General features: G+C 51.1%; 51 protein-coding genes, 1 tRNA gene and 1 other RNA gene (2 of these 53 cut by a window edge). 10 read left to right on the forward strand and 43 right to left on the reverse strand.

The window, feature by feature from the left end; genetic code table 11:
- A protein-coding gene (locus AC2TF6_RS26775; RefSeq protein WP_491309262.1) for an NAD(P)H-dependent oxidoreductase crosses the window boundary here: on the forward strand, positions 1 to 72 show its end. It extends 570 nt beyond the left edge of the window; the window shows 72 of its 642 coding nt (coding positions 571–642); its start codon lies beyond the left edge, outside the window; the stop codon is at positions 70 to 72.
- A 633-nt stretch (positions 73 to 705) separates the two neighbouring features.
- Positions 706 to 1101 carry a VOC family protein gene (locus AC2TF6_RS26780; RefSeq protein ID WP_491309263.1) on the forward strand — a complete coding sequence of 132 codons (396 nt, stop codon included), beginning with the start codon at positions 706 to 708 and terminating at the stop codon, positions 1099 to 1101.
- 185 nt (positions 1102 to 1286) lie between these two features.
- On the opposite strand, the gene AC2TF6_RS26785 is transcribed toward AC2TF6_RS26780, so the two are convergent.
- The 4 genes from AC2TF6_RS26785 to AC2TF6_RS26800 all read right to left on the reverse strand — a co-directional run bounded on the left by AC2TF6_RS26785 (position 1287) and on the right by AC2TF6_RS26800 (position 7398).
- Positions 1287 to 2867: a SagB family peptide dehydrogenase gene (locus AC2TF6_RS26785; protein ID WP_491309264.1), complete on the reverse strand. Its 1581-nt coding sequence runs from the start codon at positions 2865 to 2867 to the stop codon at positions 1287 to 1289.
- Between the two features lie 53 nt (positions 2868 to 2920).
- Positions 2921 to 4864, reverse strand: a complete 1944-nt coding sequence (locus AC2TF6_RS26790; protein ID WP_491309265.1) for a TOMM precursor leader peptide-binding protein — start codon at positions 4862 to 4864, stop codon at positions 2921 to 2923.
- Positions 4861 to 6819, reverse strand: a complete 1959-nt coding sequence (locus AC2TF6_RS26795; RefSeq protein WP_491309266.1) for a putative thiazole-containing bacteriocin maturation protein — start codon at positions 6817 to 6819, stop codon at positions 4861 to 4863. The genes AC2TF6_RS26790 and AC2TF6_RS26795 overlap by 4 nt, the downstream gene beginning before the upstream one ends.
- 258 nt (positions 6820 to 7077) lie before the next feature.
- A complete protein-coding gene (locus AC2TF6_RS26800) occupies positions 7078 to 7398 on the reverse strand; it encodes a heterocycloanthracin/sonorensin family bacteriocin (protein ID WP_491309267.1) in 321 nt (106 codons plus the stop codon).
- Positions 7399 to 7912: 514 nt separating this feature from the next.
- Between AC2TF6_RS26800 and AC2TF6_RS26805 the strand changes: the two genes are divergently transcribed.
- Entirely contained in the window at positions 7913 to 8287 is a 375-nt protein-coding gene (locus tag AC2TF6_RS26805; RefSeq protein WP_491309268.1) for a DUF3888 domain-containing protein, read from the forward strand.
- 221 nt (positions 8288 to 8508) lie between these two features.
- Here AC2TF6_RS26805 and AC2TF6_RS26810 read toward each other — a convergent pair whose 3' ends face one another.
- Positions 8509 to 9465, reverse strand: coding sequence for a 5'-nucleotidase (locus tag AC2TF6_RS26810; protein WP_491309269.1), 957 nt, complete (start codon positions 9463 to 9465; stop codon positions 8509 to 8511).
- Positions 9466 to 9950: 485 nt separating this feature from the next.
- The gene (locus AC2TF6_RS26815; RefSeq protein ID WP_491309270.1) at positions 9951 to 10787 is read right to left on the reverse strand and encodes a hypothetical protein; all 837 of its coding nucleotides are present in this window, start codon (positions 10785 to 10787) and stop codon (positions 9951 to 9953) included.
- A 501-nt stretch (positions 10788 to 11288) separates the two neighbouring features.
- On the opposite strand from AC2TF6_RS26815, the gene AC2TF6_RS26820 reads away from it, so the two are divergent.
- Both AC2TF6_RS26820 and AC2TF6_RS26825 read left to right on the forward strand, forming a co-directional pair.
- Positions 11289 to 11807 (forward strand): hypothetical protein, encoded by a 519-nt coding sequence (locus tag AC2TF6_RS26820; RefSeq protein ID WP_491309271.1) that lies wholly within the window; start codon positions 11289 to 11291, stop codon positions 11805 to 11807.
- A 213-nt stretch (positions 11808 to 12020) separates the two neighbouring features.
- Entirely contained in the window at positions 12021 to 12500 is a 480-nt protein-coding gene (locus AC2TF6_RS26825) for a hypothetical protein (protein WP_491309272.1), read from the forward strand.
- Between the two features lie 35 nt (positions 12501 to 12535).
- Here the strand turns inward: AC2TF6_RS26825 and AC2TF6_RS26830 are convergent, their stop codons facing one another.
- The 12 genes from AC2TF6_RS26830 to AC2TF6_RS26885 form a co-directional block, all read right to left on the reverse strand.
- A complete protein-coding gene (locus AC2TF6_RS26830; protein WP_491309273.1) occupies positions 12536 to 14881 on the reverse strand; it encodes a P-loop ATPase, Sll1717 family in 2346 nt (781 codons plus the stop codon).
- A 502-nt stretch (positions 14882 to 15383) separates the two neighbouring features.
- Positions 15384 to 15749, reverse strand: a transfer-messenger RNA (tmRNA) gene (gene ssrA / locus AC2TF6_RS26835).
- Between the two features lie 165 nt (positions 15750 to 15914).
- Positions 15915 to 16394 (reverse strand): SsrA-binding protein SmpB, encoded by a 480-nt coding sequence (smpB, locus tag AC2TF6_RS26840; RefSeq protein WP_009674535.1) that lies wholly within the window; start codon positions 16392 to 16394, stop codon positions 15915 to 15917.
- 428 nt (positions 16395 to 16822) lie between these two features.
- The gene (rnr, locus tag AC2TF6_RS26845; protein WP_491311722.1) at positions 16823 to 19753 is read right to left on the reverse strand and encodes a ribonuclease R; all 2931 of its coding nucleotides are present in this window, start codon (positions 19751 to 19753) and stop codon (positions 16823 to 16825) included.
- A gap of 512 nt (positions 19754 to 20265) precedes the next feature.
- The gene (gene secG, locus AC2TF6_RS26850; protein WP_009674538.1) at positions 20266 to 20502 is read right to left on the reverse strand and encodes a preprotein translocase subunit SecG; all 237 of its coding nucleotides are present in this window, start codon (positions 20500 to 20502) and stop codon (positions 20266 to 20268) included.
- A 183-nt stretch (positions 20503 to 20685) separates the two neighbouring features.
- Entirely contained in the window at positions 20686 to 21411 is a 726-nt protein-coding gene (locus tag AC2TF6_RS26855) for a M50 family metallopeptidase (RefSeq protein WP_491309274.1), read from the reverse strand.
- Between the two features lie 57 nt (positions 21412 to 21468).
- Positions 21469 to 22761 (reverse strand): phosphopyruvate hydratase, encoded by a 1293-nt coding sequence (eno, locus tag AC2TF6_RS26860; RefSeq protein WP_009674533.1) that lies wholly within the window; start codon positions 22759 to 22761, stop codon positions 21469 to 21471.
- 159 nt (positions 22762 to 22920) lie between these two features.
- Positions 22921 to 24462 carry a 2,3-bisphosphoglycerate-independent phosphoglycerate mutase gene (gene gpmI / locus AC2TF6_RS26865; protein ID WP_491309275.1) on the reverse strand — a complete coding sequence of 514 codons (1542 nt, stop codon included), beginning with the start codon at positions 24460 to 24462 and terminating at the stop codon, positions 22921 to 22923.
- Between the two features lies 1 nt (position 24463).
- Positions 24464 to 25216, reverse strand: a complete 753-nt coding sequence (gene tpiA / locus AC2TF6_RS26870; protein ID WP_491309276.1) for a triose-phosphate isomerase — start codon at positions 25214 to 25216, stop codon at positions 24464 to 24466.
- Positions 25217 to 25243: 27 nt separating this feature from the next.
- On the reverse strand, positions 25244 to 26425 hold the full coding sequence (locus AC2TF6_RS26875; RefSeq protein WP_009674528.1) for a phosphoglycerate kinase: 1182 nt from the start codon (positions 26423 to 26425) through the stop codon (positions 25244 to 25246).
- Positions 26426 to 26840: 415 nt separating this feature from the next.
- Positions 26841 to 27845, reverse strand: coding sequence for a type I glyceraldehyde-3-phosphate dehydrogenase (gap, locus tag AC2TF6_RS26880; RefSeq protein ID WP_326050973.1), 1005 nt, complete (start codon positions 27843 to 27845; stop codon positions 26841 to 26843).
- A gap of 51 nt (positions 27846 to 27896) precedes the next feature.
- Entirely contained in the window at positions 27897 to 28925 is a 1029-nt protein-coding gene (locus AC2TF6_RS26885; protein WP_317954467.1) for a sugar-binding transcriptional regulator, read from the reverse strand.
- 241 nt (positions 28926 to 29166) lie between these two features.
- Here AC2TF6_RS26885 and AC2TF6_RS26890 point away from each other — a divergent pair.
- Positions 29167 to 29238: transfer RNA gene (locus AC2TF6_RS26890), tRNA-Arg, on the forward strand.
- Between the two features lie 73 nt (positions 29239 to 29311).
- Here the strand turns inward: AC2TF6_RS26890 and AC2TF6_RS26895 are convergent.
- Positions 29312 to 29962, reverse strand: coding sequence for a DedA family protein (locus AC2TF6_RS26895; protein ID WP_491309277.1), 651 nt, complete (start codon positions 29960 to 29962; stop codon positions 29312 to 29314).
- 355 nt (positions 29963 to 30317) lie between these two features.
- Here AC2TF6_RS26895 and clpP point away from each other — a divergent pair, with 355 nt between their 5' ends.
- Positions 30318 to 30920: an ATP-dependent Clp endopeptidase proteolytic subunit ClpP gene (gene clpP / locus AC2TF6_RS26900; protein ID WP_491309278.1), complete on the forward strand. Its 603-nt coding sequence runs from the start codon at positions 30318 to 30320 to the stop codon at positions 30918 to 30920.
- A gap of 83 nt (positions 30921 to 31003) precedes the next feature.
- On the opposite strand, the gene AC2TF6_RS26905 is transcribed toward clpP, so the two are convergent.
- The 24 genes from AC2TF6_RS26905 to AC2TF6_RS27020 form a co-directional block, all read right to left on the reverse strand.
- Positions 31004 to 32761, reverse strand: a complete 1758-nt coding sequence (locus AC2TF6_RS26905; RefSeq protein WP_491309279.1) for a copper amine oxidase N-terminal domain-containing protein — start codon at positions 32759 to 32761, stop codon at positions 31004 to 31006.
- 150 nt (positions 32762 to 32911) lie between these two features.
- On the reverse strand, positions 32912 to 33181 hold the full coding sequence (locus tag AC2TF6_RS26910; protein ID WP_016423762.1) for an HPr family phosphocarrier protein: 270 nt from the start codon (positions 33179 to 33181) through the stop codon (positions 32912 to 32914).
- 269 nt (positions 33182 to 33450) lie between these two features.
- Positions 33451 to 34392, reverse strand: a complete 942-nt coding sequence (gene whiA / locus AC2TF6_RS26915; protein ID WP_326050966.1) for a DNA-binding protein WhiA — start codon at positions 34390 to 34392, stop codon at positions 33451 to 33453.
- A 6-nt stretch (positions 34393 to 34398) separates the two neighbouring features.
- Positions 34399 to 35385, reverse strand: a complete 987-nt coding sequence (locus AC2TF6_RS26920; protein ID WP_009676861.1) for a gluconeogenesis factor YvcK family protein — start codon at positions 35383 to 35385, stop codon at positions 34399 to 34401.
- Positions 35386 to 35397: 12 nt separating this feature from the next.
- Entirely contained in the window at positions 35398 to 36285 is an 888-nt protein-coding gene (rapZ, locus tag AC2TF6_RS26925; RefSeq protein ID WP_491309280.1) for an RNase adapter RapZ, read from the reverse strand.
- Between the two features lie 67 nt (positions 36286 to 36352).
- Positions 36353 to 37300 (reverse strand): ROK family glucokinase, encoded by a 948-nt coding sequence (locus AC2TF6_RS26930; RefSeq protein ID WP_218230951.1) that lies wholly within the window; start codon positions 37298 to 37300, stop codon positions 36353 to 36355.
- A gap of 172 nt (positions 37301 to 37472) precedes the next feature.
- Entirely contained in the window at positions 37473 to 38420 is a 948-nt protein-coding gene (trxB, locus tag AC2TF6_RS26935; RefSeq protein ID WP_491309281.1) for a thioredoxin-disulfide reductase, read from the reverse strand.
- A 132-nt stretch (positions 38421 to 38552) separates the two neighbouring features.
- On the reverse strand, positions 38553 to 40304 hold the full coding sequence (locus AC2TF6_RS26940) for a tetratricopeptide repeat protein (RefSeq protein ID WP_491309282.1): 1752 nt from the start codon (positions 40302 to 40304) through the stop codon (positions 38553 to 38555).
- A 72-nt stretch (positions 40305 to 40376) separates the two neighbouring features.
- Entirely contained in the window at positions 40377 to 41327 is a 951-nt protein-coding gene (locus tag AC2TF6_RS26945) for a ribose-phosphate diphosphokinase (RefSeq protein ID WP_042232320.1), read from the reverse strand.
- Positions 41328 to 41646: 319 nt separating this feature from the next.
- A complete protein-coding gene (gene hisIE / locus AC2TF6_RS26950; RefSeq protein WP_491309283.1) occupies positions 41647 to 42324 on the reverse strand; it encodes a bifunctional phosphoribosyl-AMP cyclohydrolase/phosphoribosyl-ATP diphosphatase HisIE in 678 nt (225 codons plus the stop codon).
- On the reverse strand, positions 42321 to 43079 hold the full coding sequence (gene hisF / locus AC2TF6_RS26955) for an imidazole glycerol phosphate synthase subunit HisF (RefSeq protein ID WP_042232324.1): 759 nt from the start codon (positions 43077 to 43079) through the stop codon (positions 42321 to 42323). Before hisF ends, hisIE begins: the two co-directional genes overlap by 4 nt.
- A 96-nt stretch (positions 43080 to 43175) precedes the next feature.
- Positions 43176 to 43901, reverse strand: a complete 726-nt coding sequence (gene hisA, locus AC2TF6_RS26960) for a 1-(5-phosphoribosyl)-5-[(5-phosphoribosylamino)methylideneamino]imidazole-4-carboxamide isomerase (protein WP_491309284.1) — start codon at positions 43899 to 43901, stop codon at positions 43176 to 43178.
- 42 nt (positions 43902 to 43943) lie between these two features.
- Entirely contained in the window at positions 43944 to 44561 is a 618-nt protein-coding gene (hisH, locus tag AC2TF6_RS26965; RefSeq protein WP_491309285.1) for an imidazole glycerol phosphate synthase subunit HisH, read from the reverse strand.
- Between the two features lie 2 nt (positions 44562 to 44563).
- Complete coding sequence (hisB, locus tag AC2TF6_RS26970; RefSeq protein WP_491309286.1) at positions 44564 to 45280, reverse strand: imidazoleglycerol-phosphate dehydratase HisB; 717 nt, start codon at positions 45278 to 45280, stop codon at positions 44564 to 44566.
- The gene (gene hisD / locus AC2TF6_RS26975) at positions 45273 to 46562 is read right to left on the reverse strand and encodes a histidinol dehydrogenase (protein ID WP_491309287.1); all 1290 of its coding nucleotides are present in this window, start codon (positions 46560 to 46562) and stop codon (positions 45273 to 45275) included. Before hisD ends, hisB begins: the two co-directional genes overlap by 8 nt.
- A 90-nt stretch (positions 46563 to 46652) precedes the next feature.
- Positions 46653 to 47288 (reverse strand): ATP phosphoribosyltransferase, encoded by a 636-nt coding sequence (hisG, locus tag AC2TF6_RS26980; protein ID WP_491309288.1) that lies wholly within the window; start codon positions 47286 to 47288, stop codon positions 46653 to 46655.
- Between the two features lie 221 nt (positions 47289 to 47509).
- On the reverse strand, positions 47510 to 48733 hold the full coding sequence (locus AC2TF6_RS26985; RefSeq protein WP_491309289.1) for an ATP phosphoribosyltransferase regulatory subunit: 1224 nt from the start codon (positions 48731 to 48733) through the stop codon (positions 47510 to 47512).
- Between the two features lie 191 nt (positions 48734 to 48924).
- A complete protein-coding gene (locus AC2TF6_RS26990; RefSeq protein WP_491309290.1) occupies positions 48925 to 49509 on the reverse strand; it encodes an acyltransferase in 585 nt (194 codons plus the stop codon).
- Positions 49506 to 50159 carry a pyrophosphatase PpaX gene (gene ppaX / locus AC2TF6_RS26995; protein WP_491309291.1) on the reverse strand — a complete coding sequence of 218 codons (654 nt, stop codon included), beginning with the start codon at positions 50157 to 50159 and terminating at the stop codon, positions 49506 to 49508. The genes AC2TF6_RS26990 and ppaX overlap by 4 nt, the downstream gene beginning before the upstream one ends.
- Before the next feature lie 36 nt (positions 50160 to 50195).
- Positions 50196 to 51128 carry a prolipoprotein diacylglyceryl transferase gene (lgt, locus tag AC2TF6_RS27000; RefSeq protein ID WP_491309292.1) on the reverse strand — a complete coding sequence of 311 codons (933 nt, stop codon included), beginning with the start codon at positions 51126 to 51128 and terminating at the stop codon, positions 50196 to 50198.
- A 50-nt stretch (positions 51129 to 51178) separates the two neighbouring features.
- Positions 51179 to 52120, reverse strand: a complete 942-nt coding sequence (gene hprK, locus AC2TF6_RS27005) for an HPr(Ser) kinase/phosphatase (protein WP_009676857.1) — start codon at positions 52118 to 52120, stop codon at positions 51179 to 51181.
- Positions 52121 to 52310: 190 nt separating this feature from the next.
- Positions 52311 to 53435, reverse strand: coding sequence for an ABC transporter ATP-binding protein (locus AC2TF6_RS27010; RefSeq protein WP_009676853.1), 1125 nt, complete (start codon positions 53433 to 53435; stop codon positions 52311 to 52313).
- Positions 53436 to 53537: 102 nt separating this feature from the next.
- Positions 53538 to 54653 (reverse strand): PucR family transcriptional regulator, encoded by a 1116-nt coding sequence (locus tag AC2TF6_RS27015; protein ID WP_491309293.1) that lies wholly within the window; start codon positions 54651 to 54653, stop codon positions 53538 to 53540.
- Between the two features lie 121 nt (positions 54654 to 54774).
- A complete protein-coding gene (locus AC2TF6_RS27020; RefSeq protein ID WP_491309294.1) occupies positions 54775 to 55722 on the reverse strand; it encodes an MraY family glycosyltransferase in 948 nt (315 codons plus the stop codon).
- 259 nt (positions 55723 to 55981) lie between these two features.
- On the opposite strand from AC2TF6_RS27020, the gene AC2TF6_RS27025 reads away from it, so the two are divergent.
- The 3 genes in view from AC2TF6_RS27025 to AC2TF6_RS27035 are tightly spaced (at most 5 nt apart) and all read left to right on the forward strand, a layout consistent with a single transcriptional unit that may run on beyond the window.
- Entirely contained in the window at positions 55982 to 56374 is a 393-nt protein-coding gene (locus AC2TF6_RS27025; protein WP_491309295.1) for a hypothetical protein, read from the forward strand.
- A gap of 5 nt (positions 56375 to 56379) precedes the next feature.
- On the forward strand, positions 56380 to 56976 hold the full coding sequence (locus tag AC2TF6_RS27030; RefSeq protein ID WP_491309296.1) for a gluconate 2-dehydrogenase subunit 3 family protein: 597 nt from the start codon (positions 56380 to 56382) through the stop codon (positions 56974 to 56976).
- Positions 56973 to 57671, forward strand: partial view of a GMC family oxidoreductase gene (locus AC2TF6_RS27035; protein WP_491309297.1) — the 5' end (the start) only. It continues 861 nt past the right edge of the window; the window shows 699 of its 1560 coding nt (coding positions 1–699); its start codon is at positions 56973 to 56975; its stop codon lies off the right edge, out of view. The genes AC2TF6_RS27030 and AC2TF6_RS27035 overlap by 4 nt, the downstream gene beginning before the upstream one ends.

Raw genomic sequence — 57671 nt, forward strand, 5'->3', positions numbered from 1 at the left:
GCACCCGAGCAAGAACCTGCGATAAAAGAAAAGGCTCTTCAACAAGCGCGTGAGATTGCACTAAGATTTTGACGTTGATTTAAATAAAAGCAATTATTCCTGCCGACAACCCTAGCGCCAGGTTGCAATCCCGTGCTCCTCTGCTTCGCTCCGTCCGTGGACTGAACCCTCGGGCTTCTTCTCCCACCTCCCGGAACAGCAAAAGACCCAGCCTCTCGGCTGGGACCTTTTTGGTTGTATGGAGGCAAACCGTGCTGTGCAAAACCACAATTCGTAGATGTATGATGATCAGGATATTCAGGGAAGCTGCCTAAATTTCAGTACAAGATCTTTCCCTTTTGTCCGTTTGTTGCATGTAAGAAATAGGTTGGACTGAGCAATTACCTTTTATAAAAAAGGCGCATCCCCTGAGATCGTTTCGATTCTCGGTAAAGGTTTCCTGTCTGTTCTCGTTTATCCAATGATAAGTAGTCGTGCCTAGCAAATAGGAACCCGTAGGAACATGAATTTGAACACATGATCGCTCCAATCCTTTAAAATGTGCTCTAATCCATCTACACTTTTTTCGAAAAAACTCAATAACTTCCCTTACAGACCCTGTTATGCAACTGAATAATTTTTTTTAATAATTGCAATAATGAAAAAAGAGAATCAAAAAGAGTGCATAATAAAAGATTTAAGGAAGCCAAAACGTAGGAGGTAATCATGGGCAGATTAGTTCATTTCGAAATTCATGTAGATGACATGGAGCGTGCTAAGAAATTTTATGGAGAGGTATTTGGATGGACATTTGAGGATTGGAGCAGTTACGCTGGAATGCCCTATTTCGGAGCTATGACAGGTGATGCGAATGAACCTGGAATTAACGGTGCTTTGATGCAACGCCAAGGTCCTCCCCCAAATCCAGACCAGCCTTTAAACGGTTATGTGTGCACATTGGGAGTAGAAGATTATGATTCTACAGAAGAGAAAGTTCTTTATCATGGAGGCAAGCTCGCATTGCCAAAGTATGCACTGCCTGGAATGGCGTGGCAAGGGTATTATATTGACACGGAGGGGAATATTTTTGGTATTCATCAGCCAGATAAGAATGCAAAATAGATTTTTTCTTCTTTACACATAGAAAAACCCGACCTCATACGGTCGGGTTTTTCATGGTGGAGGCGAGCCGTGGCTTTGTAAAACCACAATTCGCCGCAACATGCTGAATCGGATGTTTTTCTAACGGCGTCTCATTTGCTGTCTCTAAACACTACAAGATTCACAGAGGCTCTACCCATGCTCTTCTAGCCATGCAATCCTCCCGTTAAGCGGGGGCTATGACGATAGGGTCCTACCGGGATTTGGATTAGGCTCGTTAATCCTTGCGAAGTCATCTTGTAGATCTCATCACATAATCGTGCATCAAATCCGAGGAGCGGATGTCCCCCTAATCCGATAGCCGATGCTGCTAATAACAGACGCTGCAGCAGCATCCCCGCTTCCATCTGTTGGATGCGGTATCCCCTATACCCCATCGCTGTTGCGAGATGATCCTTGTCCCCTGCAATATGAAAGCATAACGGTACTTGGAACAGGTTCACATTATCGGAAGGCATTCCTTGCTGCAGTTGGAGCCGATGATCCCCATGACGTATCAATCGTAACGCATGAGCAGCGCTGTCATAATGGTAAGCACCTTCCGGAATACCCTCAACGTTATACAAACATGCGTACAGTGAGACGCGGGAAACGGAGTTCTCATGGCCTTCGTCCAAATCATTCCAATACCTGAAGGAAGCCGTGGCCTCCCGCAGCAGTAAAGTCATTTGCTCTTGGCTTACCTTGCTCATCCTAAAATCACTGTCCGGTGAATACCGCCTTCGGCTTACTGACGCAAGATCATACGACAATCGCTTCACATAGGGCAGAACTACCGCACGACCCCCGCAGGGAGCGATCTTCTTCTCCCCGGTTCGCGGTATCGATCGAAGCGATTCCAATAGGGAGGCTTCGTTCATTTTGATTAGCATCGGAAATTCCTTACGCCTCTGGGACCGGCTGTACTGATTATGTTGAACCGTCGGCAACTCCCGGCACAATTCGGCAGCGGAGACACTCCCGTCTCCCTCACTCCTACTCGCAAACCAAGAGATCGCTGGCTCCACCGACAACGGAATCACCGCATAAACACTTTCCTCTTGTTCGGATATCCCGAGAAGATAATTCACGGCCCGATCAAGAAACCGGAAATACACTCCCGACGCAAAGCCAAACCGTTTGGCCACCTCCAAGAGCTGCCCGATCAGCGCACCCGCATCCAATCCTTGCAGGCGGTAGGAAAAGTTATTGTATTTAAAGAAGTTTTTCCAGAACATGGCCGATACAAAAACAGTGCCAAAGCAAGCCGAAGCGTCATAGCGACTACCCATAGCCGCGGCTAAATAGGAATCGAAGTTGCCTTCGCGCAGCAGCACCAAGCGGTGGTGTGCCACATCATAATGATATACCCCTGCAGGCAGATCCTCTATCTTCAGATACACGTATAATTCATTCGGATATAACGCTCCCCCGGAGGGGGCAAACCGTCGGTACATCTGCAGCAGGCCCATCGTTTGTACCATGGAATTCGAGGCAAGAACGGACTGGGACAATTGAGTGAGCCCGAATACGTGCCAGAGAAAATGACCCACTCGGCGAAGGTCGGGCTTCATTGGAGCTTCGCCACCTTCGAGCGTCAGCGGTATTTCTGGAGATAACGGAATCACAGGCAAACCGCGATAGAGCTTATATGCAAGCGGCCCGTCTTCCCAATCCACCGCCAAGTCCGGGGGCTTGGTCTTGTCAATGTCATAATGTAAATTGTACAGAAACGCCTCCAGACTCATCCTTGTCCCTCCTTATATGAACGAGGGTGGTTCACCACGCCACGTTTTTATCCCTATGGAAACGGATGCGGATGTGGATTGAGATCTTCCAGCCTAAGCGGCTTCTCCGCATACCCGAGTTCCACAGGTACCCGAAGCACCCGCTCCAACCCTGCTAAGCGGGTAAAGTGATGTCCGAATGTCATCGGCAGCATCCCGGGGATCAGCACCTTCACGCAATGCAGTCCATTCCGCATGATTTCCGGCGCTGTCACATCCACCACGATCACATCGAGATTCAGTCGGTGGAATGCCTTAAGAATGTCCCTCAGATCATCCGTTAAATCGGCATGCCTTGCCTCCCGCTTGAATTCCTCTTCAAACGTTCGCAACGGGCGATTGTCATCCAGCAGAAATTGCAGGCGCTCCTGCGCTTGCGGCAATCCGTAAAGCAGTGAATGATCCTCCATCTGCTGCACCAGGGATGAATCATGGAACATTCGAACATACGTCTCTCGGTTCGAATCCAGCTTTTCGTCAAGGGACAGCACCATGCCGGCCAACTCGTGAACCGCACTTTTCACGGCCCGTAACGGATCCGGATGAGCCCCGGCCGCACAGATGAGATTCACTCCGGTTTGCTTCCTGTTTTTTGCCACTCCCCATACGCTTGGAATCCCATTCTCCATCGTCGAGTTAAAGAAATGCACATCAAACCCCGCCACTGCCCGCAAACGATCGATCATCAACTGCAATTCTTGGTCGTTAGCGGAAAAAAGGTCAAGGCGCGGGAGCGGCAGCTGCGCATACCAAGTCATCAGAAACGAATCCCGTTCCACCACTTCCAATATGCCGTAAAAAATAGCCTCCTCCAAACTTCCGCCTAACGCGCATCCGTTGGAAGTTTCAAACACAGAGCTATGCCCGCAGCCCATACTGTAATAGGCAAGATGTTCCGGAACTAGAATCGGACGCTCTTGCAAAAACGAATACCCCCATACCCAATCGATTGGGTGGTCGGGATCAAACGTTGTATACGGAGCCCCCGGCTGAGCATACTGTTCCTTCGTGTGCACCCCCACTTTGACGGGGTCGAGCGCTTGATCCTTCAGATTGCGGAAGCTATCTCGGATTACCGTCCGTTTGCTTCGGGGTGCCAGACCGCAGTACCGCTCCAACCCCTCCAATATGGCGGTCAACTCGCTCACCGCATAAGAATGAGTCCGGCCTGCCGTTCCCACGTCCTCTGCAAGCAAAGGCAGATTCACACTCACATCAGCAAACGGCGACTTGAGGTCAACCATTTTCCCATTCAGAAAGCCGGTCCGGTAATCCAGATAGTCTTGGGTCAGCACTTTATTCAGCTCATCCATCCCGCGGCAGCGGTAACTGTCTGCGCTGATCTTCGGACTTGGCTGCAACGAGATATGGGCTGCCGCCGATGAATCGTCAAGCAATTGACTGCAAACCGGACACAGCGGGTCAGGGAGAACGAGGTGAAGTGTACTCTCCAGCGTTTTCAGGTTGATCAAAAACACCCTCTCTGCCGAGTGAACCGTTTGGCCTTGTAACACCTTCCGTGCCTCCACTGCCAGCAAGTGAGCCACCTGCAAAAGTCCTGTACGTGACGCCCATGCATCACGCTCTACTCCCCCGTGTGTCACCAGTCTCTGCTGCAGCTCCCGCATTTCCCTGCGTTCGCGTCCCGCCATGAGGCGCCGCGTGTCTGCACACCGGGAGCACCCTCGTGTACCCGGACGAACCAGCGGTCCGATCACGCCCTCACCAAATGAAACGAAACCACGCAGCCAAGGGATGCCGGCTGGCTGCAACAGCTCTTCTGCCTTTTGATGAATATAAGGATTCCAAGCATCGTTCAACACCAGAACCAAATCTACCGCATTCGGTACTCCTGCCTCGAAATCACTCTGACGAACGACCTCAAATCGGGTTGACAGTTCTCCGCACACGCAATCCGCCAACACCCCTTCTCCAACAATCACAACAGCAGCACTCACCGGGATCCCTCCTCTCGCAGCACTACACCAAACACCCCTGCCACTTCCTCTTTCAAGAACGGTTCTACCGCCAGATCGAAGACCAGAAGCCTCTTACGGTTTCGATTCAAAACCTGCAAGGCGGATTGCAGATCCGCTGGTTGTGACATTCCTTCACTTGCGGGGATCTCGAGGTTTAGTGGCGCTTGTTCTTCCAAAAGCACGGACGAAAACTCCAATGCTTGCGATTTGAAGCCATCCGGTTGGTTTTGTGCCCCCAGCAGAGCTTGTTGTAATGCTTTCCGCAGCGCCAGGGTCACATTTAAGCCTACACTGCGATACCAGCAATCACTCGTACGGACCCACACCACAGGAAACCCAGACACTTCCTCTCCCAAGGCGATCACCGGCGCTCCCTTCATCGTCGTCAATGCTTCCAAATAAAAAAGACAGTGTTCATCTTCTACCGTACGCAATTGTACCCGAGAAACCAAAGGCAGCTGAGACACCGGTTGCTTGCCCAGCACTTCCTCCAAGCACCTTTGCAACCCTCGGCAAATGCCTTCCGCAACCACCTCTCCCGCTCCGATACCGATAAATTCCTGCGGTTCTATCCTGCCGGCCTCTTCTCCCTGATGAGAAGGAAGCATCGAAACGAGCAAGCCGGCCATCCGCGACACATAGGCTTCAATCCCGGCCAGCCCCGCTTCCCGTCGCGCCTCCTCATGCGTCAGATCGGTACAAATCACATCCGGCAGCAGCCCAGCAGGTCCTTCCGATAGCGGATCGATGGCCTGAACGCGACACTGAGAGAGCGGCAGCTGCGTTAAATCCCCCTCCTCCCAAACATGAAAAATCCCTGATTCCGCCGATGTCAGTCGGCTAAAATAAGGAATCAATCCATTCTCGCTTTTGTTTGGTCTCCGTTCGGGCTGAAGATCGAAATCATGAATCCATTCAGGTGCGCTAAGTCCGGTCACAAGCGGATGGGGCAGGAACGAATGCCACCTTCCTTCCAAAGTCTCCAGATTAAGCAGAAAAAATCGATTATTCTGTTCCGAATCGTCCGCTCCCGTAATCTTTTTAAATAGCTCAAACACGCTCACATTGGCCAACATCGCTCCCGCTGTTGAAGAAAAGGTATGCAGTTGCGGGTCTTTAGAAATTGCGGATTCGTGTAGGCGACGCCACGCTGACTCCCAGCATCCCTCAAAATCCGGATGTACTAACGGTCCCGCCAGACCCACCTGCTGCAAGCATACAGCAGAAAGAAACAACTTCTGCTCCTCCCGGCAAGCTGCATGAAGAACTCGAAGTTCCCGGGCATCGTTCTCCCGTGACACAAACAGAATCGAATCAAACGGCCTCACCGCCTCCCGCCAACAACTCCCCCCCTCCTTCTGCAAGGTAACCTCCTCTACTGCCACCTCGGAGTCCGTTATACGGGCATGTGCCACCAGTTCTGCCATCCGCTGCCGGTCAGTCGAATCCGTACCCGAGACCAGTACATAAAACTTGGGCAATCCGGATTCAAGCAGCGCAGAAATCGCCGAGATCAAAAATGGACCCGAGCCGACCAGCAATACTTTGGCTTGACGATAGGACTGAAACCGGTACGCGCCCGAATCACCGAAATGATCCAAAAATTCAATTTGAGAAGCATACTTTGTGAGAACCTCTTCCGGCAATTGATGTGGAGTATCGTGGCTCACATCCCGAGCAAAGCCGTTACGATACAAAACTTCTGCAATTTCATATACCTGGTTCCGGTGTTCGTCCGGCAATCCGTCAGTCAGATCCTCCAACCTATGCTCCCCATTGAATATCGGTATCAGTGTTTCAATCCACTGATCGATCGCCTCACCTTCCATGCGGAACGAGCTTACATTATTTCGAAAATACACACCGCTCAAATCAGGAAGAAAAAATGTATCCCTTTTAACCTTTAGACGCATCGAAGGGTTCAAATTTGTCATTCTGCTCCTCCTCCGTAGGCTGTTCTCAATCTGCTCCAACACTTCACAAGTAATCTTATGTACAGCTATTTGTCCCTCATGACTGTAACGTTGAACTTCTGTCTTTTCGTCCCTAACGCAAAACACCCCTAAATTAGATTAGATTAACCCAAGGGTTTTTCTAACATCTATTCTAGGGGTGCACATCAAAAGGATACAGGGCCTTTCTCTTCTCAAGTAATATTGGACACAAATATTTACTTATCGGCAATAAATACCTTATTGTCCTCCACGGTGACAGTTGTGACAATTGGAACAGTTGTGACAATTGGAGCAGTTGTGACAATTGGAGCACCTGAAGCAGCTGGAGCACCTGAAGCAACTGGAGCACCTGAAGCAACTAGAGCAATTGAAACAACTAGAACAACCGAAACAGTTGAAACAGTTGAAGAAGCATAAACGAGCCGATTGTTCGTTTTGATCGTTCCAAGGAGTCACCTCGCTCGCCTTAAATTGGGAAACATTCAATTTCGCTAAATCATTTTTGTAATCGTTCATAATCTTACCTCCATTTTTTATAAACAGTTTGATTGACAGCATAAACTGGCACTGGCAAGAAGAACAGAACCAAGATCATTAAGTAGAAACGACTTCGTCGTCCTTTTCAAAGCACGACGGTGTTTCTGCGAGAAACAACTGTCCTGTCGTGATCCGCCAATTCTAATACTTCATGACAACATATGAATCGAACTCCGCTCTTGTTACTGATCTAAATGCCTGTATTTTATTTTTTTTCGCTGAACAGAGTCATGCAGGGAAATACAAAAAGAAGCCTGCCACCATTCCAGTGACAAAGCTCCTATGACTGGAACCATATCGTTGCCGTGAGCCCATGCGAATTCAAAGATTGATCGGTGTAGTGTTTACATCCTAGTTGATCACTGGAAAGACATTTTGGACACAATGAATTTCGGATCCTTATTTTACTTACGTCTAAAGGGGTTATTTAATGACTATCGGTGAAGCAACAAATTATTTTGCGGGAAATCTTATAGAAGTTAATAAACTGGGAATTATATTATAGCGGAGATCTTATATGGGGAATGATTAGAGCGTGAAAAAAATACCCAAACTTCTATTGATGTGCGTTCTCAGCATTACGTTTTTGCCTTCACCGGTTTCTGCGGAGCCGCTAAAGGTTTCAGAACATAATATTACCGATGCATTTTTAGCAACTATTGCACCTGCAATTGGCAATGCTCTGGCTGGTTATTATGGCGAACTTAAACAGTTCGGACTTTACGATGCAGAAATCGTGAGTCTGGAAAGAAAAACAAAAGGTGGGTTCGACTTCATTTGTAAAGTTGCAGTGAGTACCTTTGAAGGAGCCCACAACCCTCCATATGGAGACGACATTCTTACATTGGATATTTCGGGAGGGAAAATACATGTAATAAAATTTGAGCATAAAGATAAAAGAAAAGGTTGACCAATATGCAATTAAATACAATACATAAAAAAACCTCCAAAAATCGTTATAAACGATCATGGAGGTTTTTTCTCACTCTAAGCCGCGAGTGATTGGAAGCATCTCCTTGCCGCAGTGGCAAAATTATGTTTCAAGCCACACAGCCTCTCGGCTAGCACCTTTTGCTGTTTGATGGAGGCGAGCCGTGGCTATGCAAACCACAATTCGCCGCAGTGTATTAGTTAGGATGTTTGGGGAGGTGGCGTCAGCGATTTAATCTTATTAGCAACCCCAAAAGGAACATGTGCGGTTGGAGAAACACTCGACACTCCCTCAATATGACCTACCTGATCGTCGAAAAAGATATGAGGACGAAATACCTTTAATACTCTCCCCTTCTCTATTCCACCAAGGAAGAAAGCTTCATCAACTAGTATACCAAGAGTTCTTAGTGTCGTTACTACGCGTTCATGTGCAGGTGCATTTCTAGCAGTTACTATAGCTATCCGGACACGCGGGGAATAAGCATTATCCTTCTGCTTTTTTTTCCACTCACGGCGCTGAAGAGTGGCTATTTCACCAAAAAATTTAAAAAGCGGTCCGGGTGGCAGAGCTTCGCTTGCCTTTTGCCTCTCATTCTCATGAAAGCCTTCCATTCCAAGAGCCTGATAGATCCCTTCCGCTGAATCGTCTGCAATGATACCATCAAAGTCAAACGCAATCCGAAGTTCCAACTCTTTCTCATCATCAACAAATCCAGTAGGAAACACCTGGGCGGCTGGCAAACCCATTTCGATGGCAGATCGCACATCGTTAGGATCTGCCGAAAGAAATAATGAAGCGTTAAATGCATTCATATAAATGAATGGATTCGATCCTGCAACGAATGCAGCACGAGATATCGAAAGTCCATAATGTTGAATAGATTTGAAAACACGAAGACCCGTATCGGGATCATTCCTCGACAATAGCACGACCTCAACCGGTTGGTCGGCTGGATCATCACCGTTGATCATGAGTAGACGTTTGATCAAAGGGAAAGCAACTCCCGGTTCTAGCACATCCTGTTCATGATCATGTTGATATTGGCGATATTCTTCCTCTCCCTTTTCCTTAAATACCTTGTCGGACTCCTCCAAGTTAAAAAGGGCACTTGAGGCGACAGCTACTACAAACTTATCTTCTATAGGAAAAGGCATGGTCTCCCCCTTACTGTTATATGTGAGATAGTAAATTCCAGTGGGGAAAAGCCAGTCCTTTCCCGCTGATTATTATCTCAAATAATACTACATCAATATTCGACTCCATCTTCCAAATCCCTCCACTTACAAATAAAAAAGTACCTAATCAACGTCGCATTGACGTAAGTCGGGTACTTTGTTGTGCAAAACCACAATTCGCCGGAGTATGATGGCTTGAATTTTAAGTGAGTTAAAAATTATCTAGTATGCATAGAATATAAAAACTTCCGCATATTAATGAAATATTATGACGTTATTGTATATAAGGAGTAATTCTCAATATTACCAACGACGAAGAACAAAGCCTTTTTAGCGGCGTATCGCAAAGGAATGACTACAGCACAAGAGGGAGGCTCATCAAGCTCTTGCCCCTACAAAGATTGTCGAACTCAAGGTGGCTCCGTCACGTTCAGCAGAGCATTTAAAAAATATTGGATAATGGGTTACAATGATTTTTCAGAAGAAGCAGCAACTTCATCCGTTACTATAGTATGCTCTGAGTCGATTACCTTTGCCCCTGATTGAATATCTCTCATCAAATCATATACCTGCCCTGCATCCCTGCTTCTGCTTAGATAACTTTGATATGCTTGCATCGCATTCCGAATTAATTCAGGATAAAGTACTACACGTGCGTCTTGACTCTTGAGTTTAGCAACGTCCTCTTCTCTTTTACGGGAATCTTCCCACCCTCGCAAAGGTTTTCCCAATACGCAGATGAATTCAAGTGGTTCCTTGGCTCCTGTTTCATCAAGAATTCTTTGCATAGCGGACCTATACTTATCTATTTGCTTACCTAATTCCCAATAGTCCACTACTCGATCAGGACGCTTTAACTCTATAACTACATTCTTCCCTGATACATTTTTATACCTAATATCTAGCCTCGCTCGTCTTTCTTCGTCACTTAAGTCAGCATCAAGAGCACCAAAAACTTTGTCTATGCGTTGTTCCATGTAATCGGAATCTGTAGCTCTTTCCCATGAAGGATCTAATAACCAAAGGTGGTTGAAAAGATGTTCTTGAATAAACTTTTCTAGATCGTTAGCATCTACTTTATCTTGAAGTACTCTAATTACCTCTATACGTTCCTTAATAATCTGATAGTAAAGAGAGGCTTCTAAATCATCCAATCTACCAAATACTTCACTCAAAGCCTGTAAGTTTTCCACTGAGATTTTATCTAAAGCATCAAGATTATCTCGGTACCTTAGACTTTCGAATGCTAAAACCGCATGGCTAAAAAGTGTACCTCTATCTTCGCTTGATTCTGCAGTCATTTGGTTAATACGTCCGAACAATTTTGTAGCTGATGATTTATAATCCGGTGATAAAGAATTAAACCTCTGGTTTGGTTTATCCCTATTGGCGTAATTATAGGTGAATGGTTGCTTTCGCAATTGCTAGCAGCAGCATTAGCAGTTACTATTAGTGGTATATCATATGTGGTAGTCTCAGAAATTGCAGCGACTTTAAGAAACGATAATCGATATGACCATTATATGGCTAAAATTATGCAAGGAAATCTTTAGATTGGAAATTCACTAACTTTACCATAGGCTGTTGGAAGACTTGTTAATTCTATGTTTGTAAGTGGGGAAGAGGACGTTTGGTCTAGAAATTACACATTAGCAGCAGAAGTAGCGAATGTAGCTGGTGGGAATAGATTTCCTGGTGGCCTTGAGTTAACATGTAATTAAGCACCTGGTAATTACTACCACACCCACTATCATACATGGAAAAGAGTGGGCGGACATTCTTTCTTTTAATAGGGGGGTCTTATGCAAATAGAAGAACTTGATAAGCTTTTTAAGAAATCCAAATTGCCATTTAGGTATTCATTGGAACATGTGGAGAAAATACTTAGAGACAAATATAACACAATCGAGATCGATAAAGAAATAGTTGACGATTTGAAGAAAGATCCCTTTGTTAACTACGAAAACATTATAAAATGTTATAGGGTAAATGATAGTAAAATTCTTTCCGCTCTCTTTAATGATAATGAACGGAGTATGCACGCTGAGACTCGGCAACGTAATGCTAATGAGCCAATATCAAATTCTGAGATTACGGAATCTGAGTTACTCTGGAGAGATATTCAAGAAGGAAAGTTCCTCCAACTAGTACTCGAAAGTGCAGATAGGGAGTATATTTCTTCGTTTACTTTACAAGGTTTAAGCGAAAAAATGTTAGATGAATTGATCATATTTAAGGGTATTCCACCAGAAGAAGGTTACATAGGGAATCCCGCATATGAATTTTATTTAAACGTTTTGCACAAAAATGATTTAATTTAAATCGGTCGAGCTCTATTTAACAAAAGCATCGTTTAAGAATGCAAAAAGGAGATTCTTGAACGATGCTTTTTGGCGTTTGTCGTAGAGATCCCTCCTCAGCAGCAATAGGATCGTTACGGGTGGGGGGAGAGAATTACACACCTGTAGGTACAGCGGGCGTAGTAAACTTAAATACGTCACCTACCGTTACGGAAATCCGGAAAAAACCAAGGAGTGCAAGAATCCGGAGCTGGGACGAGAGTACATCGAAACCTGCGTTTTGTCCCAACTAAAAAAGAGAAAATCTTCAATGACGAGGCCATCCCCCTACTCGCAAAGCAGCTAAACAAATTTCAGAGCTCAAAGAAAACGGATATTAAAGAAGCGAAGGAACGATTGGAAAAGAGTTTGGAGGGCATCGAACGGCAAATCTTGAACTTCGTCAACGCAATCGCCAGCGGCATTTCCAACACACCGCCGATCGACAAGCTAGAAGAATTGGAGAAGCGGAAGCTGCTGGAAGTCCGGTCTCAAAACGAGAAAGCAGTCATCACAGAAGAAACTCTGCGACAACTGCTTTCTCAGTTCGGTGCCCACATCGCAAACCGCGATCTTCCTGAAATCAAGAAGTTCATCGGTAGCCATGTGGAAAAGGTAATCGTCTACGAATATTTACGGACAAGGGGCCGTTTTTTGCAATCCGTAGCATTATAAATCCACAATTTGCCGCCGCTTGATGCTGAGGATGTTTATTTCTCGATGCCCAGATATGCATGAAACGCAGGATTAATTTCATATCTTTTAGATGAACCATTACGCTCTGCTAATCTCTGAGCTAGTTTATTTGTTATTTGTGATGGTTTTTTATCACTATAGTATTCGAATTTATCCTGTTGAACTTCTTGCCCAAGAAAGGTCATCTCGCAGAGAATATGAATAACCTCGCTTGTTTCTAACTCACTATTTACTTTTAAACATTCATCTAATTCTTCCTGTGTTATAACAGAGCGTTGCCCAGCAAACTCATAAAAAACTAACTCTAAGTCTTTTATTCGGTTACCATTCTCGGGAAATAATGATTGCAATGCATATTCTGAATATGAATATTCAGCAGCCAAAAAGTCCTCTTCTTCAACCTTCCTATGATTTCGATTCACCGCCTCCTGGAGAGCCATCTTGAAAAAGAAAATGATATCCCTGGGGCGAGGAATGATTAAATTTTCTATGTATTTTTTTAATGGGATACCCTTAACATTTTCACAAAAATACTCACTCCAGAGTGCATCAGGGCTCGTAATTCCATTGCTACTATAATCAATTCTCTTCTCAATAACCCGAAATAATAAATGTGGGTCAGACCAATTAAGATATTTATTAGCTATCTTATCTCTCTCTGGTGCATGACTCATAATTCTTGAAAAAATATCACTCCTTAGAAAAACTACCAATGACAAATTAACTTTGACGTGCTTATATGTATTACGTTGAAATTCATCTGTAATTCTGTGAACAACATTCAGCAACCCAAAAAGAAGATCACTTAATTTTCCTAGATCCGCATTGTCATTCCAACCTTTATCTAGATTATCAATTAAGATTTTTACGTGCTCTTTTTTCTGCAAAACATTTCCCAAATGCGTCCTCAAATGATGAATCATATTCGCATGTAGATATTCACTAACCTTAAGTCTTTGTTGTTCCACAGTATCCGACTTCCCGAGTGATTTAAGATCATTAATGACATTTTCCAATCTAAGTGTAAAATCAGCGTTAATAAGTCGCTCGTTTGTTTGAACAAAACTTTCAAATGCTCTTTCATTTTCAGATTTTTGAAAATGAAGTGGTTGGTTCATTAAAAACTCATAGTATTGTTTAGATATCTCCGTATAAATTAGGTATTTCCAAATACTTTCGATAAAATGTCCGTGTTCAGAGTTATTAATTAATTTGGTGAGTATATCCAATACACCTTCAAATTCATGCCCTTGCGGTTGAATTGGAATAACAAAATTCCTTTTGTCTAAAGACATCTGACTTTTCAGCTTCATTAAATTAGCTGTTTTGCCGGTTCCTTTCCTTCCTACGAACAAAATCTGCTGAGCTTTTAACGCTTCATTATACTCGGCTGTTTCCAAAAAATACTCTACTAAATCATGATTTTCATTTTCTGCAACATAATCGCCTAGGATTAGATTTGATATCTTTCCTACGGCTTTTTGGTCTGCTTTATATCCTCGATGGTCTACCTCTAAACTTCGGTACTTCTCAGAGATCGGATCGAGCCAATTTTTAATAAAGGTTTCACATTGAGTGGACGAAGAATGGATTTTTAACTGATCATGATAATCTAATGGGGATTGAAATGGAGCGTGAGCAAGCAATAAGGTTTCAATTTCCAATCCTTTTGATAATCCAGCAATCAAGGCCTTTCTGCCAGCATCAATATTACTCTCATGAGGACTATCCATCGTATGGAAATGAATGATAACCCCAAACGCATTTGGAAGTAAATCTAAATACCAACTTAATGGTTCACTACCCTCATATGGGTCATCCACTTTTGTTGGTAACTGCGACTTGGTAACTGTGGACTGCACTATACTTGATGCATTTGTCGTCGCCTCACACTTTAAGTATATTAGATTTTTACTAATACCGCCCTGTGGAATTTTTATACCTACTGTATCTGTATATTCATATGGAACATCAGTAAAAAATTTTTCTACAAGTTGTTTCGAGTTTTGATATCCTGCATAACCAATTGTTGTCATAACGTTAAAGCTTTTATAATTAGCTGCAGCTTTAGAATGTGTACTGTTGAGCGTAATCCAAATTTTCTTTTCTTTAGAGATTGCGTAACCTAACTCATACAGGACATTGTAGTTAAGATATGTAAGATCACACATAAACAAATCACAATCATCAATTGCCTTCAAAATACCATCAATAATATACTTGCCACCTATTGCAAGGTCTTCCCATGTTGTAATTACTACATTATTCGATTCATTAATATTCTTTACTGCTGTCCTTATATCTTCTAATAAATCATGTTTATGACTGGAATAAGCATAAAAGGCTTTCTTAATGCTCATTTTCTTTACTCCTCACTCAATTAAGTTGATAATGTAATGAATTATTATATATTGATATTCTCATACTCTAGTAAATATTATCCAGTTTACTACACCAAAAGTCTAGTCTAAATATAGACTTAAGACCATTTTGAAAGAAAAAAAAATAGTGCATAATCAAAACATATAAGGAAAGGGTGAGGGCAATGTAACCCGCTTGACAGAATGACACTGTTCTTACAAAAACAAATAAATAAAAGAAAGAAGGAACATTGCTAATTAAGTGGCAAAACTCCTTCTTTCTTTTTTGTGGATTTAACATATGGAGGTGAGGGGAGTATTGCAATCCCCATCCTACCTGCTCACGCAGTACCCCTCCGCCGACAACCCTAGCGGTAGATTGCAATCCCGTGCTCCTCCGCTTCGCTCCGTCCGCGCGGACTGAACCCGCGGGCTTCTCCTCCCGCCCTCCCACAGAACAACAAAAAAGCCCCAGCCTCTCGGCTGGGACCTTTCTGTTGTTGTATGGAGGCGAGGGGAGTCGAACCCCTGTCCGAAGATAACGACACATAAGCTTCTACGGGTGTAGTCACGGGTTTGATGTCACCCAAGCAAGCGCCCCGTAACCGGCTCTCGCTAAGGTCAGCCTGATTGTCTTCTTCAGCACACCCCAGGCGGAGATGTGACAGCGTATCCCACTAAAGGTTAGCCCCTACATCCGGCACATGGGCGATACAGGAGAGGAGCACGCTCACAGGTTATTAAGCTGCGAAAGCGTAGTTTTGTTGTTGTTTGCCGTTTAATAGGCTTTAGCGTTGATGAAGCGGACGCGTCCCCACTACCCGCTACCCATGCTCGAACTACCCCCGTCGAATCCAAAAACGCCCCCGTAATAGAAAAGGAACTCGGATGCAACGGCTCATCGAGCCGGATGCTGTGTTCTTCTTACTCATTTATTATACCACATTTCCCGCCAAAAGCAGGTGCTGATCCATGGAAGTCCAGGATCGGTTTCCCACCCGCTCCCGCAAGGAGCAGCTAATAAACCACATTGTTACCTGGCGACCTTCTGCTTCTCACGCAGAGCCCGCTGAATATCACGCTGAGCATCGCGTTTAGCCGCTGTATCGCGCTTGTCGTACTGCTTCTTACCTTTACCGAGTCCGATCAGCAGTTTCGCATAGCCGTTGCGGATATAAATCTTAAGCGGGACCAGCGTATAGCCTTCCTGCTTGGAAGCGCCGATCAGCTTGTTGATTTCCGCTTTCTTCAAGAGCAGCTTTCTCGCTCTCGTCGGATCGGTCGGATTGTTCCGGTTTCCCTGTTCAAAAGGACTGATGTGCATATTATGCACGAACGCTTCGGCATTGCGAATGGTTGCGAACGAATCCGAAAGATTCGCCCGGCCGTTCCGCAGGGATTTGATTTCCGTACCCGTCAGCACAAGCCCGCACTCGTAAGTATCTTCAATAAAATAGTCATGCGAAGCTTTCTTATTTTGTGCCAGCACCTTGCCGTCCGCTTTCTTGGTCACGGTCATCCCTCCAGTCGTCCATGCTATTAATACCCCATTCGTGCCTTTTTGAAAAATCGGAGTGTATTTTATTGTAGCAATTTCCCTGCCAAAAATCAAGAAACGCCCGGGCCATGGCATGTCCGTTAAAAAGACGTGCGCACGGTCGGGCCGTTTCCTTAATTCTCATGTATTTATTTGCCGTTATAAAAATTCAACAGGCTTAACTTTTAGGCATGTAAGCTCTGTTTATGCAAAAGGATAAACGCCTCACTGTCTGCGTACGACCCACCATCGGAATGTATGCCAGACAGAAGCCGTCAGGCGTGCGGATTCCTACGGATCATCGCGGAACCATAAGCCTATCGCAAATCACAGCGGGCTTAAGACCGTCAGCTGCGCCGCGGTGGGCAGGCTCCTTCCCCGCTTGCCCCTGCCGCCCGCGCTTGCTAACGGCGCGGACGTCCACGCCGGCCGCCCGGCTCGGACGGATCGCGGCCGTCCGGCGTGTGCCGGTCGCCGCGAACCGTCTTCGTCAGCGCGTTTACGGACGACGCCCAGTTGCCGGAGTACGTCGACTCCGTCCGCGGGCCGCCATTCTCGCGGCCTGACGCCGCACCCGCGCCCGCATCGCGTCCCCGCCGGCCGCGGCCGCCTTGGCCGCCGCCTTCGCCGGACTCACCGCGCAGCGAGACGCCGCGGGCCGGAGCGGCACCTTTGCGGCGCTTGCCGCCGCCCTCGGTGCCTGCAGCCGGCGTTACGGCCGCTTCGCCTTCGGCTCCGCCGCCCTTGCGCTTCCGGCGCCGCCCGCCGCCATTCTCGCCGGACTCGGTCACGAGTCCGTTCTCACGGCCTGTATCGGGCGCTGCAGCCGGATTGCCTCCCTTGCGGCGCTTACGTCCTCTGCCGGCTCCCGGAGCCTCCTGGGACAAGCTGCCGCCCTCAGACGGCGTGCCGCCAGGTGCCGCTGCCGGTGTGATTCCGAGCGGCGCTTCGCCCGACGCGCCTTTCTTCTTCCGTCTGCGGCGCTTGGTTCCGCCGCCCTCGGATGCTCCTGCCTCATCGGCAGCACCGGCTACTCCACCCGGCGAACCGGGCTTCACGATGACATCCCGCACACGACCGCGGTCTTTACCGCGTCCGCCTTTGACAGGACGCCCGCCTGCAACGCGCTTCTTCTGGCCGCCGCGGCCGCCGGACTTGCTGCGGTCAAGCATGCTGAACTTGTTGGACCGAGGCTTCATATCCACCATTTCGAAATCGATGGTTTTCTCGTCCATATTAACCCGGCCCACACGGACTTTAACTTCGTCGCCGATCCGGTAAATTTTCGACGTGCGTTCTCCGATAAGGGCATGCTGCATCTCGTGATAGTGATAGTAATCGTCCGTCATATCGCTAAGCCGGATCAGGCCCTCGACCGTGTTCTCCAGCTCCACAAAGATACCGAAGCTCGTCACGCTCGAAATAATGCCCTCGAATTCCTCACCGACTTTATCCAGCATGAACTCCGCTTTCTTCAGCGCATCGGTTTCACGCTCGGCATCAACGGCAACCCGCTCCCGCTGGGAAGACTGCTCGGCAATATCGTCCATCCGTCCGCGCAAATATTCGCTGCGCTTATCGGTCAGGGCGCCACCGTTCTCCAGCACTTCCCGGATCACACGGTGAATGATCAAATCCGGATAACGCCGGATCGGAGACGTAAAGTGGGAGTAGAACTCCGCCGCCAGACCGAAATGCCCGATGCTGTTGGAATCGTAACGGGCCTGCTTCATGGAACGGAGCATCACCGTACTGATGACGGTCTCCTCCTTCGTCCCTTTGATCTCTTCAAGAAGAGACTGGAGCGCGCGCGGGTGCACGGTATTGCCGCGTCCGCGTACCACGTAACCGAAATTCGTAATGAACTCCATGAAATGCGCCAGCTTCTCCGCGTCCGGATCTTCGTGAATCCGGTACAAGAACGGCACCTTCAGCCAATGGAAGTGCTCGGCAACCGTTTCGTTGGCCGCCAGCATAAACTCTTCGATGATCATTTCCGCGATGGAACGCTCACGCTTGACGATATCGACCGGGGTTCCGTCCTTGTCGACAATGATTTTCGATTCCTGGAAATCGAAATCGATCGCGCCGCGCTGAATACGCCGGTTGCGCAGCTTCATGGCGAGCTCTTCCATCAGCTTGAAATCGTCCACCAGGTGGCCGTAACGCTCCAGAAGGTCCGCATCGGGCTCTTCCTCTGTTAGCAGCTTGCGGACGTTGTTATAGGTCATTCTTTCGCTTGTTTTGATCACGCTCGTAAAAATGTCGTGCCTCACCACGTTAAGCTCGGCATCGAACTCCATCTCGCAGGACATAGTCAGGCGGTCTACCTGCGGGTTGAGGGAGCAGATTCCGTTGGACAGCCGGTGCGGCAGCATCGGTATGACCCGGTCCACCAGATACACCGAACAGCCGCGGTTGTAGGCTTCGCGGTCCAGTGCGGAATTTTCCGTCACATAGTAACTTACGTCCGCAATGTGGACGCCCAGCAGGTAGTTGCCGTTCGGCAGCCGTTCCACGTTTACGGCATCATCGAGATCCTTTGCATCCTCGCCGTCGATGGTCACGATGCGTTTACCGCGCAGATCCCGGCGCTTCTGGCTGACAATTTCCTCTTCCGTGATGGAGTCCGGCACACTTTCCGCTTCCCCGATCACTTCTTCGCTGAACGCTTCCGGAAGCTGGAACTTGCGGATGATAGACAAAATGTCCACACCGGGGTCGTCCTTGTGGCCGAGAATTTCGATCACTTCGCCCTGGGCAGCCGCACGGCCCTCGGGATACTGGACAATGTTAACGACGACCTTTTGTCCGTCTGCCGCACCGAGGAAAGCATTTTTCGGAATAAAAATATCCCGTTGCACACGCTTGTCATCCGGAACGACGAATCCGTAGCTTTCGTGGTTCTGGAACGTTCCCACGATTCTCGTGTTGGCGCGTGTGACGACGCGGTCCACTTCCCCCTCGAGCTTGCCTCCGGCGGCGCCTTTGCTCGTAACGCGGACGAGAATAATGTCATTATTCATCGCCGTATTCATGTCATTGGCATGAATGTACACGTCGGGGTGATCCCGGTCGTCCGGAATCAAGAATCCGAATCCTTTGGGATGGGCCTGTAGCCGGCCGCGGATGAGATTCATCCGTTCCGGCACTCCGTAACGGTCGTTGCGCGTGCGCAGCACGTGTCCGGATTGCTCCAAGTCGTTAAGCAGCTTGACGAAATCTTTAAATCCCGCAGCGCTCTCAATGCCGAAATGCTTTTCAAGCTCCTGGTACGTCATCGGCTTGTACGCATTCTCGTGCATAAAATTTAATATATCCTGCTCTGTCACCATAGTTGTCACCTTCTTATTAGGTTGAGCTTCTCCGTATTCATACCCGATAACCATTTCTTTGAACAGGCTTAGCCGCTGCTGCAAATCACATCCTCCACCCGTTGCGGGGACATCAAGGGGATTTCCAGGTGCCTGTTCTTCCGCTTTCCCCCCTGCCTCCGGGGCATCTCGGTCTGGCGGTGTATGATTGTGTGCGAGTGTCCCTATCGGCCTGTACGGCCGCGGGTAACGGGTGTGCCTTCGTTGGGTCTTCTTGCAGCTTTCCGGTCGTTGATTCGTTTAAGCTTCTGCCTTATCATTCCTCACGGTTCCCGGCGAGACCCACAATTAACCGGTTGACAAGCAGGTGCAAGTTACTAACCAGTATATCCTGAAAAGACGAAAACATAAACCAATCAATTGCATTAGCCGCCGAGCCCCTCATTATTCACAATCGGCAAAACGCCATGAAAAAACAGCAGGAGTAGCTTCCCCCTGCTGTTTGCAATTTATGTGCACCGTCTGTTCAGTTGTTAATACTTCACTACATAGGCCACGATGACCGTCAATACAATAAAAATAGCCGCCAAAACCACGGTAATCCGGGCCAGAACCAGGTCCATGCCTCTAGCTTTCGTTTTGCCGAACAGATGCTCGGCACCGCCGCTGATCGCACCGGAAAGTCCCGCACTTTTACCCTTTTGTAGTAATACCGTTACAATTAAGCCCAGCGAGGCGATAACCAACAAAACTTTTAACAGGATAACCAATTCGACACCTCATTAGCATGTTCTTATTTTTAGAATGTGCATAAAAAGTCTATCATAAAAGGCCTTTTTCTGCAAGATTCTGGTTGGACAACCACACTTATTTTCCCCGCTTTATAAAAGAAAACCCGCCGACGGAACAGAGATTCCATCCAGCGGGTCGTTTATTGCGATTTAACGACAGGGTTACCGTTCACCCGGCCCCATCGGATAGGCTCTTTCGGACCTTCGGGCTTTACTTCGCCTGTTTGCGTCGCCGCCCAGAAAATACTGAATGGCCGCTTTGGCGCACCAGAGAGAGAAAATCAGGAAAACAACGCCCCAGATCAGAGCAGGTACAGGCGTAATGGAAGCCAGATTCGTTGCGTCTCCCGCTTTGTTCGGATTACCTGCTGCCAGCAGGGCTAGCGTCAGCGGCCCGTAGACCGACTCCTCCAGACAAAGGAAGGCGACGAGCAGATAATAGGCGTTGCGGATAAACCCGCTCGTAAAAGCGAGCACAATGATGTTCAGCGCGATGAAGCCGATCAGCCAGCCCACGCCGAATTCATTGCGCACGAACAGCACCAGAGACAGCACGGCGATCACCGTCATTACCTGGAGTCCCAGTCTTTGCTTCCCCCGGGCATACGCCCAGAAAAGAAAAACCGCAAACAAGGACGCCGTCACATAGCCTGCGATCGAAATCGGCAGGAGTTTCCACGAGCCGCTGACCGACGAGTAAGTAACCCCGCTGTGATCGGCATTGAGCACGATAGCCATGACTTTTCCTGACAGGATCATCGTCACGGCTGCGTGCCCGAACTCATGGACCATGGTGTCCAGGTTGCGGAAATAGGCCGAGAAAGGGATGAACTGAGTTAACAAGGCCGAACCGATTAACAACAAAATCGTTTTTACCCAAGCACTCATATTCATGACCCTCCCCGACGTTTAAAAGGCTAAATCATTCACTTTGTGAAAGGTTTCTTACTTGAATTTTTTCAAGTTGTAGAAAGCTTCTTTGCCGGCGTATTGAGCAATGCCTTCCAGTTGGTCTTCGATGCGAAGCAGCTGGTTGTATTTCGCTACGCGGTCCGTACGGGACGGTGCGCCTGTTTTGATTTGGCCTGCGTTGGTTGCCACGGAGATGTCGGCAATCGTGCTGTCTTCGCTCTCGCCGGAACGGTGGGAAATAACAGCCGTGTAGCCTGCGCGTTTCGCCATTTCGATCGCGTCGAATGTTTCGGTCAGCGTACCGATTTGGTTTACTTTGATCAGGATGGAGTTACCGATGTTCTCGTTGATGCCTTTGGACAGACGCTCGGTGTTCGTTACGAACAGGTCGTCGCCGACGAGTTGTACTTTGCCGCCCAGCTTCTCGGTCAGCAGCTTCCAACCTTCCCAATCGTCCTCGGAACAACCGTCTTCGATGGTAAGGATCGGGTATTTGTCTACCCAGGAAGCGAGCAGGTCAACGAATTCAGCCGGTGTGAAGGATTTGCCTTCGCCTTCGAGCTCGTATTTGCCGTTCTTGAAGAACTCGGTGGAAGCTACGTCCATACCCAGGAATACGTCTACGCCCGGCTTGTAGCCAGCACGCTCGATAGCGGTGATGATCGTTTGGATCGCTTCTTCGTTGGAGCTCAGGTTCGGTGCAAAACCGCCTTCGTCGCCCACAGCCGTGTTCAGGCCTTTATCTTTCAGTACGGATTTAAGGTTATGGAAAATCTCTGCGCCCATGCGGAGAGCTTCTTTGAATGTAGGAGCGCCTACCGGAAGTACCATGAATTCTTGAACGTCAACGTTGTTGTCGGCATGCTCGCCGCCGTTGATGATGTTCATCATTGGAACCGGAAGAGTTTTAGCGTTGAATCCGCCCAGGTATACGTACAGAGGCAGTTCCATTGCTTCAGCGGCAGCGCGGGCAACAGCCATGGATACCGCGAGGATCGCGTTGGCGCCAAGCTTGCCTTTGTTATGCGTGCCGTCCAGCTCGATCATTTTCTTGTCAATGGATACTTGATCCAAGGAGTTCAGACCGATAATTTCAGGCGCGATGATCGAATTGACGTTGTCAACGGCTTTCAGTACACCTTTACCCAGGTAACGGCTTTTGTCTCCATCGCGGAGCTCGACAGCTTCGTGAGCGCCTGTGGAGGCACCGGAAGGTACGATTGCACGGCCTACAACGCCGGATTCCAGATATACTTCAACTTCAACAGTCGGATTGCCGCGGGAGTCAAGTACTTCGCGAGCATAAACGTCAGAAATGATAGTCATTGTGTTTGAACACTCCTTAACAAGGTTATGTGTATGAAAAACTTCGGGAACTCATTCCCATAAAGGGCAGCGGCGCACCTTACCGATCAAAATAAGATGCTGTATTCCAAGGAATGGTTCCCGAAAACTTGCTGTCTTAATCAAGAAACGAGCGGGTTATTATTTCTTCTCTTCAATGATCGAAAGACCTGTCATTTCCGGCGGCTGCGGCAGCTTCAGCAGATGCAGCAGTGTCGGGGCGATGTCGGCCAGAACGCCGCCTTCGCGCAGAGTGACGTCGTTCGATGTAACGATAAACGGCACCGGATTCGTCGTATGAGCGGTGAACGGACGTTCGGCATCGTCCAGGACGAGGTCCGCGTTGCCGTGGTCGGCTGTAATGCAGACAACTCCGCCCTTGGCGAGAATGGCTTCGACGACTTGGCCCAGGCACTCATCCGTGGCTTCAACGGCTTTGATAGTCGGCTCCAGCATGCCGGAGTGGCCTACCATATCCGGGTTGGCGAAGTTCAGAATGATGACGTCCTGCTTGTCCTCATTGACTTCCTTCACCGCTGCCGCGGCAACTTCGTACGCGCTCATTTCCGGCTTCAAGTCGTAAGTCGCGACTTTCGGCGATGGAATGAGGATACGCGTTTCGCCCGGCAGTTCCACATCACGGCCGCCGCTGAAGAAGAAGGTAACGTGCGGGTACTTCTCGGTCTCGGCGATACGAAGCTGTCTCTTGTTATTCTGGGCCAGAACCTCGCCAAGCGTGTTATCGAGATCTTTCGGTTTATACGCGACGTATCCTTCGACCGTTTCACTGAACAGCGTCAGGCAGACGTAGTACAGATCTTTCGGGAAAAGTTCGCCGCGGTCAAAACCGCGGAAATCTTTATTCGTAAATACCTGCGACAATTGAATCGCACGGTCCGGACGGAAGTTGAAGAAAATAACCGCATCGCCGGATTCAACGAGTCCCACCGGCTTGTCGTTCTCATCCGTGATGACAGTCGGCATCACAAATTCGTCGAATACGGATTTCTCATACGATTCGGTGATCGCTTTTACCGGGTCTGTGTAGTGCGGGCCGTCCCCGTACACCATGGCACGGTAAGATTTCTCGATCCGCTCCCAGCGCTTGTCCCGGTCCATCGCATAGTAGCGGCCTTGAACCGTCGCCACTTTGCCGACGCCGACTTCGGCGATCTTGGCCTGGAGCTGCTCCATGTAGTTCTTCGCCGAATCGGGTGCTACATCGCGTCCGTCCAGGAAAGCATGGATGTAAACATCTTGCAGATCTTCTTTCTTCGCCAGCTCAAGCAGCGCGAACAAGTGCGCGATGTGGCTGTGTACGCCCCCATCGGAAAGCAGCCCGTACAGATGCAGCTTCTTGTTGTTCTGCTTCGCATGACGTACGGCGCCGATCAGCGTGTTGTTGTCGAAAAACTCACCGTCCCGGATCGACTTGGAAATACGAGTCAGGTCCTGGTAAACCACACGACCGGCACCGATGTTGAGGTGCCCCACTTCAGAATTACCCATTTGGCCTTCCGGCAAACCTACGGCTTCGCCGCAGGCAGTCAGCGTCGTATGAGGGAACTGGTTCCAATAGCGGTCGTAGTTCGGTTTCTTGGCTTGAGCCACGGCATTGCCGTGAACCTCGCCCCGAAGTCCGAAGCCGTCCAGAATAATCAGCGCTACCGGTTTAGTCGCCATCTTACTTCGCCCCCTCAACAAGTTGGATATAAGAAGCTGGCTCCAGGCTGGCGCCGCCGACAAGAGCTCCGTCGATATCCGGCTGAGCCATGTACTCGGCGATGTTGCCCGGTTTTACGCTGCCGCCGTATTGAATGCGGACCGCATCGGCTACGGAGGAATCGTACAGGGAAGCGATCAGCTGGCGGATGTAAGCAATAACTTCGTTGGCGTCTTCAGCCGTGGAAGATTTGCCTGTACCAATAGCCCAGATCGGCTCGTAAGCCACGATGACTTGTTTCGCCTGATCGGCGCTCAGGCCTTTGAAAGCCGCTTCCGTCTGTACGCGGCAGACTTCTTTCGTTTGTCCCGCTTCGCGCTCTTCGAGCTTCTCGCCTACGCAAACGATCGGGGTCAGACCGTAGCTGAAAGAAGCGAGAACCTTTTTGTTAACCGTTTCGTCGGTTTCGTTAAAATAAGCTCTGCGCTCGGAGTGACCGATAATCACATACGTTACGCCGAGATCTTTAAGCATAGCGCCGGAAATTTCCCCGGTGTATGCGCCGTTTTCTTCCCAGTGAAAGTTCTGTGCGCCGATTCCGATCGACGTGCCTTTCACAGCTTCGACAAGCGCCGGAAGATTGGTATAGGGAGCGCAAATTACGCTCTCTACCCCTGCCACTTCCGCCTTGCCTTTTATATCATTCACGAAGCTTGCCGCTTCGGAAACGGTTTTGAACATTTTCCAGTTACCTGCAATAACGGGTTTTCTCATGATCTTCAAAACTCCTCTCTGTATCTCTTACTTGTCGTTAAGAGCAACTACGCCAGGCAGAACTTTGCCTTCCATGAACTCCAGGGAAGCACCGCCGCCTGTGGAGATGTGGTCCATCTTGTCGGCGAGGTGGAACTTCTCGGCTGCAGCCGCGGAATCGCCGCCGCCGATGACGGTGTAAGCGGATGTGTCGGCGCAAGCCTGGGCCACCGCACGCGTACCGTGGGAGAACGGCTCGATTTCGAACACGCCCATAGGTCCGTTCCAGACGACAAGCTTGGAGTTCTTGATAACATCGGCGTAAAGTTCACGCGTTTTCGGACCGATGTCGATGCCTTCCCAATCGGCCGGAATGGAATCGATTCCGACGATGTTGGTGTTGGCATTGGCGCTGAAGTCATCCGAGATGACGATATCTACAGGCAGAAGGAAGTTCTTGCCGAGTTTCTTCGCCTTTTCGATGAAGCCGAGCGCCAGATCGAGCTTCTCATTGTCTACGAGAGATTGTCCGATTTCATGGCCTTGCGCTTTAAAGAAAGTATAGGAAAGGCCGCCGCCGATAAGGATGTTGTCGGCGATTTCGAGCATTTTATTGATGACGTCGATTTTGTCTTTAACTTTGGAACCACCGACAATCGCGGTGAAAGGGCGCTCCGGATTGTTAAGCGCTTTGCCCAGCACGTCCAGCTCTTTCTCCATCAAGAGACCGGAAACCGCCGGAAGCTGATGAGCGATGCCTTCCGTGGAAGCATGCGCACGGTGAGCCGCGCCGAAAGCATCGTTCACGTACAGGTCGGCCAGCGCCGCGAATTGTTTCGCCAGCTCTGGATCGTTCTTCTCTTCGCCCGGGTAGAAGCGGACGTTCTCAAGAAGCAGCACGTCGCCGTCCTTCAGTTCGTTTACTTTCGCTTGAACCGCTTCGCCGACAGCTTCGTCCGCTTTCGCTACCGGCTTGCCGAGAAGCTCGGACAGGCGGGCTGCTACCGGAGTCAGACGAAGGTCTTCGTTGACTTGGCCTTTCGGGCGGCCCAGATGGCTCGCAAGGATAACTTTAGCGCCTTTGTCGATCAGGAACTTGATCGTCGGCAGCGTTTCACGAATACGTGTATCGTCCGTAATTTGGCCGTTTTCGAGCGGCACGTTGAAATCGACGCGTACAAACACGCGTTTACCGTTAACTTCTACATCGCGAACACTTTTCTTGTTCATGAAATATCCTCCTCAGAGCTTTCTGTAAGAAAGCTGGCATCATAAGCATTAACAGAGCTTTCCTTCGGAAAGCTGGTGTCGTAAGCATTAACTGAACTCCCAGTAAAGCTGTCTAAAGCTGTCGTCGTAAACTTAGGCCGAGCCTTTCCCTTTCACGGGAAGGGCCGGCAAGCGTATAACGGACCCGGGCTCTCCGCATGGACAACCGGAACCGCATACGGGGGCACGCCGGCATAAACCGGCGATCGAAACGGAAAAGCTTTCGTTCAGGAAAACCTTCTTCGCAAGACCTTTGGGGCCAGGCTTTCCTGAGGAAAGCTTCGTACATTCCGGGGACTTATGTAAAATTCATGCCCCGATAAGCAATGGGAAGAGGAGAATTTCTTCTCCTCTTCTTGCATGGCTTATTTAAGGATTACAGACCTTTATTAGCGATGAAAGCGGCCAGGTCAACGACACGGTTGGAGTAACCCCACTCGTTGTCGTACCAGGAAACGACTTTCACCATGTTGTCGCCCACTACCATAGTCGACAGAGCGTCGATTGTGGAGGAAGCAGGGTCACCGTTGTAGTCGCTCGATACAAGCGGCTCGTCGGAGTAGTTCAAGATGCCTTTAAGCGGACCGTTGGCAGCTTCTTTAAGAGCATTGTTCACATCGTCAACGGTTACGTTAGCGTTCAGCTCGACAACCAGATCCGTTACGGAAACGTTTGGAGTCGGAACGCGCATAGCCATACCGTTCAGTTTGCCTTTAAGCTGCGGCAGAACCAGGGAAACGGCTTTAGCTGCACCCGTAGTGGAAGGAATGATGTTCTCGGCTGCCGCACGAGCGCGGCGAAGATCCTTATGAGGCAGATCAAGCACTTGCTGGTCGTTCGTATAGGAGTGAACAGTCGTCATCATGCCTTTTACGATACCGAACTTCTCATCCAATACTTTCGCGAAAGGAGCGAGACAGTTAGTCGTACAAGAAGCGTTAGAGATGACGGTATGAGCGGAAGGATCGTATTTCTCTTCGTTAACGCCCATAACAACTGTGATATCTTCGTTCGTAGCCGGTGCGGAAATGATAACTTTCTTCGCTCCGCCTTTCAAGTGAGACTCGGCTTTCGCTTTGTCTGTGAAGATACCCGTGGATTCGACGACGATTTCAACGCCGTACTCAGCCCAAGGAAGGTTTCCAGGGTCACGCTCTGCAAATACCTTGATGGATTTGCCGTTTACTTTCAGTTCGCCTTCGCCAGCTTCAACCGTTGCGTTAAGTCTGCCGTGAGTCGTGTCATACTTGAGCAGGTGCGCAAGCGTGCTTACGTCCGTCAGATCGTTGATTGCTACGATTTCTACTTCAGCGTTGTTCAGAGCGGCGCGGAATACGTTACGTCCGATACGACCGAAACCGTTAATACCCACTTTAACCATTGTAATTCCTCCCAGTAGAAAGTTTATATTTCAAGACGCGCCTAAGGCCCGTCAAGATAACGTGTGATTTAACATCTCCACGGCTGCAGCCTCATCCGTCACCAGGATATCCTCCTGGCCGTATTTTAAAACCGAAGCTACAGCCGCACCCTTGCTTTTGCCGCCGGCTACGCCGATCACGACTTCGCAGTGCTGGATATCTTCCAGCCGGAGTCCTACGGTCGGCATCTTATGGACAACCTTGCCCTCGGGGTTAAAATAGTAGCCGAACGCTTCGGCAAGCGCCCCTTCGCCTCGCAGGCTGTCTATCGTCTCGGAGTCTACCTTGCGCCTCTGCGCCATGACGATAGCATCTCCAATGCCGTGAATGACGATGCGGCTGCTGCGGACCACGTCCATCATCTCCTGGATGTTCGGTTCCTGGATCAAAGACTGATAGGCCTCCTCGCGGAGATGATCCGGAACATGCAGCAGGCGATACTGTCCACCGGTCTTCTTCGCCATCTTGGAAGCGATCATGTTCGCCTGCAGCTCCACGCTTTCGCCGAGCCCTCCACGGGCCGGGACGAACAGGCTGCCCTTGAGGGCGCTCGTTGTGGACAGGTGCTCCGCCACTTCGGCCATTGTGGAGCCGCCGGTAACCGCGATCACGTCATGCTTCGTGACGTGCTTGCGCAGCATCAGTGCGGCCGCCCGGCCCAGCTCCTTCTTCGCAAACAGCGAAGAATCCGAATCGCCGGGAACGACTACGACCTGCTCCAGGCGGAAGTGGTCGCGGATCCGCTTCTCCAGCTCGTTAAGCCCGAGCATCTCCTTGATAAGCGGCTGAAGCTTCTCCAGCAGTTCCCTGCCCGATTCGCTGATGCGCATGCCCGATGTTTCCGTTTCAATCAGGCCTTGGCCTTTCAGAAACTCCACTTCGCTGCGCAAAACCCGCTCCGTCATATCGAGAGCGCCGGCCAGGGTTCTGCGTCCCACGCTTCCCAGCAGAAAAATATGCTGCAGAACGGTGTAACGCTTGTTCAGAACCTCCAGCAAGTCCGGCAGGAGCTGTTTCTGGACGTCGAGAATATCTCTCATGCCATACACTCCTATTGATCGTGTTGGGACTCAATATGTCCCGCGAGTGCATTTTAAGTCCCACCTGGATCAAAAAAAACTTCCCTTGCACAACCCCATTATACCCCAGTTCCTATAAAAGAATCAATGTGTGCAAAGTTTGATTTTTGTAAATGGGCGTCGAAAAAAAATCTGAGCCATAGGACTTGCTTTTTTAATATCTCTATCATATAATAACCTTTGCTGTTACTTAATGAAACATGCGCCCGTGGTCCAATGGATATGACGTAGGCCTCCGGAGCCTGAGATCGAGGTTCGATTCCTCGCGGGCGCGTATAATGTTACACAAGAGAAAGCTCCCGTCTTCGGACCGGAGCTTTTTTCTTTTCCCCTTAAGGTTGAGCCGCTTATTCCGCCGAGCCCATGAACATCTTCTGAATACCGGCATACCGGGCGCGAAGCCAGCCCAAAACCGCTTCTTTGTTTCTTTTTACAACCAGGAATCCCGTCAAAGCGATAGCGGCAACAATAATCGCAATCGTTGAGTATTGGGCAATCACATGCAGCAGCTGCTGGATTTTCGTGCCGAACAAGAAACCTACCATCACGTACGTGAAGACCCACAGAACACCGCTCAGTCCGTTAAAAATCAGAAAAGTCTTCAGGCGGATTTTCAAAATTCCCGACACATACCCCGTAAAATGCCTCAGTCCCGGCACAAAGTAACTGACCAGAATAATTTTGTCCCCGTATTTATCGAACCACTTCTTAATTTTGAGAAGCCTATCCGGATTGAGAAGCACATACCTGCCGTACTTATCAAAGAAAGGCGTCCCCAACTTCCGTCCAAGCACATACGTAAAGATAGTTCCCGCAAAAGCTCCCGCAAATGAAACGCCCATAACGCCAGCCATATTAAACGTGTTCATGTGCACCATATGTCCCGAAATCATCATAGCCAGTTCCCCGGGAAAAGGCAGGGCCACCGATTCTGCGAAGAGGCCCAGGAAGAGCACCAGATACCCGTATTGTGCGAAAAGATCACTAATCCAGTCCATAGTCCGCTCCTTATTCCACTTAATTTCTTGTCTTTGTTAGCCAGTATACCTTTTAAGGAGGAGTTTCATAATGGTCCCCGGTTTAGTTTGGAAACTGGACTTTGGTCGTGGCAGGAACCAGACCATCTGTTAATTTATGGGTTTGGCATGCGGATTTTTTCACCACCTTGACATACAGGGAACCTTGCGGGAGCATGAGATGTTTCACTAATTCCGCTTGAGGGGAAAGAACGAGAGAGGTTTTTCCAAATAAGTTTGACCTTTCTTGACCTTTTGACGTTTTTTCGTTATCATATTTGTAGATACTGAAAATTAACGCAGTTATAGCGGCGTATTATCGAAGGAGGTAACATTAATGAGTTTTATTCCAATGGTTGTCGAGCCTGATGCAAGAGGAGAACGCGCTTACGATATTTACTCCCGTCTTCTTAAAGACCGTATTATTTTTCTGGGTACCCCGGTGAATGATCAGGTCGCCAACGCGATTATCGCCCAACTGCTGTTCCTAGATGCGCAGGACCCCGACAAGGATATTTCTTTGTACATTAACAGCCCCGGCGGTTCCATCACAGCTGGAATGGCGATTTACGACACCATGCAATTTATCAAATCCGACGTTTCCACGATCTGCGTAGGGATGGCGGCTTCCATGGGCGCTTTCCTGCTTGCGGCGGGCGCCAAAGGCAAGCGTTACGCCCTGCCAAACTCCGAAGTCATGATTCACCAGCCGCTCGGCGGCGCGGAAGGTCAGGCGACGGACATCGAGATTCGCGCGAGACGCATTCTCAAAATGCGCGAGAACCTGAACAAAATTCTCGCGGAACGTACAGGCCAGCCGCTGGAGCGTATCGATAAAGATACCGACCGCGACTACTTCATGAGCGCGGCTGAAGCCAGTGCCTACGGTCTTATCGATAAAGTGATCGAGAAGACGACCGAAGGCGGCAAACAAGCTTAAACAGCCCAAAGAAAAACCCCGGATCATCGACTTACGTCGGTAATCCGGGGTTTCTTTTTTAATGCGGGCGAAATTAGAACAAATTAGTCCAGATCCGCAAGCGGATAGAAAATCAGATCGATCGGGAAAGCCGAACCGGCCGGAGGCGTAAACTCGATATCGAGCGACTTCTCCGTCCCTGTGGTGCGATGGAGAATTTGCATGCCGTCAAAAGCGGTAATCACGCCGGAATACGGAATCGACTGGATTTCTCCGTTGATCTTGATCGGCCCTTTGAAGACACCGCCGCGGGCCAGCAGCATAATCGCCATTTTGCGCGGTTTGTCCGCGTGAATCTTGTAGACAACGCCGTAGTTGCCCCCATTCTTCACGTTTTCCTTACGCATCACGTCATAACCGTCCACGAAAGGATCGGTTTTCCCGTCCCCAATGACCAGCTTGGAGGCTTTCGTGAAGGAAGAAGCATCAATATTCCAGTTCACCTCGGAAACATCGAATGAGCCCCTTACGTGCCCTGTAAAGCCGAGCAGCTTGCTTTCGGACAGCGTCGTGTTCGTCAGCTCATCAGCCGCCAGGAAGGAGAACTGAACTTCTCCGGAAGTTTCAAGATCATAGAACAGATTCACGCCTTGGCCCGGATAGAAATCCGGAAGCTGGCGGTAAACGAGCGTATCATGCGGCGGAATGGTCAGTTTCTCGTTATATGTATTGCCCAGCAGGAAGTCTACGGAAGCCTCGCTGCCGATCAGGTTCGCATATACGGAAGGCCATACCTCGCCTTTGTTGGTCGTTTTGACCGTAACCGGCTTATCCGTCGTATTCGTTGCCATAATGGCGAACGTCACTTTGTTCTTCGTTCCGTTGATGTGGTCCGCATACAGACGGCCTTTGCCGTTGATCATGTCCTGATACAGGATGCCCGGCTCCGTAAATTCTTCGGGGCTGTCGCTGACGAGCAGCTTGCGGCCCGGTACGTTGGTCGCTTCTTTGGGGAGCATCGGCAAGTTGTAGAAGTGGGAAGTCAGCGTATCCCAGCTCAGTTTGTAGAAGCTGCCGATCTCGTTGTGATATACCGGATATTCGGCTTCCGACACAAGCGGTATATCTTCGACAATGACATTTTTGGTGAACACCTTGCTCACGTGTCCGTGCCTGTCGTAGACCTTAAGACTAACCGGGTAGGAGCCCGGCTTGAAGAATGCGTCTTGTTTGCCCGTCCATTCGTACTTGGCGATCCCTTCCGCATCCGGATCGTAGCAGAGGTCAATGTACTTGACGGTCTCGCCGAGACGGTATTTCTCTTTGTGGGTCGTAAACTTGGCAACGGGATTCGAATTATTCGTTCCATTGTCGTAAATGCCTTCCGGCTTCGGAACGTAGATGATTTCCACTTTGCGCGATTCGTGGTAGTACGTATACTTGGCGCCCATATAATCGGCTACCCAGGTCAGCTTGACGAGCAGCTTGCCTTTTACGATGGCCGCAACCGAATCGAACGGCACTTCCTCGCCATTGATATAGGCTTTTTTCAGATCGCTGCTTAAGACGATGTTATAGCCCGGAGGCTGCATTGTGATCGTTCTGGCCGCATTGTCCCACGTAACGGGGAATCCCAGACTGTCACCGATAAATTTAGCCGGAACGAACGTTTTGTCCTTGATGATGGTGGCCGGCGACTCCAGCTCCACCTGATCTTCATTGACGAACGCCTGCTTGTTATCCAGGTACAAAACAATTAACGACGATGAGGACGAGATTGCACGCGCCTGAATCGGCATCAGGAAAGCTGCGAACAGCACCAGCGCCATCAGAAGCGAAACCTCTTTCTTCCATTGAATCATGCTCCTACTCCTTTTCCTTCCTTTTTCTAAAAAACGACATGACAAAAAAGCCTTCTCCCGAAAAATCGCCCAATCTTTAGACGTTTTTTGCTGGAAAAGGTTTCTGTTTGACAAAAATAAAAAAGCTCCCTTGGCAGGAAGCCTTCGCTCTTACTGATTTTCAAGTTCTTCTTTGCTGACCAGCGTGACTAAAGCGTTTACAGCCTGTTCAGCGTCCGAACCTTCTGCACTTATGTAAATTTCAGTTCCTGTGCTGATCGCAAGGCTCATAATTCCCATAATGCTCTTGGCGTTTACTTTCTTCTCGTCCTTCTCTACAAAAATTTCAGACGAAAATTTATTCGCTTCCTGGACAAATAAAGCAGCGGGTCTGGCGTGAAGGCCGGTTTTCAATTTCACCACTACTGGGCGTCTCGACATGGATTGGATTCCCCCTACGTTCTTAATTTGCAGTCTATAATGCATCCCCGGCAATATCGCTCGGAGGTTCCCCTTACGTGTAACTTATGTCGGTTAAGCATCAGGCATGATGATTTCTATCCAATTCACGTTGGATGTTCATCGAACGGGGACCTGGCACTGGGCTGCGCCTGTCCGTTCAAGAACCGCGAGTGCCGTAAAATGCGTAATCTGCTTCATATTATACCATTTTACGGCGAAATACTCTAGGAAAAAGTTCCCGTATAGGTCTAACGGATGGCAGCGCCGTTGCGAATTTTGTCAGCCAGTTCGTCTATTTTACGAAGACGATGATTGACGCCCGACTTGCTGACGCTACCCTTCAGCATGTCTCCGACCTCTTTAAGATTCAAGTCGGGATGCTTCACACGGATTTCCGCGACTTCGCGGAGTTTCTCCGGCAGGCTCTCCAGGCCGACTTCCCGTTCGATAAGACGGATGTTATCGATCTGCCGGACAGCCGCGCCGATGGTTTTATTAAGATTCGCCGTTTCGCAGTTTACGATTCGGTTCACCGAATTTCGCATATCCTTCATGATCCGAACATCTTCGAAACGCAACAGGGCCTGGTGTGCGCCAATAATGCTGAGAAACTCAATAATCCGTTCGCCTTCCTTGATGTAGAAAACGAACCCCTTCTTGCGCTCGATGCATCTGGCGTTCAAATCGAAACGGTTAGCAAGTTGGCACAGTGCCTGGCAGTGTTCTTCATACATGGAAGCAATTTCGAGATGATACGAAGAACCCTCCGGATTGTTGACGGAGCCTCCCGCAAGAAAAGCCCCCCGAAGGTAGGCCCGACGGCAGCAGTTTGTTTTTACAATACTTTTGTCTATGCCCGGAGTAAACTGGAAGCCTTCCGACACGATATAAAGGTCGGAAAGCAGCTCCTGCACCTGGTTCGGCACGCGGACGATATAGACATTATTCTTCTTAAGACGCATTTTCTTACGGACGAGCAGCTCGGTGTGAAGCTTATACCGCTTTTTAAGCAAAGAGTAAATCCTCCTGGCAATAGCGGCGTTTTCCGTTGAAATATCAAGAACGACGCGCTGATTCGTCAGCTGGACGGAACCGTTCATGCGGATAAGAGCCGACAATTCGGCTTTCTCGCAGCAATCCTCCGCTTCGATTAGGGTCAATTCCTTCTTCGTTTGCGCCGCAAAAGACATGGGGACTCACCTCTTCCTGAGCATCCAGCTCTCCACGATCTGATAGATATGCTCGCTTAATTTATCCGCATCGTGGCGCAGATAGGTCCGGAAAAGCACCAGCTTGTCGGCGATGACGCGGTATCCCCGCTTCGTCACCTCGTCCAGATCCAGATGGACGGCTTTGGCGCCCTTCTCGGCATATTTATTCTGTACCTGAGGAGGAATCTCCCCGTTATTTACAATGACATAATCAAACAAATGATGGCCTATATGGTTATGAATGGCCGTCAGATGATCCCCGACGGAGTAATCGTCCGTCTCGCCCGGTTGGGTCATCACGTTGCAAATGAACATTTTGACCGCATCGGATTTAAGGATCTCCTCCGCTATTCCAGGCACGAGCAGGTTAGGAAGAATACTCGTGTACAAGCTGCCGGGACCGCACAGGATGGCATCCGCCTCACGGATAGCCTCGATCGCCTCCTCCAGCGGTTCGATATCCGCCGGCTCCAGCATAACCCGCTTGATGCGCCCTCCGGCCAGTGGAATCTTCGACTCCCCTTCCACGATCGTGCCGTCCTCCATCAACGCCCGCAAATAGAGCTCCTGCCTCGAGGCAGGCAGCACCCGGCCGCGAACCGCGAACACGCGGCTCATCTCGCGAATTCCGGTGACGAAGTCACCGGTGATGTCCTTCATCGCCGCGAGAATCAGGTTCCCGAGACTGTGCCCCGCGAGCCCGGTTCCGGCCGGAAAGCGGTACTGCAGCATCTCGGAAAGCAGTGGCTCCACATCCGCGAGCGCCGTAAGCACGTTGCGGATATCGCCCGGTGGAGGAATTTGCAGCTCGGAGCGTAGAATGCCGGAGCTGCCTCCGTCGTCGGCTACCGTAACGATAGCCGTGATATCCAGCGGTTTCTGCTTCAACCCCCGGAGCATGACGGACAATCCTGTTCCGCCCCCTATGACGACTATCCGGGGGATATCGGCAGGGCGGTAAACTTTAGACATAGTTTCACCCTCTTATGGTCGGTCGCGTTCCGCATCTCGATGATTGACTCTGACGATCTCCGTCTCGCTGTTTCCCATAACCTTGCCCAAATACTCGGCAATAGCCACAGACCGATGCTTGCCGCCCGTACAACCGATGCCTACGACAACCTGGCTTTTGCCTTCTTTTTTGTACTGAGGAACGAGAAAGTGAAGCATATCGAGCAGTTTCGCCAGAAACTCCTGCGTCTCGTTCCACTTCATCACGTAGTCGTATACATCCGCATCCTGTCCCGTATTCGGGCGAAGCGTCTCCACATAGTGCGGATTCGGCAGGAATCGTACGTCAAAAATCAGATCGGCATCAATTGGGATGCCGTATTTAAAGCCGAAAGAGATGACATTTATAGATATGCCTCCGCTACCCATATTGGTGAAGCGGGAGGCGATTTTTTGTTTGAGCTGTGCCGGTTTCAACGCACTAGTGTCGATCACCTGCGAAGCGTGGCCCTTTAATTCTTCCAGCAGCTTGCGCTCCAGCAGAATGCCCTCTAACGGCGCATCGTTGGGAGCAAGCGGATGGCGGCGCCTGCTTTCTTTGTAACGCTGAACCAGCGTGGAATCCGTTGCGTCGAGAAACAAAATCTCGTACGTCAATGTGTAATCTTCCTTAATGGAACGCAGTGATTCCTGCAGCGCCGTGAAAAATTCCCGGCCGCGGAGGTCGATCACCAGCGCCACCTTGCCGATTTTGCCGTGGGACTGCTCGATTAATTCCGCAAATTTCGGAATCAGAACAGGCGGCAAGTTGTCCACACAGAAAAATCCGAGATCCTCGAGACTTTGTACGGCAATTGTTTTCCCTGCACCGGACATGCCGGTAATAATGACAAGCTTGGCCGCCGCTTTGCTTTCTTCCATGAGTTCACCTTCCTCATCCGTTATAGGGTACCCTTCCGGGCGGAAGCCGCATTGTAAGCTTTGGTTGCTAATGCAGGTTTAAACCCGCCGCTCCTACGATGCCCGCATCGTTGCCCAGTGTGGCCGGCACGATTTCAACGCCTGTATAAGCGCGTTCCGGAGTCAGCTTGCGGAATGTCTCGCGGATCGGGTTGAACAGGATTTCTCCCGCTTTCGATACGCCGCCGCCGATAATGAACCGCTGCGGATTAACGGTTACCGCCACGGCTGCCATGGACTTGCCGATATAATAGGCGGCACGGTTAACGATGCGCACAGCGACCTCGTCTCCCGACTTCGCCGCATCGAATACGTCCTTCGCCGTAATCTTCTCGATCAGCGCCAGACTCGTACGGTCGCCGCGCTCTTTGGCATCGTTGGCCATTCTGACGATACCCGTGGCGGAAGAGACCGTTTCCAGGCATCCGGATTGTCCGCAGTTGCAGGCAATCGCTTCAATATCCGGAACAACGGACATATGTCCGAGCTCGCCTGCCATCCCATTGAAACCTTGATAAATTTTTCCGTTTATAATAATGCCTCCGCCCACGCCGGTTCCAAGCGTATAGCAGACCAGGTTCGGGATTCCCCGTCCGGCTCCGCCCCACGCCTCACCAAGCGCCGCGACATTGGCGTCATTGTCGATTTTTACGGTTTTGCCAAGCTTCTCCTCAAGGGTCTTCTTGACTGCGACATTGCGCCAGCCCAGATTAGGCGACAATTCCACAAAGCCTGTCGGAATGTCCATAAAGCCAGCGATTCCGGCTCCGATCCCCGCTACTTGTTCCCATTCGTATGGCGATTCGTCTACGATCCTGTGGACGTACTCAACAATACGGTCAAGCACAAAATCGGGACCGTGCTCGGCTCCGGTAGGACCTTCATAAGTCTGAATCAATTTTCCTTCTTCGTCGCAGAGGCCTACCTTGATGCTGGTGCCCCCTAAGTCCACTCCGACATAAATCCGTTGTGTCATGCTAAATGTCACCTCAGTGAAGAGTTAAGTTATTTCCAAATCTTTCGCGATGGGTGTTGCTCCTGTACCCACTATAAGCGAACCCCATAGGAAGGTCAAGGACGGCAAATTGAAAAAACGTGGAAGGGTGTAGGCCGTTCCACGTCTTTGCGTATGAGTCTAATAATCCGTTTTACAGGGACTTGCTCCAATCGTGAACCATGTGGCCCTCGAGGAACTTTTCGCAGTCCAGAGCCGCCATACAGCCGCTTCCCGCCGCCGTAATGGCTTGACGGTATTTCAAATCCTGAACGTCTCCGCAAGCGAACACGCCAGGGATGTTGGTTTCCGTCGTTCCCGGTGTAACGAGGATATACCCCGTTTCGTCGGTCGTGATTTGTCCGCCGAGGAACTTCGTGTTCGGAGTATGTCCGATCGCCACGAAAATACCGTCGGTTTCAAGAACCTCTTCCGCTCCGGTCTCGTTGTTAAGAACTTTAAGGCCGGTTACGCCTTTGTCTCCCGCAACGACTTCAAGCGGAGTGGAGTTCAAGCTCCACGTGATTTTCTCGTTCTCACGCGCACGATCCTGCATAATCTTGGAAGCACGGAGTTCGCTTCTGCGGTGAACCAGTCGAACTTCGGAAGCGAAACGTGTCAGGAAGTTCGCTTCTTCCATTGCGGAGTCGCCGCCGCCGACGACGATGATTTTCTTGCCGCGGAAGAAGAATCCGTCGCAAGTGGCGCAAGTGCTCACACCGCGGCCGATATTCTCGCGCTCGTTCGTGATGCCGAGCAGCTTAGCGGAAGCGCCGGTGGAGATGATCAGAGATTCGGTCTCGATCTCGCCAAGACCTTCCACATTGAGCTTGAACGGACGTTCCGTAAGCTCTACACTGTTAACCCAGCCGGTTTTGAACTCGGCGCCGAAACGCTCAGCCTGCTTGCGCATGTTAGCCATAAGTTCCGGTCCCATGATTCCTTCCGGGAAGCCAGGGAAGTTTTCGACCTCGGTCGTGGTCGTCAACTGTCCGCCCGGTTCCGGACCTTCAATAACCAAAGGGTTGAGATTGGCGCGTGCCAGATAGATGGCTGCTGTTAATCCGGATGGTCCGGTTCCTACCACAATTGTTTTATACATGGATCGATCTCTCCTCCTTGGGAACAAATCAGAATTCGTATGATCGCGGGCTGAGTGTTGAGTCATCACTGCCTGCAATCATTCTCTATTTAAAATAATTCTAATTAAAATTATTCTAATTTGCAAGTGTGATTAATCCCGGCCCTTCTTTTCCACGTTCCAGAGCTTCGGCAGAATCGCATCCATCTTCTCCTTGAGCCCGCAAGCTTCGTCAATCAGCTTCACATTCTTGCTTACGGTCGAAACGGTCGTATGGTAGCGGCTGGCTACCTCGTGATAGGAAATTGACCTGCGGTGCATTTTGGCGACCAGGTATTCGAGAGCGGCGGACCAGCCCTCCACTTTTGTAATCCTCGGCACGCTCGGATACACTCTGCTCAAATATTCTACCCATAGAGTCTGAAGGTCATGCTGCTGGATCATGTCGTACCGCTGGTGCATGTGCCGGTGAGCGGTCTCCATGACGGTCTGCCATTTGGGCTCCCATTTCGGAAGATCGGTCGTATGCACGGAGTTTTCCACGGTTTTTACGGTACCGTCCAAATGAGCTTTCAAAGGCTCTTCGACTCCGATAGTCCGCAAAACGAAGATAGCTACCTTTTTGAGGTAGTCGTCCTCTTTAGGGTCACCGATAAACTCGATGAGGGCTTCTTTCACTTCATTGTCGCCGATATACACGAACGTCTGAAGCACCTGCAGCTTCGTCTCCACATCTCCGTGGCGCAGCGCCCAGAAGAAGGAGCTGCGGACAAGCGGGTCCTTCGCAATCTGATCCGGGATCGATTCGGGAGACTGCTCCAATTGGCGGAACTGTTCCTCAAACGGAAGGTTATAGTGGTAGCTCAAGGACAGCGGGCGGTCATCGGAACGGCGGTTCAGCTGCTCCAAATAAAAGCGGGCGATTTCCGACCCGTTCTCCAGCTTATCCACCTGATTCCAGAGAATCCGGGCTTCCTGAAATCTGCCGATATTACAAGCGGCCACGGCCGCATAATGGTAAACGCACGGATCCAGACCGCTATCGTTGGAACGGGAAATCCTTCTGAAGAGCTGGTAGGCTTTCTCGTGATCGCCCAGAATCCCCATTGTGGTCGCAAGCTTGAAGACATGCTCCTGCTGGAAAGGATACGTTTTGCGTAAAGTTCCCATCAGTTCGGCAAGTTCTTCCTTACGTCCGAGATGCTGGTAGAAGATTGCCATATTGCACAGCGCGTGAAGGTTCCCGGGATCTATGTTCAGCACCTCGACAATAGCATCCAACGATTTCTGAAAATGACCGGTGTAATAATAAGCCAGCGCCAAGTTATTACGGGCCGCCAGAAAATCGCCATGCTCTTCGACGAGTTCTTCCAGAACACGCACCGCTTCCGCGAACTTGCCTTCTTCCAGAAGCAGACGCGCCTGGTCGTGCTCGTATAACCCCTCGCGGGATTTGATGGTCTTGAGTTTGGCGGGACGCTCCAGCTCGTAGCTGAGAAAATCAAGCATCTCCTCGGCTTCTTCCAGGTAATGTCCGTTTGTATCGTTCTCCAGATAACGGACAAGAGAGCCCTCCGCCTGTTCGTGTTGGTCCATGTTGGCGTAATTGTTCGCCATATAGAAGTAGCATTCGGTCATCGAGGGATCGATCCGGTCGAGAACCTCTTTTAAGATGTCGTTGGATTCCTCGTACTTGCCCAATTCGGAGAGAACCCCTGCAAGGTTGCAGTGGTTCACCGGGTTATCGTATTCGTATTCTACCGCTCGCCGGAAATATTTCAACGCCTTATCGTAATGGAAACGATCGAGCGACTGAACCGCTCTTTCAAAAAAGAACGTGGCATCCATGCTGATGGGAATAATTTTCGGTTCCGGCTTTACGGAGACACGCTTTTTCTTTTCCATGACTAGGCACCTCCGGTACTTTGAGATCTATGATCAAGTATAGCACAGTCCCCGAGGTTTCAAAAACACGATTTAAACGCCGCCGTATTTAAACAGCGAAGAGAGAGAGCCGCCGTCGCTGACGATACGTACCGCATGCGAGAGCAGCGGAGCAACGGAGAGCACCTTGAAACGTTCCGCGTGATCGTCCGGAATCGCCAGGGAATCGGTGATCACGACTTCACGAATGTTCGGGTGATCCAGACGCTGGAGAGCCGGGCCCGAGAATACCGCGTGAGTGGCGCAAACGTAGATATCGTTGGCTCCGCGTTCCTTCAGTCCTTCCACAACGTTCACGATCGTTGTGCCTGTGTCGATCAGATCCTCGATGATGATCGGCGTACGGCCTTTAACGTCCCCGATCACGTGAGTCACGACCGCTTCGTTGTGAGCGGGACGTTTCTTGAACATCATCGCGAACGGAGCATCGAGAATGTTGGCAAGACGCTCGGCCGTCGTAGCGCGGCCGGCATCCGGAGATACGATGACCGGATCGACGATATTTTTCTTCGTGATGTAATCGCTGATAAGATCAAGAGCGGTCAGGTGATCCACCGGAATGTCGAAGAAGCCTTGGATCGCCGGTGCATGAAGGTCAATGGTAATCACACGGTTCGCTCCTGCGGCACTGACCAGATCGGCGACAAGTTTCGCGGAAATCGGTTCGCGCGGCGCGGCTTTTCTCTCTTGACGGGAGTAACCATAGTAAGGCAGGATCAAGTTGATCGTGCGGGCGGATGCACGCTTGGCCGCATCCATCATAACCAATAGTTCCATAAGGTGTTCATTGATCGGATGGGAGAACGTTTGTACTAAAAATACATCGCAGTTACGGACACCTTCTTCATACAAACAATAAATTTCCCCGCTTTTGAAGCGAGACAGCTTGATTTTACCGAGCGCAACGCCCAGGTCGTCGCAAATGCTCTGTGCCAGCTTCGGGTTGGAAGAGCCGGAGAAAATTTTAATGTTGTTGAGATCCATGGTTATGGTTACCTCCGAAATGTTTTTGATTATTGGGACTGCAGACGGGTCAAACTTCTGTATAGAACGCTCCGCATACGTTTTCATACGAAAGCGCTTTTTAGCATGTAAGCGAGAAAAAAGATGCCCCCTCTGTCTAGTATCTAGTACCAGGGACATTCTCCTACCCCACCATTATACATGAAACTTGTCGAAATGAAAAAGCACAGAGGGACGCCAAATCGAGGTAATTGTGGCTAGTTTATGAACTTCGGAAACAAAAACCGGCACCCGTTCCTCTAGATGGCATATTTGCCTATAGAGTCGGATGCCGGTCCCTTTATTTGGATTTGCTCATGTGGCGCCGCTCCAGCTCCGCCATTACATCGTCAAGCGGAAGCTTGGACTCACGAAGAAGAACCATCAAGTGAAAAATCAGATCGCTCGTTTCGTACCGGAGCTCGTCGTGGTCCCGGTTTTTGGCCGCGATGATTACCTCTGCCGTTTCCTCGCCTACTTTTTTGAGAATTTTGTCGATTCCCTTCTCGAACAAGTAGGTCGTGTAGGCGCCTTCGGGTCTTTCCGCTTCGCGGGAAGCGATGACGGATTCCAGCCTCGACAAGATGCCGAACCGGTCGGGGGAGGCGGGCACGGCTGCAGGTTCTGCGGTTGCACCGGAATCTGCGCCGGCCACCGGAATTTCACTGCCGAAGCAGGTGTAGGATCCGGTGTGACAAGCGGGTCCGGTCTGTTCCGCCAGCACCAGAAGCGTGTCCGCATCGCAGTCATAGCGGAGTGAAACCACGCGCTGCGTGTGCCCCGAAGTCGCCCCCTTGTTCCAAAGCTCCTGCCGCGAGCGGCTCCAGAACCAGGTCGTGCCGGTGGCCACCGTTTTTTCAAGCGATTCTTTATTCATATAAGCCAGCATCAGAACGTCTTTGCTGATGGCATCCTGTACAATAGCGGGAACGAGACCCTGCGAATCGTAGCGGATGCTGTCCAGTTGTATGCCTGTCATCGAATCTCCACTCCTTTTTTCTTCAAGCTCTCTTTAACGCCCTGCACCGTCAGTTCTTTATAATGAAAGATCGTCGCGGCCAGACCCGCATCGGCACGGCCTTCGGTGAACACCTCGTAGAAGTGTTCTTCATTTCCGGCACCTCCGGACGCGATAACGGGGATCCCGACAAATCCCGATACCGCCTTGGTCAAAGCCAGATCGAACCCGTCCTTCGTCCCGTCCGCATCCATGCTGGTAAGAAGCAATTCCCCGGCGCCCGCCGTCTCCATCCGCTTCGCCCACTCGACAGCCCGGATGCCGGAAGCCGTCCGGCCCCCGTGCGTATAGACTTCCCACTCGCCCCAGGCCGGGTTGAACTTGGCGTCAATGGCGACAACGATGCACTGGGACCCGAATTTGCGGGCTCCGTCCGATACAAGCTGCGGATTCTTGACAGCCGCCGTGTTGATGCCGATTTTATCCGCGCCGGCACGGAGCAGACGCTTCATATCATCGGTAGTCGAAATTCCTCCGCCGACCGTGAACGGAATCGTGATTTCGCCTGCCGTTTTCTTCACGACCTCCACCATCGTCGCCCGTCCTTCAACCGAAGCCGAAATATCCAGGAAAACGAGCTCGTCGGCGCCTTCGCGGTCATAAATGGAAGCAAGCTCGACCGGATCGCCCGCGTCTCTCAAATTCACGAAATTTACACCCTTGACGACCCGGCCGTCCTTCACGTCCAGACAGGGAATAATCCGTTTAGCCAGCATTCTGACTTCCCCCTTTAACTCTGTACCACCCTATATGAGAGCACCTTGATGCGTTCGTGTTTTCCTTGATCCGTGGTTCCTCGCACCGCCCTAAACCTAAACCAGCTTTAGAGCTTCCTCAAGCCGGATGCTGCCTGTGTAGAGCGCCTTGCCGACAATCGCGCCGCCCACGCCATTCGCAGCCTCGGCGGCAAGCCGCTCCAGGTCTTCCGGTCGGCTCACACCGCCGGAAGCGATAACCGTCTGGCCCGAAACCTTAGCCAGGCGTACGATAGCCTCCACATTCGGCCCGCCCATCATGCCGTCTCGTGAAATATCGGTGAAAATGAACGTCTTGGCTCCATGCTCGGCAAGCTGAACAGCCAAATCCTCCGCTTTTACCGAGGAAGTTTCGAGCCAGCCCCGGGTCGCGACGAAACCGTCCCGCGCGTCCAGGCCGATGGCGACGTTCTCGCCGTGTTTGGCCAGCAGAGACTGGACGAAAGCCCGGTCCTCGATGGCCGCGGTCCCGAGAATGACACGGGATACGCCCAGCGACAGCAGACGATCCACATCCTCTTCCGTACGGAGTCCGCCCCCCACCTGGACCGGAACTTTCACCGTGCGTGCGATTTCGCCGATCAGCTTGTCGTTAACCGGCCGTCCTGCCTTCGCACCGTCCAGGTCGACCAGATGAATCCATTGTCCACCTTGAGCTTCCCAAGCTTGCGCGACCTCAAGAGGATTTTCGTTATAGACTGTTTCCTGATTATAATCGCCTTGAACGAGACGAACGCATTTGCCGTCCCGGATATCGATTGCCGGATAAATAATAAAGGACATTTTTCGTTACCTCCACCTGATAGGCCGCAGGGCCGGTTAATCTTAGGCCCCTACCTTGCTTTGACAAAGCCCTACGAAATTTTGAAGCAGCCGCATGCCCAGCTCACCGCTTTTTTCCGGATGAAACTGCATGCCGTAGACGGAACCTCTTCCTACTACAGCCGTAACCGGCTGATGATAATCCGTGACAGCCAGAAGATCCTCCTGACGCTCCGGCTTCACATGATAAGAATGAACAAAATAAACGTGGCCCTCTTCAAGCCCTTCCAGAAGCGGGCCGGCCTGCTTGAACTCCAGCCGGTTCCAGCCCATATGCGGCACCTTGTAGTCCCCTCGGAATCGCACGACTTGACCGGGAAGCAGATTGAGGCCTTCATGCTCTCCGTATTCTTCGCTGGAGGTGAAAAGCAGCTGCATGCCGAGGCAAATACCGAGCAGCGGCTTCCCTTGAGCGGTCTGTTCCCGCAAAAGCCGATCGAGACCGAGCGAGCGGAGCTGCTCCATCGCGTCGCCGAACGCTCCTACTCCGGGCAGAATGAGACCTTCCGCCTCCGCGAGAATATCCGGATCGGATGTAACCGTGGACTCGCATCCGAGACGTTCCACGGCCTTGCTCACACTATGCAGGTTGCCCATGCCGTAATCGATGATGGCAATCATGCTTAGAGAACTCCCTTCGTCGAAGGTACTCCCTTAACACGGGGATCAATGGAAGTGGCTTCATCCAGAGCGCGTCCTAGCGCTTTGAACACCGCTTCGATCATGTGATGCGTGTTCCGGCCGTAATGAACAATGACATGAAGGGTAATCCGGGCCTCCAGAGCAAACTTCCACAAGAACTCGTGAACCAGCTCCGTCGTGAAACTTCCGACCTGCTGGGACGGATACTCCGCCCGGTATTCGAAATGAGGCCGGTTGCTGACATCGATAATCACCTGCGCCAGCGCCTCATCCATCGGGATAAATACGCTGGCGTAACGCTTGATGCCCTTCTTGTCCCCAAGAGCTTCCCTGAGCGTCTGACCGAGACAGATTCCGATGTCCTCTACCGTGTGGTGATCGTCTATGTCAACGTCTCCGCGAGCTTGAACTTTAAGATCGAACTGTCCGTGCTTGGCAAAAAGATCGAGCATATGGTTCAGAAAAGGAACATCCGTCTCCAGCTCCGAGACACCGGTTCCGTCCACGCCGAACGAAAGTTCGATGTCGGTTTCGTTCGTTTTGCGCGCTACACTGGATACGCGCGCACGGGAAACGGGATCCGTGACGGACAAGCCTTCACCTGCGCCCGTGTCTACTGCATCCACGTTAACCGATCCACCGGGGTATCCGCCTTCCAGCCCCGCTTGTTTTGCGTTCTTGTCCACTTGTTCAGCCATGAAAGTTCCCTTCTTTCTGCAATCGAACTTGTATCGCTCTGGCATGCCCTTCGAGCCCTTCATTGCGGGCGAGCGTCATAATTTGCTCTCCGTTCGCAAGGAGAGCTTCCTTACTATAGGAAATCACACTGGATTTTTTAATAAAATCATCGACGTTCAGCGGCGAGGAGAACCGGGCCGTACCGTTCGTCGGCAGCACGTGATTCGGTCCGGCGAAATAGTCGCCGACCGGCTCCGGGCTGTACGCGCCGAGGAAGATCGCCCCGGCGTTCTCGATCCGCGGCAGCACCGCGAACGGGTCGTCCACGAGCAGCTCCGCATGCTCCGGAGCAATCGCGTTGACGACGCGGATGCCCTCGTCAAGATCCCCGACGAGGACGATCGCGCCCTTGTTCGCCGTGGACACCTCGGCGATCGCTTTGCGCGGCAGCGCCTGCAGCTGCCGCTCCACCTCTCCGCGCACCTGCTCGGCGAGCTTGCGTGACGGCGTCACCAGAATGGCGGGTGACAGCTCGTCATGCTCCGCCTGGGCCAGCAGGTCCGCGGCGATGTATTCGGGGTCCGCCGACTCGTCGGCCAGGACCACGATGTCGGTCGGCCCGGCAATCATGTCGATATCGACAACGCCGAATACGGCGCGTTTCGCGAGTGCGACGTAAATATTGCCGGGTCCGACGATCTTGTCGACGGCACGAATCGTATCCGTGCCGTAAGCGAGCGCCGCGACGGCCTGTGCGCCGCCGACGCGGTAGATCTCCCGCACGCCGGCCTCGGCTGCCGCCACCAGGATGTGCGGGTTGATGCCCTCTTCCCCGGCTGTAGCCGGCGGCGTCACCATCACGATCTCGGGAACGCCGGCGACGACGGCCGGGATAGCGTTCATGAGCACCGATGAGGGGTAAGCCGCCTTCCCTCCGGGGACGTACAAGCCGACGCGCTGCAGCGGCCGGATGATCTGGCCCAGCAGGGACCCATTGTCCTGCAGGTCCATCCAGGACACGCGTTTCTGCTTTTCGTGAAACGCGCGGATGTTGGCGGCGGCTTGACGCAGCGCCTTCAGAAACTCGGCGTCCACTCGGTCGTACGCCGCCTCGATCTCGGCTTCGTCTACGCGGAGTTCGTGAAGGTCGACGCCGTCGAACTCCTTGGACAGCCGCCGGAGAGCCGCATCGCCTTCGCTCCGTACAGCGGCGATGATCGATTTTACGGCGTCGTTCTGCTCCGCCGTCCCGTAGTCCACTTCCCGAGCGAGTTTAAACTCTTCCGCAGGCACGATTTTCATGCGCAATCACCCTTTCATAACGCCGGCTTCCGCCTGCTAATCGTTTCGTTTTATAACGCTTTATGTCATCCGTCAGGGGATAGCAGCCTCTTACTCCGGCAACGCAATCGTTGCCTGCAGAGCGTCGCAAAGCTGCTGAATCCGGTCGTTTTTCATCCGGTAACTGACGCGATTCGCGATAAGCCGGCTCGTGATCGGAAATATTTCCTCGTATTCGACCAATCCGTTTTCTTTCAGAGTCTGACCGGTTTCGACCATATCCACGATCCTGTCGGCCAAGCCGATCAGCGGCGCCAGTTCAATCGAGCCGTTCAGCTTGATGACTTCGACCTGCTGTCCTCTTTCCCTGAAATACTGGGAAGCTACTCGGGGATATTTGGTCGCGACGCGGGGATTCAGAACGGGCTGCCAGTCCGGCAGCGCGATAACGGACATCCGGCAGCGGGCGATACCGAGGTCAAGCAGCTCGTAGACGTCCCTGTTTTCTTCCATCAATACATCCTTACCCACCACTCCGATATCCGCCACTCCGTATTCCACATAGGTCGGAACATCGACGGGTTTGGCAAGAATGAATTCCATGTTGGCTTCCGGAAAGGTCACGATCAGTCTCCTGGAATCGTCACCGCTATCTTCAGGCATCGGCAATCCCGCTCGGCGGAAAAGTTTGAATGCCTGTTTATATATACGCCCTTTGGGCATGGCTACCTTAAGCATTTCCTGCATGCCTTCAGCCTCCTGTCAGCAGCCTCTGTCGAAGCTAAATGATTGCGGAACCCCGTACGGCGCGTAAGCCGCAAGCAAGGCCCGCTGTATAACCGGAAAGGCCGGTTTGAACGGCCTGAATCGTTTGTTTTATCGCATCGTCAACCGGTTTAGGCTGCCGCATTCGTATGATTTAACAGCTCTATACCGGCCGGCGAATTTATCAACTCGGACGCTGAAAATCAATCCGTCAGGTAGAGCAGGACGTCCGAGTACACGTTCCCTTCGTACCGGTAACGGCCCTGTCCCAGTTCGTGCAAAGCTGCCGGATCCCACGACGCACAGGATCCGGTTCCATTGCCGGCGTGGCGTGTCACAACGACCTTTCCGGGAAGGGTCCTCAGCTCCCGGGCTTTGCCCAGCGCTTCGCCGCGGCGGGATTCCCCGTATACGATCAGGACCCGTTCCTGCTGCTTGCGGACCGCATCTCCCGCCGCTTCCAGAATGCGGTTCGTCTTCAAGGCAAAGCCCGTTGCCGGTGCGGGACGTCCGAACTGAGCGAGCAGATTGTCGTATCTGCCCCCGCTGCACAGCGGGAATCCGAGATCCGCGGCATAGCCTTCGAACGTAAGACCCGTGTAGTAAGAAAAATTCCCGATCATCGCCAGGTCGATCAGCACATGCTCGCTGACTCCGTAAGCCTCCAGAACGTTCCATACCTCGCACAGATGGGCGATGGCCGCCTGGGCCGTCCGATCGGAAGTGACGCTGAGTGCCTGTTCGCAGATGTCTTTGCCTCCGCGCAGCCGGAGGATGCTCTCCAGTTCGCCGCGCCGGGCTTCGTCCACACCCATACGCCGAATGGCCGTGCGGTAACCGACGTAGTCCCTGCCGAGCAAGCAGCTCTTGAGCTCTTCCTGAGCTTCGGGATGGTCTTTGAGCGTTTCGCCGAACAAGCCGTGTAAAAACCCGACATGCCCCAAGGCAAACTTAAACGTTTTTACGCCTGCGGCCTGTAAGGAAGCAATCGCCAAAGCCACTACTTCGGCATCCGCTTCCGCGGACGGGTCGCCTACGAGCTCCACACCGGTCTGCACGAACTCCGAATCGCGCCCGGCTTCTTCCTCCATCGCCCGGAAGACATTCCCGTGATAGCTGAGACGGAGCGGGAGAGGCTCATCCCGCAGAAGAGAGGAGACCACCCGTGCGATAGGGGCCGTCATGTCGGAACGTAGTACAAGCGTTTTCCCGTTGCGGTCCAGCAGCTTGAACTGTTTCCGGTCTTCGATGGAGCTGGCCATCCCTACCGTATCGTAAAATTCCAGCGTCGGAGTCACGATTTGGCGGTAACCCCACCGTTCCATGCAGTCCAGCACGCTGAATTCGATCTCACGGATTCTCGCTACCGATTCCGGAAGCAAATCTTTAAAACCCGTAGGCTTTTCAAACACTTTAGGTTTAGACATTCATGTTCCTCCTTGCCCTGCCGGTACACCTCTATTTTCAAAACGCTTTAGTACGCTACCATACTACCAAATTGAAGGATATCCGTTAGTTTATCACGGAATGTCAGAGGCGTCAATTTGCAGATTCATTCCCATTCGTTTCTCTGCAGCCAATGTCCTCTTCGCTTCAAACAAAAAAACAGTTCATCTTCTTAAGAAGATGAACTGTTTGGATTGGTGCTGTTGCCGGAAGCCGACTCCGGTCCGGATATTTCCGCTGACGCTCCGAAAGTCCGGGCTTCTGCGGAATCGGGAGTTCCCGTCCGGATAACCTGAAGCGGATTGCCCGCTACGAAACTGTATGGCTCCACATCCTTGTGGACGACAGATCCTGCACCGATTACGGCGCCATCCCCTATCGTTACACCGGGCAGAATGGTCGTGTTCGCCCCGACCATCACATTCGATCCGATCTTCACTTCACCCAGACGATACTCCTTGGTCAAATACTCGTGAGCCAGAATGGTTGTGTTGTACCCGATGATCGAGTTGCGGCCGATCTTTATTTTTTCCGGAAAAAATACATCCACCATCACCATCAAAGCGAAAGCGGTGTGTTCTCCCACCTCCATGCCCAACATGCGGCGGTAGATCCAATTTTTAACCGGAAGCGAGGGACAGTAGCGGCTAATTTGTATCCAGACGAAATTTTTGACCGCTTTCCATTTGCTGACCGTCCGGTAAATCTGCCATAAGGCGTTAGGTCCGTCGACCGGGTATCTGTCGGTTTTCCTCAAACACTTTCCTCCGTAATCCCGAAAATCGTATACAGCTCGCGCATATCCGCGATCATATGCTCCGGATGGTACTGTTCCAGGTAGGCCTGGCCCTTAAGAGACCAGTTGACAGCCACGGCTTCAACGCCTGCGGCTTTGGCCGCTTCGATATCATAATGGCTGTCGCCCACCATGACGGCTTCCTCCGCTGTTGAGCCCAGTTCATCGAGAGCCTTCCTGATTCCTTCCGGGTCCGGCTTCGCGTTCTTTACATCATCGACGGTCACAATACTTTGGATATACGGCAGCAGTTCGCAAAGCTCCAGGCCCAGCATGGTTGTCAGCCTGATTTTGCTGGTTACGACGCCGATTTTGACTCCGTAGGCATGCAGCTTGGCCAATACCTCTTTTACATAAGGAAAAGGCCTCACCAGCTCGTCGTGGTGCTTAAGATTATAAGACCGGTAAAGAGTCAGAAGATCCGTCACTTCATCCAGGCCGCTGAAAAACTGGAGCTGCTCGATGAGAGGGCGCCCCATGTGGGGAATGATGTTGTCTCTTGTAAACAGCTCGGGCGTCTTTCCTTCCAGCGCATGCAGGAACGACTGGATAATGAGCTCGTTGGTGTCCAGAATAGTGCCGTCCAAATCAAACAATACCGTATGCTTCATGCTGTGCTCCTTATTATCAAGAGTTCTGTCCTGTTTTCAATGGCTTGTGTTGGCCGAAGCCGGTGTCCCGCCGATTTTCTCGATCGGATCGCTGTACTTGGTTTTCGCATAGCCCATACGGCGGCGCAGGACGATGATGATGATAGCCGCGATGATGATCAGCACGGCAAGAAGCTGGGAAATGCGGATGTTGCCGCCGTAAGTCATCGTACCCGCTTCACCGAACAGCAGGGACATCGGCGACCACAGTCCGTTCAGCAGGGAAGCCAGCCATGCCGGTCCCGTGAAATCGAGGCTGTCCGTACGCAAGCCTTCGATGAAGAAGCGGCCCAGCGAATACCAGATAAAATAGCTCATAAACAACTCGCCCGCACGAAGGAACGGACGGCGGCGCAGCCAGAAGAGCAGCAGCAGACCGACGAAATTCCATACCGATTCATACAGGAAAGTGGGATGATAGAAAATGCCTTCGATGTTCATCTGGTTCACGATCCAATCCGGCAGATGAAGCGTGTTTCGCAGGAAAGATTCGCTGACCGGGCCGCCGTGGGCCTCCTGGTTCACGAAGTTACCCCAGCGGCCGATCATTTGGCCGACAATGAGTCCAGGAGCGCAAATGTCCGCGATCCGCCAGAACGAGTATCCTTTGCGGCGGACATAGATGACCGCTGCGATAATAGCCCCGATCAGAGCGCCGTAAATGGCGATTCCCCCGTGCCAGATGGCGATGATTTCGCCCAAATTGTTTTTGTAGTTTTCCCATTGGAAGGCCACATAATAAATACGAGCGGCCACAATGGCAGACGGAACTCCGATCAGCAGCAGATCCATAAAAAACTCGGGCTGCAGCTTGAAGCGTTTGCCTTCCCGAATGACAAGCAGCAGCCCGATCAGGGCCGCCGTGCCTAATATAATGCCGTACCAATGCACGGAAATCGGGCCTAGCTTAAAAGCGACTGGATTTAGCATAAACGGTCGATATCCTCCTATTCCTTACCTGTGTGGGTATGAACCGGCTCTCAGTCCATGTCGTCCAAATCTTCGGCCAGCGTTTCCGTCAGCTTATTGGTGAACTGCAGGGCCGCGTTGAAGCCCATCCGCTTGAGCCTGTAGTTCATCGCCGCAACTTCGACGATGACCGCCAAGTTTCTTCCCGGACGGACGGGAATGGTGATCAGCGGCACATCCGTTTCAATAATCCGGGTCGTTTCTTCGTCCAGACCGAGGCGGTCGTATTGCTTATCCTGCTGCCAAGTTTCCAACCGGGCAACGACGGATATTTTCTTGACGTTCCGCACCGCTCCCGCACCGAACAGCGTCATCACGTTAATAATGCCGACGCCGCGGATTTCGAGCAAATGGCGGATCAGGTCGGGAGCGTTCCCGTACAGCATATAATCGGCTGTCTGACGGATTTCAACGGCATCGTCCGCTACCAGACGGTGGCCGCGCTTGACCAGTTCGAGCGCCGTCTCGCTTTTCCCGATTCCGCTGCCGCCCGTAATAAGCATTCCGACGCCGTACACATCCACCAGTACACCATGAATGGTAGTGGAGGGAGCAAGCTTGTTTTCGAGGAAGTTGGTCAGCCGGCTGGCCAGAATGGTGGTCGCCACCTGGCTGCGGAGAACCGGAAGCTGGTGCTTCTTCGCTTCCTCCACCAATTCCGCCGGAATATCCAATCCGCGGGTGACGATGATGCAGGGCGTCTCTTCGCTTGCACAAAGCTGCTCGGCACGATGCAGCCGGACCGTTTCATCCAGCGTTTCGAAGAAGGACATCTCGGTGCGTCCCAGCAGTTGAACGCGTTCCTGCGGATGATAATTGAAGTAGCCCGCCATTTCCAGACCGGGCCGGTAAAGATCGGCAACCGTTACAGTCCGCTTAAGACCGTCTTCGCCGCAAATGACTTCCAGGTTGTAATGCTCAACCAGCTCAGACACTCTCACTTTTTTGCCCATCGTTCATTCCCCTTTGTTTTCCCAATAGTTCCATCGTAATTCAACTGCCGGGTGAAAATCAACCTGCCGGCAGGCCTACCGATATGCTGCGCAGAGGTGTAACTTCTGCATCGTTCCCATAGGCCGCCTTATCAACCTCTAATACGTCAAAAAAGCCAGTCACGATGGACTGGCTTTAAATTGATGATTCTTACGAGTTCAGAAGAATGGAGTTCGTTGTTTCTTTATCGAAGAAGTGAACTTTGTTCATGTCCAGAGCAAGCTTCACGTTAGCGCCGTCTTTCAGACCGGAGCGGCCGTCAACACGCGCTACGACTGTACCTTCGCCGATACCGGCAAGGTGAACCTGCATCTCGTGACCCAGGTTCTCGGACACTTCGATCAGGGCGTTAACCACTGTCTTAGCGGAAGCTTCAAGGAACACAGGCTCATCGTGGATATCTTCAGGACGAATACCCAGAATAACTTCTTTGCTCGCATAGCCTTTATCGCGAAGAACTTGAGCTTTGCCTTGCGGAATAACAACGTCTACGCCTTTGGCTTTGAAGTGAAGCTCTCCGCCTTGGTCGCTCAGCGAGCCGTTTACGAAGTTCATGGAAGGAGATCCGATGAAGCCCGCTACGAACATGTTGACCGGGAAGTTGTAGATCTCTTCCGGAGAAGCCGCTTGTTGGATGATGCCTTTGTCCATAACGACAATCCGGCTTCCCATCGTCATAGCTTCGGTTTGGTCATGCGTTACGTAGATGATCGTTACGCCGAGACGTTTGTGAAGTTTGGAAATTTCGGCACGCATTTGTACACGAAGTTTAGCGTCCAAGTTGGAAAGCGGTTCGTCCATCAAGAAGACTTGCGGTTCACGGACGATTGCGCGGCCCAGGGCGACACGCTGACGCTGACCACCAGAAAGTGCTTTCGGTTTGCGGTCCAGAAGGTGTTCAATATCGAGAATTTTAGCCGCTTCACGCACGCGTGCGTCGATATCGGCTTTTTTGAATTTACGGAGTTTAAGGCCGAACGCCATGTTCTGGTACACGTTCATGTGCGGGTACAGGGCGTAGGACTGGAATACCATCGCGATGTCGCGGTCTTTAGGAGCCACGTCGTTCACGAGACGGTCGCCGATGTACAGTTCGCCTTCGGAAATTTCTTCAAGACCGGCAATCATCCGCAGAGTTGTGGATTTACCGCAACCGGATGCTCCTACCAATACGAGAAACTCTTTATCTTGAATATCGAGATGGAAATCCTTAACGGTTGCTTCTTGGTTGCCTGGGTACCTCTTTACGATATGGTTAAGACGAACGCCTGCCATAGTTCATTCCCCCTGGTTCTTGAATGTTCTTAATTTGGAATCTGTACATTTATCTTAGCTTAAATGCCCGAAGACTGACTATGCACAATCTTCACAAAAAACTCACTTTCTTTTTGTTACTTTGTACAATACGAGCGCCAGCTTTACCAGGACGGCATCGTGGAAAGTTCTTACGTCCAGCCCCGTCTCGTTTTTGAACTTGTCCAGCCGGTATAAAAGCGTGTTGCGATGAATATACAGCTTTTTAGCCGTCTCGCTCACGTTGCAGTCCAGCGCAAAAAAACTCTCCAGCGTGGACTGCGTCTCGGCATCCATGGAATAGTCCTTCAGCACATGCTCCAGAAACTGATGTTTCTCGGAATCGGGGATCGGATGGAGCAGCTTTTCCATTTGCAAATGCCAAGGCGTGTGAATGTTGTTCGTCACATTGTATAACCGGCCGAGCATAATCGTCGAGCGCAGAGAAAGCATGGCCGCCAGAAGCGTCTGGGCAGGCTGGATAGGGTAGTGAACCCCCAGGTGGCTTTCTCCGACCCATTCGGTAGCCAGCATGTCATGAAGTCCTGACGCCAGGGCATCGAGCATCTGCTCGGTGCTCTCTTCCTGGGCGTCCGTCTTGTCCTCCTGCCCTACTGTGAGCAGATAATCCGGCGCGAGAATCAGCCATTCTTTATCCAGCAATGGGATCAATATAATTTCCGCGTCAAAAAACGTCTCCAGCAGCCTTTTCAGCTCCCGGTAAGACGCCCGTACGTTCGAAGAATAATCTCCATACAGGAGAAAAGGTATTTTGGTCGAATAAAGCCCGGCCTGGGAAGAAATCGTGTCGGGAACCTCCGCTTGGGAGTCGGTTTCGGCATGCTGCAGCAGCCATTCCCTGAGCGCGGAAAGCTTTTTCTCTTCTTCGAGCAGAAGAGTGCCGCTTTGCCTTTTCTCCGGCTGTGCAGATTCAATGAGCCACTCGACCAGATGACGTTCGTCTCCGGCCAAGTTCCCCGCAGGTATAGACAAAGCATGGACTTGATTTCCTTCCCTGCCCAGCAGAAAATAAACATCTTTGCCGATCAGCATGCTGCTCTTATTCAGGGCCTGCCTGTCCCCGTTATTTTTTCCCGCGGTTCTTGTAAGGGCTTCCCACTCTTCCGGCGTCTTTGCAATCAGTTGGACCGGCCCTTTGCCGATCGATTCCAATTGTTCTTTCAGCCTTTCCCAATCCATCCGCATAGCTCCCTATCTGTGTAATATCGAGGCTGCCATGGTGCTTCCTATTATTGTAACACAGCTAAGGTAAGCGTATCACTTAAAGATGGCTTTAATAAGCCTCGGGAGCGGGATGCGGTCATACGCCCATGAGCACCACAATAATAGAAAGCAGGGAGAACAGAGCGCCGACCAGGTACAGGAAAGAAACCGTTTGGGTTTGGGACAGCCCCCACTGCATAAGGCTGTGATGAGTATGAAGCTTATCGGCCCGGTGCAGCCCTCCGCCTTTCAGGAGCCTTCTCGTAAACACGATGACCGTATCCAGGATAGGAACGCCCAGCGCCAGCACAGGAACCAGGAGGGAGATAAAAGTCGCGCTTTTGAAAGCTCCGTCCACAGCAACGACCGCTATCGTGTACCCCAGGAAAATCGCGCCGGCGTCCCCCATAAAAATTTTGGCGGGATAAAAATTGAACGCCAGAAAAGCCAGGCAGGCTCCGACCAGAATGGCCGCAATCAATGCGGAATCCTCCTGCCTTTTGACTAGGGCCGCCACAAGCAGCGCCAGAGAAGCGATCGTTACGATCCCCGAGGCGAGACCATCGACCCCGTCAATGAAATTGATCATATTGGTGATCCCGAAAATCCAGGCCATCGTGCCGAGCCAGACAAGCCAGACCGGGAAAAAAATCATGCCGCTGAAATGGAGATTCGACACCCCGATTATTTGAATGCCGAATAAAAGCGGCACCGCGGACACCGCAATATAGATGATCAGCCTGGGCCAGACGGGAAAGTCCTTGCTCCGGGTTTTAAACCAGTCGTCCGTCAAGCCGGTCAGCATAAGGACCGTTCCGCCGATCAGCACCGCATAAGAAAGATTGCCGTTACGGCTGAACAATAAAATAGCCGCCGCGCAAGCGATATAAATCGCCACTCCTCCGAGCAAGGGGATAGGAGCGGCATGAATTTTGCGGGTAGACGGCCGGTCGACAAACCCTGCTTTTACAGCGATTCGCTTCATAACGGGTACCAGCAGCGCCACCAGAATAAAGCTCGTCAGCATAGGGATTAGATAGTGCATACGCTCGATTCCTCCTGCCTATCGTTACCCTTACGGATGACGATGGGTAAATGGCTTTTTCACCGCATCTGTTAGCGTCTCCCAATCGAATTCCGCCCATACTTGCCCCGTTTGGTAAAGGTTTGGTCGACTAACCCGCTCAAAACCTTGAGAACATTTTGTCAGAAGCGAGTTAACTCCTCCCTTTATGGAAAAAATAAGAAGGGAATTCAACCATTTAAGCGGATGTTCAAAACGAAACAAAGGAGATCCCCCTACGATGATCTGGAACACCTGGACGTTAGACAGGTCCGTTATTTTGTTTACGGCTTTCGCTTATTTATTTATCGCGGCTCAAGTGACCTTGTCCCATTACCGGCAAAATTTTCACCGCAAAGTCATGCTGATTCCCGTTATTACCGCCCCGCTGTACTTTCTGGTTGGGCTGCTCGCGGTTCTCCTTAACCGGCCCTGGCTTCTCCATCTTTTTCATATAGGCATGTGGCTGGGGATTTTGACGGGCTTATACGGGCTGTCCCTTCACATCCGGGGAGTGGGCAAACGCGTCGGGTCTTATGCGTTCCGCAATTTCCTTATCGGACCTCCCGTCCTGATGCCTCTGCTGTACTCAGCTCTCGGTGTCCTCGGGTTAATCGCTGTCTATGGAAGGTGACTTGTATGAGAAAAATGCCGAAATACCCTTCTTTCGATGTCATGAAGGAGCAAAACCACTGGGATCCCCACACGCGGTCTATCGTCAGCTCCCGTATGAGGCGGCGCCGTGAATATCGGCTGTTAACGCTGTTAGAAGCGGAACAGCTCAGAAGCGTATGCTCTCTTCTTGTCGACGACGACAGGTCCGAAATCCTGACTTACGTGCTGGAGCATATAGATGACACTTTGTACGGGCAAAAGGAAGAAGGCCAGAAAGGACCCGATACTCCTCCTCAGTCCGAATTAATCCGGAAAGGGCTGGAAGCGCTTGAGACGATGTCGCACGGGTTTCATGCGAGGCCCTTTCAACAGCTATCTCCGGCGGAACAGAAGGAGCTGCTCACGAATGTAGCCGAGGTTCGCTTATCCCTGAGGGGCGATTGGCCGGCTCCCGTGCAGAAAGCCTTCTTCAACAGGCTGCTCGCGCTGACCGTGGAAGCTTACTATTCTCATCCCCAAATCTGGTCCGAAATCGGTTACGCAGGTCCTGCTTATCCAAGAGGCTACATCCGGGCAGACCGGGGGCATTTTGATCCGTGGGAGGCGAAACCGGAACGATGAAATGGAACACTCAATCGGAAACCGTTGATGTGGTCATTATCGGCGCGGGAGCGGCAGGCGGCGTGCTTGCACAGGAACTTAGCGAAGCCGGGCTGCAGGTCGTGGTAGTGGAAGCCGGACCGCTGCGGGATCCCCAAAGGGATTTTGCGAGCGACGAGCTGTCCATGCAGTGCCTGGGCTGGCAGGATACCCGTCTTGTGGACGGCGAGCATCCTCTTGCTATGGGGCACAACAATTCGGGCTGGGGAGTGGGCGGCGGAACCCAGCATTTCACCGGAGTGTTTTTGCGATTCCATGAATCCGACTTCAAAACGAGATCGATCGACGGAGTCGGCGAAGATTGGCCTATCCACTATAAAGATTTGGAGCCGTATTATTCCCGGATCGAAAAAGAAATCGCGGTTTCGGGTCCCCGCCATTTTCCATGGGGAAACTTCCGGGGGCCTTACCCTTATCCCGAACGGGACCCTCTAAGCCCTAACGCCTATTTGTTTCAAAGAGGCTGTGAGAGTTTGGGAATTCGCTCCGTTACGGCCCCCCTCGCGATTCTGTCTGCGCCTTTTGAGGGCAGGCCTCCCTGCATTAACCGTGGTTTCTGCCAGCAGGGCTGCATGCCTAACGCCAAATTCAGCACCCTCATTCAGCATATCCCGAAAGCTGTACAAGCAGGTGCTACTGTGCTTACCGATAGCAGG

This window comes from Paenibacillus sp. JNUCC 35, from assembly GCF_058269095.1.

What these genes read in the sequence shown, in the direction of transcription:
- AC2TF6_RS26885 (WP_317954467.1), bottom strand. Translation starts at nt 28,925, where the DNA reads ATGAGAGATATTCTCGACGTCCAGAAACAGCTCCTGCCGGACTTGCTG.
- eno (WP_009674533.1), bottom strand. Translation starts at nt 22,761, where the DNA reads ATGACTATCATTTCTGACGTTTATGCTCGCGAAGTACTTGACTCCCGC.
- AC2TF6_RS26785 (WP_491309264.1), bottom strand. Translation starts at nt 2,867, where the DNA reads ATGAGTCTGGAGGCGTTTCTGTACAATTTACATTATGACATTGACAAG.
- whiA (WP_326050966.1), bottom strand. Translation starts at nt 34,392, where the DNA reads ATGTCTTTTGCGGCGCAAACGAAGAAGGAATTGACCCTAATCGAAGCG.
- trxB (WP_491309281.1), bottom strand. Translation starts at nt 38,420, where the DNA reads ATGTATAAAACAATTGTGGTAGGAACCGGACCATCCGGATTAACAGCA.
- hisG (WP_491309288.1), bottom strand. Translation starts at nt 47,288, where the DNA reads ATGCAGGAAATGCTTAAGGTAGCCATGCCCAAAGGGCGTATATATAAA.
- AC2TF6_RS26940 (WP_491309282.1), bottom strand. Translation starts at nt 40,304, where the DNA reads ATGGAAAAGAAAAAGCGTGTCTCCGTAAAGCCGGAACCGAAAATTATT.
- hisF (WP_042232324.1), bottom strand. Translation starts at nt 43,079, where the DNA reads ATGCTGGCTAAACGGATTATTCCCTGTCTGGACGTGAAGGACGGCCGG.
- hisH (WP_491309285.1), bottom strand. Translation starts at nt 44,561, where the DNA reads ATGATTGCCATCATCGATTACGGCATGGGCAACCTGCATAGTGTGAGC.
- AC2TF6_RS26830 (WP_491309273.1), bottom strand. Translation starts at nt 14,881, where the DNA reads ATGAGCATTAAGAAAGCCTTTTATGCTTATTCCAGTCATAAACATGAT.
- AC2TF6_RS26800 (WP_491309267.1), bottom strand. Translation starts at nt 7,398, where the DNA reads ATGCTGTCAATCAAACTGTTTATAAAAAATGGAGGTAAGATTATGAAC.
- AC2TF6_RS27010 (WP_009676853.1), bottom strand. Translation starts at nt 53,435, where the DNA reads ATGGCAGGCGTTCGTCTTAACCATATCGTAAAGAGGTACCCAGGCAAC.
- AC2TF6_RS27025 (WP_491309295.1), top strand. Translation starts at nt 55,982, where the DNA reads ATGATCTGGAACACCTGGACGTTAGACAGGTCCGTTATTTTGTTTACG.
- hisA (WP_491309284.1), bottom strand. Translation starts at nt 43,901, where the DNA reads ATGTCCTTTATTATTTATCCGGCAATCGATATCCGGGACGGCAAATGC.
- tpiA (WP_491309276.1), bottom strand. Translation starts at nt 25,216, where the DNA reads ATGAGAAAACCCGTTATTGCAGGTAACTGGAAAATGTTCAAAACCGTT.
- ppaX (WP_491309291.1), bottom strand. Translation starts at nt 50,159, where the DNA reads ATGAAGCATACGGTATTGTTTGATTTGGACGGCACTATTCTGGACACC.
- hisD (WP_491309287.1), bottom strand. Translation starts at nt 46,562, where the DNA reads ATGAAAATCGTGCCTGCGGAAGAGTTTAAACTCGCTCGGGAAGTGGAC.
- AC2TF6_RS26855 (WP_491309274.1), bottom strand. Translation starts at nt 21,411, where the DNA reads ATGAGTGCTTGGGTAAAAACGATTTTGTTGTTAATCGGTTCGGCCTTG.
- hprK (WP_009676857.1), bottom strand. Translation starts at nt 52,120, where the DNA reads ATGGGCAAAAAAGTGAGAGTGTCTGAGCTGGTTGAGCATTACAACCTG.
- AC2TF6_RS26930 (WP_218230951.1), bottom strand. Translation starts at nt 37,300, where the DNA reads ATGACACAACGGATTTATGTCGGAGTGGACTTAGGGGGCACCAGCATC.
- AC2TF6_RS27030 (WP_491309296.1), top strand. Translation starts at nt 56,380, where the DNA reads ATGAGAAAAATGCCGAAATACCCTTCTTTCGATGTCATGAAGGAGCAA.
- AC2TF6_RS26795 (WP_491309266.1), bottom strand. Translation starts at nt 6,819, where the DNA reads ATGACAAATTTGAACCCTTCGATGCGTCTAAAGGTTAAAAGGGATACA.
- AC2TF6_RS27015 (WP_491309293.1), bottom strand. Translation starts at nt 54,653, where the DNA reads ATGGATTGGGAAAGGCTGAAAGAACAATTGGAATCGATCGGCAAAGGG.
- clpP (WP_491309278.1), top strand. Translation starts at nt 30,318, where the DNA reads ATGAGTTTTATTCCAATGGTTGTCGAGCCTGATGCAAGAGGAGAACGC.
- AC2TF6_RS26985 (WP_491309289.1), bottom strand. Translation starts at nt 48,733, where the DNA reads ATGTCTAAACCTAAAGTGTTTGAAAAGCCTACGGGTTTTAAAGATTTG.
- gap (WP_326050973.1), bottom strand. Translation starts at nt 27,845, where the DNA reads ATGGTTAAAGTGGGTATTAACGGTTTCGGTCGTATCGGACGTAACGTA.
- AC2TF6_RS26820 (WP_491309271.1), top strand. Translation starts at nt 11,289, where the DNA reads ATGCAAATAGAAGAACTTGATAAGCTTTTTAAGAAATCCAAATTGCCA.
- AC2TF6_RS26810 (WP_491309269.1), bottom strand. Translation starts at nt 9,465, where the DNA reads ATGCCTTTTCCTATAGAAGATAAGTTTGTAGTAGCTGTCGCCTCAAGT.
- hisIE (WP_491309283.1), bottom strand. Translation starts at nt 42,324, where the DNA reads ATGACAGGCATACAACTGGACAGCATCCGCTACGATTCGCAGGGTCTC.
- gpmI (WP_491309275.1), bottom strand. Translation starts at nt 24,462, where the DNA reads ATGGCGACTAAACCGGTAGCGCTGATTATTCTGGACGGCTTCGGACTT.
- AC2TF6_RS26895 (WP_491309277.1), bottom strand. Translation starts at nt 29,962, where the DNA reads ATGGACTGGATTAGTGATCTTTTCGCACAATACGGGTATCTGGTGCTC.
- AC2TF6_RS26945 (WP_042232320.1), bottom strand. Translation starts at nt 41,327, where the DNA reads ATGGATCTCAACAACATTAAAATTTTCTCCGGCTCTTCCAACCCGAAG.
- rnr (WP_491311722.1), bottom strand. Translation starts at nt 19,753, where the DNA reads ATGGTGACAGAGCAGGATATATTAAATTTTATGCACGAGAATGCGTAC.
- AC2TF6_RS26875 (WP_009674528.1), bottom strand. Translation starts at nt 26,425, where the DNA reads ATGAACAAGAAAAGTGTTCGCGATGTAGAAGTTAACGGTAAACGCGTG.
- lgt (WP_491309292.1), bottom strand. Translation starts at nt 51,128, where the DNA reads ATGCTAAATCCAGTCGCTTTTAAGCTAGGCCCGATTTCCGTGCATTGG.
- hisB (WP_491309286.1), bottom strand. Translation starts at nt 45,280, where the DNA reads ATGGCTGAACAAGTGGACAAGAACGCAAAACAAGCGGGGCTGGAAGGC.
- AC2TF6_RS26910 (WP_016423762.1), bottom strand. Translation starts at nt 33,181, where the DNA reads ATGTCGAGACGCCCAGTAGTGGTGAAATTGAAAACCGGCCTTCACGCC.
- AC2TF6_RS26920 (WP_009676861.1), bottom strand. Translation starts at nt 35,385, where the DNA reads ATGTCTAAAGTTTACCGCCCTGCCGATATCCCCCGGATAGTCGTCATA.
- AC2TF6_RS26780 (WP_491309263.1), top strand. Translation starts at nt 706, where the DNA reads ATGGGCAGATTAGTTCATTTCGAAATTCATGTAGATGACATGGAGCGT.
- AC2TF6_RS27020 (WP_491309294.1), bottom strand. Translation starts at nt 55,722, where the DNA reads ATGCACTATCTAATCCCTATGCTGACGAGCTTTATTCTGGTGGCGCTG.
- AC2TF6_RS26905 (WP_491309279.1), bottom strand. Translation starts at nt 32,761, where the DNA reads ATGATTCAATGGAAGAAAGAGGTTTCGCTTCTGATGGCGCTGGTGCTG.
- rapZ (WP_491309280.1), bottom strand. Translation starts at nt 36,285, where the DNA reads ATGGAAGAAAGCAAAGCGGCGGCCAAGCTTGTCATTATTACCGGCATG.
- AC2TF6_RS26815 (WP_491309270.1), bottom strand. Translation starts at nt 10,787, where the DNA reads ATGACTGCAGAATCAAGCGAAGATAGAGGTACACTTTTTAGCCATGCG.